We start from the raw sequence: 57,060 nt of genomic DNA, 5'->3' as shown, positions 1-57,060 counted from the left end.
TCAAAGGCCAACCACCCGCCAGCCGCGTCCCCAACCTCACGGGTCAGTACAACTAGCGGGCCGGCCGCGCGGGCTGAGCCGACGGCCACCGCACACGGGGGGTGCGGCGGGTGGACCCGGTGCCGGGGAGTCCTGGGGGACTTCCCGGCACCGGGTTCGCGCTGTCCGGCCGCCCGGGGTTGTCCACAGCCCCCCGCACCGCCGCCCACGCCGTCGTACGCTGGACAGCCCCGGCCCGTCACACGAGTCGGGCCCTTCGTGTTGCCGACCCCCTGGACGGAAAGCCCCTCCATGAGCCTGCACGGTCTGCTCGACGCCGTAGTCAAGGACCCCGCCCTCGCGGAAGCGATCAGGGCGGCGGCGGACGGCAACCGCCCGCACGTCGACCTGGTCGGCCCCCCGGCCGCCCGCCCCTTCGCCATCGCCGCCCTGGCCCGTGAGGCCGGCCGTCCGGTGCTGGCGGTCACCGCGACCGGCCGGGAGGCCGAGGACCTCGCCGCCGCCCTGCGCTCCCTGCTGCCCGAACAGGGCGTCGTGGAGTACCCCTCCTGGGAGACCCTCCCGCACGAGCGGCTCAGCCCCCGCAGCGACACCGTCGGCCGCCGCCTCGCCGTCCTGCGCCGCCTCGCCCACCCCAGCCCCGACGACCCCGAGACCGGCCCGGTCTCCGTCGTCGTGGCCCCCGTGCGCTCCGTGCTCCAGCCGCAGGTCAAGGGCCTCGGCGACCTGGAACCGGTGGCCCTGAGGACCGGCCGGAGCGCCGACCTGAACGGCGTCGTCGAAGCCCTCGCCGCCGCCGCGTACGCGCGCGTGGAGCTGGTCGAGAAGCGCGGCGAGTTCGCCGTGCGCGGCGGCATCCTGGACGTCTTCCCGCCCACCGAGGAACACCCCCTGCGCATCGAGTTCTGGGGCGACGACGTCGAGGAGATCCGCTACTTCAAGGTCGCCGACCAGCGCTCCCTCGAAGTCGCCGAGCACGGCCTGTGGGCGCCCCCGTGCCGCGAGCTGCTGCTCACCGACGACGTCCGCGCACGCGCGCGTGCCCTCGCCGAGGAACACCCGGAGCTCGGCGAACTCCTGAACAAGATCGCCGAGGGCATCGCGGTCGAGGGCATGGAGTCCCTGGCCCCGGTCCTGGTGGACGACATGGAGCTGCTGCTCGACGTCCTGCCCAAGGGCGCCATGGCCGTCGTCTGCGACCCGGAGCGGGTCCGCACCCGCGCCGCCGACCTCGTCGCCACCAGCCAGGAGTTCCTCCAGGCGTCCTGGGCGGCCACCGCCGGCGGCGGCGAGGCCCCGATCGACGTCGGCGCGGCCTCCCTGTGGTCCATCGCCGACGTCCGCGACCGCGCGCGCGAACTGGACATGATGTGGTGGTCGGTGTCCCCGTTCGCGGCCGACCTGGAGCTGGACGCGGACACCCTCAAGCTCGGCATGCACGCCCCCGAGACCTACCGCGGCGACACCGCGCGGGCCCTCGCCGACACCAAGGGCTGGCTCGCCGACGGCTGGCGCGCGGTGTTCGTCACCGAGGGCCACGGCCCGGCCGCGCGCACGGTGGAGGTCCTCGGCGGCGAGGGCATCGCCGCCCGCCTCGACAACGACCTCGGCGAGCTCAGCCCCTCCGTGGTGCACGTCTCCTGCGGCTCGATCGAGTACGGCTTCGTGGACCCGGCACTCGAGCTCGCGGTGCTCACCGAGACCGACCTGTCCGGGCAGCGCACCGCCACCCGCGACGGCGCCCGGATGCCGGCCCGCCGCCGCAAGACCATCGACCCGCTCACCCTGGAGCCGGGCGACTACATCGTCCACGAGCAGCACGGCGTGGGCCGCTACATCGAGATGGTGCAGCGCACCGTCCAGGGCGCCACCCGCGAGTACCTGGTCGTGGAGTACGCGCCCGCCAAGCGCGGCCAGCCCGGCGACCGGCTGTACATCCCGACCGACCAGCTGGAGCAGATCACCAAGTACGTCGGCGGCGAGGCACCCACCCTGCACCGCCTGGGCGGCGCCGACTGGACGAAGACCAAGGCGCGCGCGAAGAAGGCCGTCAAGGAGATCGCCGCCGACCTGATCAAGCTCTACAGCGCCCGCATGGCCGCCCCCGGCCACGCCTTCGGCGCGGACTCCCCCTGGCAGCGGGAGCTGGAGGACGCCTTCCCCTACGCGGAGACCCCCGACCAGCTCACCACCATCGCCGAGGTCAAGGAGGACATGGAGAAGTCGGTCCCCATGGACCGCCTGATCTGCGGCGACGTCGGCTACGGCAAGACCGAGATCGCGGTCCGAGCCGCCTTCAAGGCCGTACAGGACGGCAAGCAGGTCGCCGTCCTCGTCCCCACGACCCTGCTGGTGCAGCAGCACTTCGGCACGTTCTCCGAGCGGTACGGACAGTTCCCGGTGAACGTGCGGGCACTGTCCCGCTTCCAGACCGACACCGAGGCCAAGGCCGTCCTGGAAGGACTGAAGGACGGCTCGGTGGACGTCGTCATCGGCACCCACCGCCTGTTCTCCTCGGAGACCAGGTTCAAGGACCTGGGCCTGGTCATCGTCGACGAGGAGCAGCGCTTCGGCGTCGAGCACAAGGAGCAGCTGAAGAAGCTCCGCGCCAACGTCGACGTGCTGACCATGTCCGCCACCCCGATCCCGCGCACCCTGGAGATGGCGGTCACCGGCATCCGCGAGATGTCCACGATCACCACACCCCCGGAGGAGCGCCACCCGGTGCTCACCTTCGTCGGGCCCTACGAGCAGAAGCAGATCGGCGCCGCCATCCGGCGCGAACTGCTGCGCGAGGGCCAGGTCTTCTACATCCACAACCGCGTCGAGTCCATCGACCGCGCGGCGGCCAGACTCCGCGACATCGTCCCCGAGGCACGCATCGCCACGGCCCACGGCCAGATGTCGGAGTCCGCGCTGGAGCAGGTGGTCGTCGACTTCTGGGAGAAGAAGTTCGACGTCCTGGTCTCGACCACGATCGTCGAGTCCGGCATCGACATCTCCAACGCCAACACCCTCATCGTGGAGCGCGGCGACACCTTCGGACTGTCCCAGCTGCACCAGCTGCGCGGCCGGGTCGGCCGGGGCCGCGAGCGCGGCTACGCGTACTTCCTGTACCCGCCGGAGAAGCCGCTGACGGAGACCGCGCACGAGCGCCTGGCGACGATCGCCCAGCACACCGAGATGGGCGCGGGCATGTACGTGGCGATGAAGGACCTGGAGATCCGCGGCGCCGGCAACCTGCTCGGCGGCGAGCAGTCCGGGCACATCGCGGGCGTCGGCTTCGACCTGTACGTCCGCATGGTCGGCGAGGCCGTCGCGGACTACCGGCGGCAGCTGGAGACCGGCGGGACCGAGGAGGAGCCGCCGCTGGAGGTCAAGATCGAGCTGCCGGTCGACGCGCACGTCCCGCACGACTACGCGCCCGGCGAGCGCCTGCGCCTCCAGGCGTACCGCTCGATCGCCTCGGCCAACTCCGAGGAGGACATCAAGGCCGTCCGCGAGGAACTCACCGACCGCTACGGCAAGCTGCCCGAGCCGGTGGAGAACCTGCTGCTGGTCGCCGGGCTGCGGATGCTCGCGCGCGCGTGCGGCGTCGGCGAGATCGTCCTCCAGGGCACCAACATCCGCTTCGCGCCGGTGGAACTGCGCGAGTCGCAGGAGCTGCGGCTCAAGCGGCTCTACCCGGGCACGGTCATCAAGTCCGCCGCGCACCAGGTGCTGGTCCCGCGCCCGAAGACCGCGAAGGTGGGCGGCAAACCGCTGGTCGGCCGCGAACTGCTGGCCTGGGTCGGCGAGTTCCTCACCTCCATCCTGGGGTGACGGCCGGTGTACGGGGGCGGGGGCGCGCGTGCGGATCGGTGAGCTGGCCGAGGCGACCGGTACGACACCGCGCGCCCTGCGCCACTACGAGCAGCAGGGCCTGATCACCTCCGCGCGCACCGCCAACGGCTACCGCGCGTACGACACCGGTACGGCCGTCCGGGTCCGCAACATCCGCCGGCTTCTGGAGGCGGGCCTCACCCTGGACGACGTACGGGCGTTCCTGCCCTGCCTGGACGGCGACGTCACCGCCGGTCCGGCCTCCGCCAGGGCACTGGAGGTCGCCCGGGACCGGCTGGCCGTACTCGACGCGCGCATCTCCGCCCAGACGGCGGTCCGGGAACGACTGGCGGCGGCGTTGCGGGAGGCGGGCGACGCGGTGCCCTGAGCGGACCGGTCCGGGCGGCCACACGTACCGGTTCAGGCGACCACCGCGCCGCCGTCCACCGGCAGCACCACGCCCGTCACGAACGACGCCCCGGGGGAGGCGAGCCGGGTGATGGCCCAGGCGACCTCCTCGGGGCGGCCGATCCGGCCGAGCGGGGTGTGGTCGAGCTGCCACCTGCGCAGGGCGGTGCGCTGCTCGGGGGTGAAGCCGGCGTGGTCGGCGACCGGGGTCTCGATCGCGCCCGGCGCCACGGCGACCACCCGGACGCCGTGCGGCGCCAGTTCCACCGCCCAGCTGCGGGTCAGCGTCTCCAGGGCCGCCTTGCCCGCCGCGTACAGGGAGTTGCCGGGCCAGGCGCGCTGGCCCACCGAGGTGGTCACGTTCACCACGACACCCCGGCTGTCGGTCAGCGCGGGCAGCGCCGCCTGGGTGAGCAGCACGGGCGCGAGGAGATTGGTCTCCAGCAGCGGTCGTACCGACGCGCGCGTGTAGCCGCGCAGGGAGTCGGCGGTGACGACGGCCGCGTTGTTGACGAGCACGTCGATCCGGCCGTACCGCTCCAGCGTGGCCCGTACGACGGTCCCCGGCCCGTCCTCGGCGGTCAGGTCGGCGGACAGGGGCGTGATCCCGGGGTGCCCCTCGGCGGTCTCGGCCAGGGGCGCGGCCCGGCGGCCCACGGCGACGACCCGGGCGCCCTCGGCGGCGAACGCGCGCGCCGTGGCGCGGCCGATGCCGGTGCCGGCGCCGGTCACGAGGACGGTACGGGGGCCTTGGGGACGGCTGCTCTCGGTCATGCGAGGATCGTCGGACCCTGCCGCCAGTGACAAGGTCAAGCCCGGCCGGGGGGCGCGCGTGGACGGCAACGGCCCGTCATCTTCTCCGACTTGCGCCCGGTTTGCTTCCTGATGGCCCCTTTGCGCGCGCATCTGATGGGCCGTGGAGGGAAGTTACGGTGGTGAGCGGAACGATCCGCCCGCACCTGCGGGGCGGGCCAGGGTGAGCGAGGGAGACGCACTGTGACGCGTCCGAAGGGCGGAGCGGCCATCGCCGTGGCGGTGCTGGTCGCCGTGACCGGCTGCACGGCCGAGCAGACCGAGGGGGCCTCCGGGCCCGCGAAAGGCGGGGGCGGGGGTGCGGCCCTGGCCGCCGCCGACTCGCTGACCGTCAAGGGGCGCGCGCCGAAGACCGGTTACTCCCGGGAGCGGTTCGGCACCGCCTGGGCGGACACCGACTCCAACTCCTGCGACACCCGCGACGACATCCTCAAACGCGACCTGAAGCAGGTGCGGTTCACCGGCGGCAGGTGCAAGGTCTCCTACGGCCTGCTGGACCCCGACCCCTACTCCGGCAAGGACATCACCTACCGGCGCGGTCGCAGCCAGGTCGACATCGACCACATCGTCGCCCTCTCCGACGCCTGGCAGAAGGGCGCCAAGTACTGGGACCCCAGCAAGCGCATAGCGCTGGCCAACGACCCCCTGAACCTCCTCGCGGTCGACGCGAGCACCAACCGCGGCAAGGGCGACGGCGACGCGGCCACCTGGCTGCCGCCCGACAAGGCCTACCGGTGCGCCTATGTCGCCGCCCAGGTCGCCGTCAAGAAGAAGTACGGGCTGTGGGTCACCGGCGCCGAGCGGACCGCCATGAAGAAGGTCCTCGCCGGCTGCCCGGACCAGAAGCTCCCCACCGGCGGCAACCCCACCAAGGCGCCCGAGCGGTTCCGGGCCCGGTGACCCGTACGGGCGCCGGCCGCGTCGTCGTCCCGACCGCCCGCCGAACCGCTGTCCCGCCCGGGGAGGCACCGCCTACCGTGACCGTCATGGACATCAAGGTGAGCAGCCTCGCCGAGCGGCCCGACCGGCTCCCGGCGGTGCTCGGCATGACCGACACCTGGCCCGAGTTCGTCACCCACGACCTCGTGGGCAACGCCCACTACGGCCGCATCCCCACCGAACTGCCGGAGTACACCCTGTTCGCCGAGGACGCGGACGGCCGGGTCGTCGCCCACGCCTACAGCGTGCCGTTCGCCCTCGGACTCGACGGCCGGCGCACCCTGCCGGCCCGGGGCTGGGACCAGGTCCTGGTGTGGGCCTTCGCCGACCTGCGCCACGGCACCCGCCCGGACACCGTCAGCGCCATCGCGGTCACCATCGCCCCGCACGCCCAGGGCCGGGGCCTGTCGTCCGTCATGCTCTCGGCGATGCGCGACAACGCCCGTGCCCGCGGCTTCCGCGAGGTCGTCGCCCCCGTCCGCCCCAACGCCAAGCACCGCGAGCCGCACACCCCGCTCGCCGAGTACGCCCACCGGGTCCGCCCCGACGGGCTGCCCGAGGACCCCTGGCTGCGCGTGCACGCCCGGGCCGGCGCCACCATCGACTCCATCGCCCCGGCCTCCATGACCGTCACCGGCTCGCTGGAGGAGTGGCGCCGCTGGACCGGGCTGCCCTTCGACACGGCGGGCGACGTCGAGGTGCCCGGCGCGCTGGTCCCGGTCCGCTGCGAACCGGAGCACGGCTACGCCGTCTACACCGAGCCCAACGTGTGGATGCGGCACCCGCTGTGACCCCGCGCCAGACACCTCCCGGCACCGGCTGTTCCCGCGCGTCGGCTGTTACAGCGCGTCCAGGTCGATGATCTCGCCCGCGGGCTTGCGCGCGGGCACCGGCTTGCCGTAGTCGACGAACGACAGGTGCTCCGGCTGCTTCCCGCCGGACACGCTGTCGACCCGCAGCAGGTACGGCTTGCCCTCGGTCGCCACGTACGCCGTGTAGCGCTCCTTGCCGTCCTTCTCGTGCAGGGTGATCGCGGGCGTGCCGTCGACCCGCGTGGTCCTGCCGCGGGTGGTGCCCGCCGTGCCGCCGTCGCTCAGGTCGCCGAGGACCGAGTCCAGGTCGCAGAAGCTCGCGATGTCCTTGGCGTCCTGGCCCTTCACGGCCATCTTGGTCCACTTCCCGGCCAGCATGTCCACGGCCGCCTGCGTGTCCTCCTTGGACTCGCCCTTGCTCTGGGCGCGCAGGAACGCCTCGTCGTACTTCATGTAGACGGTGCTGCCCGTCTTGATCAGATCGGCCTTGCCCTCGCCGCCCATGCTCATCGTGCCGGCGCACTCGCCGGCGTGGTTGATCGCCATGTCGAGGTCGATGACGCCCTTGCTCTCGTCGTCGGTGACCCGGCCCTTGAGCCGTACGGAGGTGGCGTCGGTGGTGGCCTTCAGCGCGCGCTCGGCGATCTGGCCGCCGCTCAGCCCGGCGAACGGGCCCTTCGGCTTGCTGTCCGCCGAGTCCTGCCCCGGCTGGCAGCCGGTGGTGAGTCCCGCCGTGGCCGCGGCGGCGAGACAGAGGGCGGCGAGTGCGGTACGACGCATGACGGTTCCTTGCTGAGAGGAGTGGGTGGTGAGCGGGGAGCCGCGGGGGCTCCGTGGAGTGCGGTGGTGCGGGACCGGCGCGGGTGTCGTAGCCCGCGCCGGGGTGAGCGGACGGGTCAGGCCTTCTTCCAGGTGCCGCAGTCGTTCGTCTTGAAGTAGGCGTCCGACGGGCTGATGGTGACGACGGCCGTACCGGTGACGTTGTTGTTGGCGATGATCGAGTCCAGCCCGTGGCCGGCGCCCTTCGTACGCTCCCAGTAGCAGGAGTCGTCGGCGTTGCCGGTCGACCTGTAGGTACCCGGCGCGATGTCCGTACCGACCTTGAACATGCCCCCGTCGCCGTCCATCGAGGAGGCGGGCGTGCCCTTCGCCTTCGGGTCCACGGCCTCCCAGTCCGCGCAACCGCTGGACTTGAACAGCTTGTCGGTGGACTTGACGGTCACGTAACTCGTGCCGCTGACATTGTCGTTGGCCAGCAGGGAGTCGAGTTCGCCGGAGGCGTCCTTGGCGCGCTCCCAGTAGCACATGCCGTCGTCGTTGCCGGTCGTGCGGTACGTCCCCGGCTTCACGTCGGTACCGACCCGGTACTCGCCGTCGCCCCCGAAGGCGGCCTTCTTCTCCTCGGACTTCGCGTCGGACTTCCCGGCACCCCCCGAGTCCTTCGCGCCGCCGGACTTGTGCTCGGCCGACGCCGAGGACCCCTTGTCGCCACCGCCGGAACCGCCGTCCTTGCCGTCGCTGCCGGCGTTGGCGGACACGGCACCGATGACGACGATCCCCACGACGGCACCGAGCGCGACCTTGGCCTTCATACCCATGGCGAAGCCCTCCCCACATACTGCGGCCTCCCCCTCCGGCGACCGCTTGTTCGCTGGGTCAATAACAGCAGAGCTTGTGAACCGAGTCAACACGGTTCACGCGATGATGGGAGTACACGCCGTGAACTCCCAGATCTTGTGTACGCCGGTATGCTCGGTGCTCACATGGGACGAGGGGAGCGGGGCCGGTGCACGACAACGCGACAGAGGTGACCGCGGCCGGTATCGCGCGGCTGGCCGGGGTGGGCCGGGCCGCCGTCAGCAACTGGCGCCGGCGGCACGCCGACTTCCCGAAGCCGGTGGGCGGCACCGAGACCAGCCCGTCCTTCGCGCTCGCCGAGGTCGAGGCGTGGCTGCGCAAGCAGGGGAAACTCGCCGAGGTGCCGCTGCGCGAACGCGTCTGGCAGCAACTCGCCGGGCACCCGGAAGGACCGCTGCCGGCCCTGGTGCACACCGGCTGTGTGCTGCTGCTGATCCATGAGCGGCCCACCGTCTGGCTCGACGCGAGCGCGGGCTCCGACGCCCGGCTGGCCGCGATCCTGTCCGGGGCGCTGGACCAGGTGCTGATCCCGCGGCTCGGCGGACCGGCCGGACCGGCCGGGCGGGCGGGGCGTGGGGCGCGGGGGGCTGGTGGGGAGCCGGGGCCTGGGGGCGCTGGTGCGAAAGGGGCCGACGCTGGCGGTGTGAACGCCGGTGACGGCGCGGGGGATGTGAACACCGGTGGCGACGCCGAGGGCGTGAACGAGGCTGCCCACGCCGGAGCTGTGAACGCGGGGGCTCTGACTGAGGGTGTGAACCCGGGTGCTCGGGCCGGCCGTGTGAACCCCGCCCTCACGAGTCCCGCCGTGAACACCTCACCGACGCCCTCGCCTGTGAACTCCCCGCCAACCGTTCACACGGCGCAGCCCGTTCACGCTGCCCCAGCCACCTCCACCCCCCAAACCACCCCCACTCCTCAAGCCACCCCGGCCCTCCGTACCCCCACCGGCCCCCAACTCCTCCTCTCCGCCCCCCTCCTGCGCGGTGCCGCCGAGCTGGCCGCCGAGATGGGGGCGCGGCAGGCGTTCGAGTTCCTGCTGGGCCGGCACCTGGACGCCAACCCCCGCCAGTACACGCTCACCCCGGCCGAACTCGCCGGTCTCATGGCCGACCTCGCCGGCCCGGCCCGCACCGTCCTCGACCCGGCCTGCGGCACCGGCGCCCTGCTGCGCGCCGTGGCCACCCGGCCCGACCAGGAGCTGTACGCCCAGGACAGCGCCCCCGAACTCGCCGCGATCAGCGCGCTGCGGCTCGCGCTGCACAGCCGGGCCACCGTGCGCGCCGCCGCCGGCGACACCCTGCGCGCCGACGCGTACCCCGGGCTGCGCGCCGACGTGGTCCTGTGCCATCCGCCGTTCAACGAGCGCAACTGGGGCCACGACGAACTCGCCTACGACTCCCGCTGGGAGTACGGCTTCCCGGCCCGCACCGAGTCCGAACTGGCCTGGGTGCAGCACGCGCTGGCCCGGCTGACCGACGGCGGCACCGCCGTACTGCTCATGCCGCCGGCCGCCGCCTCCCGCCGTTCCGGGCGCCGGATCCGCGCCGATCTGCTGCGCCGGGGCGCGCTGCGGGCCGTGGTCGCGCTGCCGGTCGGGGCAGCACCGCCGTACAACATCCCGTTGCACCTGTGGGTGCTGCGCCGGCCCGACCGGGCGCCGGCGACCCCCGAGGTGCTGCTCGTGGACACCGGAAGGTTCGCCGGGGAGGGGCGGGGCGGGCCGGACTGGGAGGCGGTACGGGAGGCCGTGACGGACGCCTGGGGCGCCTTCACGCGCGCGGGGCACCTCGCGGAGCGGCCGGGGCTCGCCCGTTCCGTGCCGGTCATCGACCTCCTGGACGACGACGTCGACCTGGCTCCCGCCCGCCATCTGCCGCCGGCCGCGGTGGCCGACGGCGCGGAGCAGCTCACGCGGGTGCGCGAGCGCCTGGGCGCGACCCTGCGCCTGACCGCCGACCTCACCCCGCCCCCGGCCGACCCGTCGCCGGCCGCGCGCTGGCCGCTCACCACGATCGGCGAACTCGCGCGCGGGGGCGCGCTGGTGATGCGCACCGGCGGGAACGGCGGTCACGCGCGCGTGCCGGTGCTCACCGACCATGACGTCCTCGCCGGAACGGCGCCTTCGGGCACGCTTCCGGAGAGCGAGGAGGAGGCCGTACTGACCGAGCCGGGCGATGTCGTCGTACCGGTGCTCGGCGGGGGATCGGTGGCGCGCGTGATCGACGAGGCGACCGGGGGCGCGGTCCTGGGGCGCAACCTCGTGCTGCTGCGCCCGGACCGGACGGCGCTCGACCCGTGGTTCCTCGCCGGGTTCCTGCGGGGCACGGCCAACAACCGGCAGGCCAGCAGCTACGCCTCCACGGCGACCCGGCTGGACGTGCGCCGGCTCCAGTTGCCCCGGCTCCCGCTGGAGGAACAGCGGCGCTACGGCGACCGGTTCCGCGCGCTGGACGAGTTCGAGCGGGCGCTCCGGCACGCGAGCCGGCTCGGGGGACAGCTCGTGCGCGGCATGTACGACGGACTGACGGACGGCACGGTCGCACCCGACTGAACCCGCCCGACCGAACCCGTCCGGCCGCACCGCGTGAAGCGTCCGAACCACGTGAAGCGACCGAACCACGCGAAGTGATCAGTGCGACAACGGTTCGGTACAACCCGGGACCCGTTGTCCTTGTCGGCCTATACGCTCGGACTCCGACCGGGACACCGTCCCGTCGGCGTCCGCCCCCATCGGTCCCACTCGGTCCAGGAGCAGTCATGTACGGCCACGGCACGGCGCCGCCTCCCCGCAGCGCGGGAAAGGTCATCTCCCTGCGCGTGATGTTCGCGGCGGCCGGGGCGCTCACCTGTGGACTGCTGTCGTGCCTGCCGTTGTTCCGGGTGGCCTTCGTGCGGGGCCGCTGGTTCGACTGGCTGACCGCCTGGCTGAGCCTGCCGCTGTCCCTCACCGGGTTCGTGATGGTCGGCGAACTGCCGGAGAAGGACTGGCGCAGTGATGTCGCCCTGGGCCTGCTCATGCTCCTCGGCGTGGCGTCCGCGGTGTACTACCTGGTCGTGGACATCCGGCTGCACCAGCCGCAGCGGTTCGCCGGGTTCGTCCCCGCGCACGCCACCACCCACGCCCCGCCCGGCACCGGACCCTACGGCTTCGGGCACGGGACGCCGCCGTACCCGGCGCCCGTGCCGGCCCCGCAGCACCCCGTGCCGCCCGCGCACCCCACGCCGGTACCCCAGCCGCACCACCGGATACCCGGGCCGCCGCACACCGGGGCGGTGCCCCCGGCCGCCGTGCCGCGGACCGAGCCGCCCCAGCGCCCCGCGCCCGCCCGCATCGACCAGGTACGCGCCGAACTGGACGAACTCAGCGACTATCTGCGCCGGCACGACGGCCACGGGGGCCACGGCGAGGGCGGACGGTGACCGTGACGACAGGACGCATGGTCGCCGGCCGTTATGAACTGTCCACGCTCATCGGGCAGGGCGGCATGGGCCAGGTCTGGACGGCCTACGACCGCCGGCTCGACCGGCGCGTGGCGGTGAAGCTGCTGCGCCCGGACAAGGTGGCGGGCCAGGAGGCGGACGAGCTGCGCCGCCGGTTCGTGCGCGAGTGCCGGGTGACCGCGCAGGTGGACCATCCCGGTCTGGTGACGGTGCACGACGCGGGCAGCGAGGGCGAGGAGCTGTTCCTCGTCATGCAGTACGTCGACGGCGCCGACCTCTCCGACCACTTCGCCGAGCACGACCCGTACCCGTGGCAGTGGACGGTCGCGGTGGCCGCGCAACTGTGCGCCGTGCTGAGCGCCGTGCACGCCGTGCCGATCGTGCACCGCGACCTCAAGCCGCGCAACGTGATGGTGAAGCAGGACGGCACGGTCACCGTCCTCGACCTGGGCGTGGCCTCGGTGATGGACACCGACACCACCCGCCTCACGCACACCGGTTCCCCGATCGGCTCGCCCGCCTACATGGCGCCGGAGCAGGCGATGGGCGGCGCGGTCGGCCCGTACACCGACCTGTACGCGCTCGGTGTGCTGATGCACGAACTGCTCAGCGGCGAGGTGCCGTTCGCCGGTTCCACGGCCCTGGGCGTGCTGCACCGGCACCTGTACGAGCCGCCGCTGCCCGTGCGCCGGATCCGCCCCGAGGTCCCCGAGGCGCTCGAAACCCTGGTGCTGCGGCTGCTCGCCAAGGACCCGCAGCACCGGCCGGCGTCCGCGCAGGAGGTGTACGAGGACCTGGCGCTGCTCCTGCCCGCGCGCGGGACGCCCACGGGCGCGCCCCTGGACCCCACGCGTCCCTTCCTGCGCCCGCACGCCCCCTGGCCGGACCGCGCGCGGACCCCCGCGCCGCAGCCCGCACCGGTCGCACCGGCGCCGCCGGTGGCCGAGAAGCCCGATGTCGCCGCCGCCGTGGACGAGGTCAAGCGTCTGCTGGGCGAGGGCCGCATCACGCAGGCCGTCGACATCCTGGGCGCGATCCTGCCGGCCGCCGCCGAGCAGCACGGCGAGCTCTCCCCGGTCGTACGCACCCTGCGCAAGCAGTACGCGGCCACGCTCATGGACGACGGCCAGTACCGGCGCGCGCTGCCCGAACTGCGCCGGCTCGCCGACGAACGCGCCGCCGAGGCCGGCCAGGCCGACCCGCAGTCGCTGCGCTACCGCTACGAGGCGGCGCAGTGCCTGGAGCAACTGGGCGAACCGGCGGCGGCGCTCGCCGAGTACCGGGCGCTGCTGCCGTACTACGAGAACCAGTACGTCTCCGGGGACCCGCAGCTCGCCCACGAGGTGCGCCGCCGCATCGGCCACCTGCTGCTCGCCCTCGGCGACCGGCCGGCCGCCCACGACACGCTCGCGCGGCTCGTGCTGGACGTCGAGCGGCTGCACGGACCGGGCCATCCGCTGGCCGTGGAGATCCGCCGCACCCTCCAGTGGCTGGGACAGGTACGCGGGTAGCCGCGCGGAGATTTTGCCGGGTCCTGGGAGGATCTTCCGCGCTCACGGGGTTTCTGTTTCCCGGTGGCAGACCCGGCGCTCGATACGTTTCGCTTCGTTTTCGCCAGGCACGCACGCGCGGGAAGCGCCGTGCGACGAGCAGGGGTGGGGTTCATGGCCGGTCACCGGCAGTCGAAGAAGCGCAGGTACCTCATCTGGGCGGTGGCCGGCGCGGCCGTCGTCGCCGGGGCCGGGATCGCCGCGCAGACCTCCATGGCCGCCACCACCTGGCCGGCCCAGAAGACCTTCACCGGCCGCGCGTTCGACACCTGCACCGCGCCCTCGCTGTCGGCCATGAGGGCCTGGCACACCGGCTTCTACGGCGCCGCCGCCGTCTACGTGGGCGGCAAGAACCGCGGCTGCGCCCAGCCCAACCTCACCGCCTCCTGGGTGAAGTCGGTCAACTCCCTCGGCTGGAAGCTCATCCCGATCTACGTCGGCGCCCAGCCGCCCTGCCAGAGCGGCTCCAGCCCCGAGAAGCTGACCGCCACCACGGCCGCCTCCCTCGGCGCCACCGACGCGGCGGACGCCGTCGCCAAGGCCTCCGCGCTCGGCATGAAGGCCGGCAGCCCCGTCTACCTGGACATGGAGCCGTACGACACCGCCGACAAGGCGTGCAACACCGCCGTGCTGACGTACGTGCGCTCCTTCACGAAGACGCTGCGCGCCAAGACCTACCGCGGCGGCTACTACGGCTTCAGCAGCTCCAGCGCCAAGGCCGTCGCCACCGCGTCCGACAAGACGGACCTGCCGGGCAACCTCTGGTACGCGCTGTGGGACAAGCAGAACACGACGACCGCGGACTGGCCGTGGGGCGCGACCCAGTACACGAACCACAGCCGCGGCCACCAGTACATGGTGAACAGCAAGGAGGCGCACGGCGGCGTCACGCTGACCGTCGACCGGGACGCCTGGGACGCGCCGGTGGCCATCGTCGGCTGACCCGGCCGGCCCGGCGGCCCCTCGGGGAGCGGCGCGGCGGTGCCCGAAGCGCGCGCGAATCGTTGGTCGAATGGGTTGGCCCCAGCCTGCCCACTGCCTACCATCGATCACCGCAAGACTTTGTGCACCGCCGCACAATCTCCCTGGGAGGTCCCCTTGCACCGCCGCCGCACCGCGCTCGTCCTCACCGCCGCGATCGCCGCCGCGGCACCCCTGCTGACCGCCTGCGGAAGCGACGCGCACCCGGGCGCCGCGGCCGTCGTCGGCGGGCAGCGGATCACCGTCGCCCAGCTGGAGAGCCGGGTCGACGAGGTCCGCCGGGCACAGCGGGCCGCGGTGCCGGACGAGACGCAGTACCAGCAGGTCGTCTCCTCCACCAGCACCCTCACCCGCGACACCCTGCACAGCATGGTGCTCGACCGGGTGCTGCACCGCGCCGCGAAGGACGCGGGCATCACCGTCACCCGCAAGGAGATCCAGCAGATGCGCAGCGAGCTGGAGCGGCAGGCCGGCGGTGGCAAGGGCCTGGAGACGGCCTGGTTGCAGAAGTACGGCATCGCCCCGGCCCGCCTCGACGACAACCTGCGGCTGCAACTGGAGGCGCAGAAGCTGGCCGCGCGGCTCGGTACCGACACGAGCCGGCCCGCCTTCTGGAAGGCCCTGTCCACGGCCTCGGAGGAACTCCACGTGGACCTCAACCCGCGCTACGGCTCCTGGGACGTGCAGAAGAGCAGCCGCGTGGACGCCGGGACGCCGTGGGTACGGGAGGTCACGACGGCGGGCGGGGAGCCGGTGACGGCGTAGACGGGCCACGGACCGGCGCGGCGGAGCGTCCAGTCGTACGATCACACGGTCCCATCGGGCCTGTGGACAACCCGATCCGCTCCCTCGCCCCGTGGGTTACGTTCGGATCGTGAACGAAACCAGCCCCGAAGCCCGTGGGGAAGCCGCCCCCGGCCGCATCGTCCTGCTCACCACCAGCCACCGCGTCGCCCCCGGTCTGCTGTCCTGGCCCGCCTGGCAGGCCCTGCGCGCCGCCGACGCCGTGCTGTGCGCGGACGGCGCCCATCCGCAGCTGCCGTATCTGCGCGAGGCCGGGATAGCGGTGGCGGAGACGTCCCCCACCGCCCAGGAGCTGGTCGACGCCTGTGCCGGCGGCCGGACGGTGGTGGTCGTGGCCACCGGCGAGGGAGAGCCCGCCCTCACCGACGGCCTCGCCCGGCTGGCCGGCTCCGGCCGGGTCGCCATGCCGGAGCTGGAGCTGCTCCCCGCCTCCTACGACCTGCCCGGTGCCCGCCTGCTGGACCTCGTGCAGGTCATGGACCGCATCCGCGCCGAGTGCCCGTGGTCCTCCCGGCAGACCCACGAGGGCCTGGCGAAGTACGGCATCGAGGAGGCGTACGAACTGGTCGAGGCGATCGAGGCCGGCGACCGCGCGGAGCTGCGCGAAGAGCTGGGCGACGTCCTCCTCCAGGTCGTCTTCCACTCCCGCATCGCCGAGGAGGACCCGGACGCGCCGTTCTCCGTCGACGACGTCGCCGGCGGCATCGTCGCCAAACTCATCCACCGGCACCCGCACGTCTTCGGCGACGAGGAGGCCGAGACCCCGGAGGACGTCAAGGAGCACTGGCTGCGCACCAAGGCCGAGGAGAAGCGGCGCACCTCGGTCACGGACGGCGTCCCGCTCGGCCAGCCCGGCCTGGCCCTCGCCGCCAAGCTCGCCTCCCGCACCCGCACGGCGGGCCTGGACGTCCCGCTGCCGCAGGGGGACGGCATCGGCTACGAACTGCTGGCGCTGGCGGTCCGCGCCGAGGCGGCGGGCACCGACCCGGAGGCGGCCCTGCGGGCGGCGGGCCGCGCGTACCGGGACGCGATACGGGCCGCCGAGGGCCTGCCCGCCCAGCCCCACCGCGCCGCCGCCGCCCTGCCCCCACCCCGACCGACGCTCCCCGGCGAGCCGGATACGGTCGAGGAGTGACCGACCAGCCCCACCCCGCCCAGCCGTCCTCCCACCGGGACCAGCCGGCCCCCGCCCTCTTCACCTGGGAGTTCGCCACCGACCCCTACCCCGCCTACGCCTGGCTGCGCGAGCACGCCCCCGTGCACCGGACGCGGTTGCCGAGCGGGGTGGAGGCATGGCTGGTCACCCGGTACGCCGATGCCCGGCAGGCCCTGGCCGACCAGCGGCTCAGCAAGAACCCGGCGCATCACGACGAGCCCGCGCACGCCAAGGGCAAGACCGGTATCCCCGGCGAGCGCAAGGCCGAGCTGATGACGCATCTGCTGAACATCGACCCGCCGGACCACACCCGGCTGCGCCGGCTGGTCAGCAAGGCCTTCACTCCCCGCCGGGTCGCCGAGTTCGCGCCCCGGGTGCAGGAGCTGACCGATCACCTCATCGACCGGTTCGCGCGGCGCGGATCCGCCGACCTCATCCACGAGTTCGCCTTCCCGCTGCCCATCTACGCCATCTGCGACCTGCTCGGCGTCCCGCGCGAGGACCAGGACGACTTCCGGGACTGGGCGGGCATGATGATCCGGCACGGCGGGGGCCCCCGGGGCGGCGTCGCCCGGTCGGTGAAGAAGATGCGCGGCTACCTCGCCGAGCTGATCCACAAGAAGCGCGAGGCGCTGCCCGCCGAGCCCGCGCCCGGCGAGGACCTGATCTCGGGCCTCATCCGCGCCTCCGACCACGGCGAGCACCTCACCGAGAACGAGGCCGCCGCCATGGCCTTCATCCTCCTGTTCGCCGGCTTCGAGACGACCGTCAACCTCATCGGCAACGGCACCTACGCCCTGCTCACGCACCCCGATCAGCGCCGGCGGCTGGAGGAGTCCCTGGCGCGCCGGGAGACGGAGCTGCTGGCGACCGGCGTGGAGGAACTGCTGCGCTACGACGGCCCGGTGGAGCTGGCCACCTGGCGGTTCGCCACCGAGCCGCTCACTATCGGCGGACAGCGGATCGCGCCGGGCGACCCGGTGCTCGTCGTCCTCGCCGCCGCCGACCGGGACCCGGAGCGGTTCGCCGACCCGGACGTGCTGGACCTCGCCCGCCGCGACAACCAGCACCTCGGTTACGGCCACGGCATCCACTACTGCCTCGGCGCGCCGCTCGCCCGCCTGGAGGGCCAGACCGCGCTCGCCACCCTGCTCACCCGGCTGCCCGATCTGCGGCTCGCCGCGGACCCGGCCGAACTGCGCTGGCGCGGCGGACTCATCATGCGCGGCCTGCGCACCCTGCCGGTGGAGTTCACCCCCGGCGCCTGAGGCACAGTGCCGGAACACACGGCCTGAACACACCGTCCGACCTGGTCCGGCACGGTCCCACACCGCCTCTTCAAGGAAACATGACAGACATTCAACTCTGTGATCTTCACGTGATCTGTGCGGCATGAACTTGTGACAAGTGATCGTCTGCCGATACGTTCACCCATCAGCGCGGCGACCGGGCTCCATCCGCCGCGCCGGTCCTGCTGTCGCTCGAAAGGCTTCTGCATGCTCTCCGGGAACGGCCGACACCGTCGCCCCCGTCAGGCCCCGGCTCTCCTCGTCGCGGCCGGAGTGACCGGCTCCGCCATCGCCATCCCGCTCCTCGGCGCGGCGAGCGCCAACGCGGCCGACGGCACCACATGGGACAAGGTGGCCGAGTGCGAGAGTGGCGGCTCCTGGAGCGCCGACCCCGGCAACGGCTACTACGGCGGCCTCCAGATCTCGCAGGAGGACTGGAACGCCTACGGCGGCGGCCAGTATGCGGCCAGCCCCGACCAGGCCAGCCGCAACCAGCAGATCGCCGTCGCCGAGAAGATCCTCGCCGACAAGGGCACCACCCCCTGGGCCACCTGCGCCCTGCTGTCCGGTCTGACCGAGGACTCGGGTGCGACGCACGTCGACACGGGCATCGGCGGCTCCGGTGGCTCGGGCAGCTCCGGCGGTTCGGGCAAAACGTCCGGATCGGCAGGCAGCTCCGGCACATCCGGTGCATCCGGTTCCTCCGACAGCTCCGACTCGTCCGGTCTGCCGGATTCGTCGCCCTCCGCCGACGCGGACTCCGACACCAACTCCGGCTCCGGGAAGGGCTCCTCCTCGGACAAGGCCACCACTCCGAGCGCCAAGCCGGACAAGGACGCCGGTGCGCCGACCGGTTCCAAGGGGACCAACACCCCCAAGTCCGACAAGTCCACCGTGCCGGACGCCGGAAGTCCGCAGGTGGCCGACAGCTCGCCCACGGCCACCCCGGACACCGGCATCGAGGACGACCCGCAGCAGGCCGCGGGTTCCTGGAGCCTGGTCGACACCGGGTCCCTCGGCGGCGGACGACACCGGGGCGCGAGCGCGGACGAGGGCGGCACGGAAGAAAGCGTGACAAACGGTCAGAACGCCTCGTCTTCGGGTCGGCACGCCTCCCGCGAGGCGGACACGTACACCGTCCGTCAGGGCGACACCCTCGCCTCCATCGCCGACTCCCTTGACGTCGACGGCGGGTGGCGCGCGCTGTACGCCGGCAACAAGAAGTCCATCGGGGCCGACCCGAACCACATCAGCGCCGGTCAGACCCTGGACGTCGGGGGCGAAACGGGCGGCAAATAGGGGGAGTTGGCGTCCCGCTTAGCGCCTTAATGTCCGGTTTGGTGAAAGTGTGGGATGAGTCTCAGAAGCCCTGATCGTCTTTGAAATTCCGTCGATCACGTGTCTACGGTCGGGACCGCTCGTCACCACGGGCCCCGGCCGCCGCAACGCCGAATCCTGCCAGCGGTCGCCCGGGAACAGTCGTCGCGTCAAGCGCCGTAGGCAGGAGCGGGGGACCCAAGGTAAGTGCCGGGCCCGGCGGTTGACGCCGGAACCGGCTTGGGGTGAAGCCGCATCCCGCGTGAGCGGAGTGCGGCCGGGCAACTCAACCGGCCCGAACCCGACAGCTCACCTCGCAGGCGTCGGTGAGGGGATCGATCCATGCTGTTCTCCAGCAAGGGCAAGCACCGCCGTCCGTCCAAGGCCGTCCGCGCCATCGCGCTCGCCGGTGTCACCGGTGCCGCCGTCGCCGCTCCGCTGATGGCGGCCGGCAACGCCTCCGCCGCCACCGCCTCCCAGTGGGACGCGGTCGCCCAGTGCGAGTCCGGCGGCAACTGGTCCATCAACACCGGCAACGGCTACTACGGCGGCCTCCAGTTCTCCGCCTCCACGTGGGCCGCGTACGGCGGCACGCAGTACGCCGGCACCGCTGACAAGGCGAGCAAGGCGCAGCAGATAGCCGTCGCCGAGAAGGTCCTCTCCGCTCAGGGCAAGGGCGCCTGGCCGGTCTGCGGCACGGGCCTGTCCGGCACGCCGTACAACGGTTCCGCCCCGAGCGCCTCCACCCCGAGCACCTCCACGAACTCGGGCGGCTCCACCGCCACCCGCTCCACCGGCGAGCAGGCCGCCTCCCGCTCCGCCGAGCGTCCGGCCGCGAGCGCGAGCAAGAGCCAGAGCAAGACCGTCACCACCCCGACCGGCAAGAAGGTCAAGAAGGGCGACGGCGAGTACAAGGTCGTCACCGGTGACACCCTCAGCTCCATCGCCGAGAAGCACCACGTGCGGGGCGGCTGGCAGAAGCTGTTCGAGCTGAACAAGGACATCGTCGAGGACGCCAACCTGATCTACCCGGGTCAGCAGCTGCACCTGAAGTAAGACCCCGCCCCCAGCCCGGGCACGGGCCCGCGCGTCCGCGCGGGCCCCGCTGAAGGCCCCTTGAGGGCCGCCGCCGTCCCCACGGGCTCCCCGCCCCGGTGCGTGTTCCCCCGTACGCACCGGGGCGGGGATTTTTGTGTCCACCGACCCCTGAACCCTTTGTTTCGGTGAGAAACAAAAGGTACCGTCGGCTTGTCCACGGGGCGGTCGGTCGGTGGCCGACGCCCCCGGGACGGTTAGGCTCTAGTCGCAAGGCACAGCCGTAAGGCACACCGCCGCGCACTTCCAGCGTCACATCCAAGAAGGAGATGCTCGTGCCGTCCATCGACGTCGTCGTAGCCCGGGAAATCCTGGACTCCCGAGGCAACCCCACGGTCGAGGTCGAGGTCGGCCTCGACGACGGCAGCACGGGTCGTGCCGCCGTCCCGTCCGGCGCCTCGACCGGCGCCTTCGAGGCCATCGAGCTCCGCGACGGCGACCCGAACCGCTACCAGGGCAAGGGCGTCGAGAAGGCCGTCCTCGCCGTGATCGAGCAGATCGGCCCGGAGCTGGTCGGTTACGACGCCACCGAGCAGCGCCTGATCGACCAGGCCATGTTCGACCTGGACGCCACCGACAACAAGGGCTCCCTCGGCGCCAACGCCATCCTCGGCGTCTCGCTCGCCGTCGCGCACGCCGCCTCCGAGGCCAGCGACCTCCCCCTCTTCCGCTACCTGGGCGGCCCGAACGCGCACCTGCTGCCGGTGCCGATGATGAACATCCTGAACGGCGGCTCGCACGCCGACTCCAACGTGGACATCCAGGAGTTCATGATCGCCCCGATCGGCGCGGAGTCCTTCTCCGAGGCCCTGCGCTGGGGCACCGAGGTCTACCACACCCTGAAGAAGGTCCTGAAGAGCAAGGGCCTGTCCACCGGCCTCGGCGACGAGGGCGGCTTCGCCCCGAACCTCGGCTCCAACCGTGAGGCCCTCGACCTCATCCTGGAGGCCATCAAGGAGGCCGGTTACATCGCCGGCCAGCAGATCGCCCTCGCGCTCGACGTGGCCGCCTCCGAGTTCTACAAGGACGGCAAGTACCTCTTCGAGGGCAAGGAGCGCTCCGCCGCCGAGATGACGGAGTACTACGAGGAGCTCGTGGCGGCCTACCCGCTCGTCTCCATCGAGGACCCGCTGTTCGAGGACGACTGGGCCGGCTGGAAGGTCATCACCGACAAGCTCGGCGACAAGGTCCAGCTGGTCGGCGACGACCTGTTCGTCACCAACCCCGAGCGCCTCGCCCGCGGCATCGAGGAGGGCGCCGCCAACGCCCTGCTGGTCAAGGTCAACCAGATCGGCTCGCTGACCGAGACCCTGGACGCCGTCGAGCTGGCCCAGCGCAACGGCTTCAAGTGCATGATGTCGCACCGCTCCGGCGAGACCGAGGACGTCACCATCGCCGACCTGGCTGTCGCCACCAACTGCGGCCAGATCAAGACCGGCGCCCCGGCCCGCTCCGAGCGTGTCGCCAAGTACAACCAGCTGCTGCGCATCGAGGAGATCCTCGATGACGCGGCGGTGTACGCGGGCCGCAGCGCGTTCCCGCGTTTCCGGGGCGGGATCTCCAAGGGCTGACCCAACCTGGCGTAAGGCTTAGCCAGTCGTACGTACGTCCCCGTACTCGGTCCCGTACCGTGTCCGGGGACGTACGCACGTGTGAAAGGGGAGGCGGAGAGACAGATGGCCGTGAGGGACCGGGACCGTTTCTCCACCGCGACCAGGCTGCGGCTGCTCGGCGAGCAGACCGCGGCCCGCGTCTACCGCTCCCAGACCAAGCGGCAGGCCCGCCGCTCCCGGCTCACCGGCCGCGCGGCCCTGCTCGCGCTGGTGCTGTGCACGATGATCGTCGCCCTCGCCTATCCGATGCGGCAGTACGTGTCCCAGCGCGAGCAGATCGCCGACCTCCAGCGGCAGCGGGAGCAGGCCCGTGAGCGCGTCGAGCAACTGCGCGACCTGAAGGCGCGCTGGCAGGACGACGCCTACGCCGAGCAGCAGATCCGCCGCCGGCTGCACTATGTGATGCCCGGCGAGACCGGGTACGTGGTCGTCGACCCGAACGCGGCCAGGCAGTCCCGCGCCGACCTCGGGGCCGCCCACCGGCCCTGGTACACGAACGTCTGGGAAGGCGTCGACAAGGCCGACGCCTCCGACCAGTGACCGGCCCGTCCGGTCCGGCAACCGACAGAACCCCACCCCGAAAGCAGTCATGGAAACCCCTCCGCCGCCCACTCCGCGCACCGAGCCCACCGACGCGGACGTAGAGGCCTTCAAGCAGCAGCTGGGCCGTCCGCCGCGGGGCCTCAGGGCCATCGCGCACCGCTGCCCGTGCGGTCAGCCGGACGTCGTGGAGACGGCACCGCGCCTGCCCGACGGCACGCCCTTCCCGACGCTGTACTACCTGACGTGCCCGAAGGCGTCCTCCGCCATCGGCACGCTGGAGGCGAACGGCGTGATGAAGGAGATGACCGAGCGGCTGGGCCGCGACCCCGAGCTGGCCGCCGCGTACCGGGCCGCGCACGAGGACTACGTCCGGCGCCGGGACGAGATCGAGGTCCTCCAGGGCTTCCCGAGCGCGGGCGGCATGCCGGACCGGGTCAAGTGCCTGCACGTGCTCGTCGCCCACTCGCTGGCCGCCGGCCCGGGCGTGAACCCGCTCGGCGACGAGGCCCTGGCGATGCTGCCGGAGTGGTGGCGCAAGGGCGCGTGCGTGACGCTCGACAGCGGCGACAGTGGTGAGAGGGACGGGCGCGACGACAGCGAGGGGGACGAGAAGTGACCCGCGTGGCCGCCATCGACTGCGGTACCAACTCCATCCGTCTGCTGGTCGCGGACGCCGACCCGGCGACGGGCGAGCTGACCGACCTGGACCGCCGGATGACGATCGTGCGGCTCGGCCAGGGGGTCGACCGCACCGGCCGGCTCGCGCCCGAGGCACTGGAGCGCACCTTCGCCGCCTGCCGCGAGTACGCGGACGTCATCAAGGAGCACGGCGCCGAGCGCCTGCGGTTCGTCGCCACCTCCGCCTCCCGCGACGCCGAGAACCGCGAGGACTTCGTGCGCGGTGTGCTGGACATCCTCGGGGTCGAGCCGGAGGTCATCACCGGTGACCAGGAGGCCGAGTTCTCCTTCACGGGTGCCACGAAGGAGCTCACCGGCCGCAGCGACCTCACCCGGCCCTACCTGGTCGTGGACATCGGCGGCGGCTCCACCGAGTTCGTCGTCGGCGGCGACCACGTGCGCGCCGCCCGGTCGGTGGACGTCGGCTGTGTACGGATGACCGAGCGGCACCTGGTGCACGGCGGCGAGGTGAGCGACCCGCCCACCGAGGACGAGATCGCCGCCATGCGGGCCGACGTCGAGGCCGCCCTGGACCTCGCCGAGCAGTCGGTCCCGCTGCGCGAGGCGCACACCCTGGTGGGCCTGGCCGGGTCCGTCACCACGGTGTCCGCCATCGCCCAGGAACTGCCCGCGTACGACTCCGCGCGCATCCACCACTCCCGGGTCTCCCGGGACCGCGTGCGCGAGATCACCGAACGGCTGCTGCGCTCCACGCACGCCGAGCGCGCCGCGATCCCCTCCCTGCACCCGGGCCGGGTCGACGTCATCGGCGCCGGCGCCCTCGTGCTGCTCGCGATCATGGAGCGGGTCGGCGCCGAGGAGGTCGTGGTGAGCGAGCACGACATCCTGGACGGGATCGCCTGGTCCGTGGCGTGAGCTGGTCCGTGCCCCGGGGCGTGGCGTGGCTCTCTTTTGTTACTGGACGGTAGCCGCCTGCTGAGCAGGTTGGATAACGTTTGAGCGGTGTCCGGGGCCCCCTTGAGGGGCCCTTGGTCATACCCGCGTGGGAACCTTCGTGAAGTTCTTCACAAGGAATTCCCTCCCATCGGGCCCCGGGAGGGGGCCCATTGGCCCTTCCGGGGGGCCAGGGGCTGTTTGAACATGTTCAGATGGAGGGGGCGGGAGGCCCTTGGAGGGGGGTGTTCCGAGGGTGTCACGATGCCCTCACGGTCGCCCTGGCGGCCCGGAGAGGCAGCTCACGCGGCCTTGACAACGGGGCGAAGCGCCCCGCGGTTCCCTCGCACCCCCGTGCTCTGCGTCACGCGAGCCGCGGAGTTTAACACAGGCCCTGTCAGACCTTGTGAAGGGGCGCACGAGCGACCCCCCGGGGGCGGGTGGATACTCGATGGCATGAGCACCACGGAGCGTCCCAGGATCCTCGTAGTAGGCGGTGGGTACGTAGGCCTGTACGCAGCTCGGCGCATCCTCAAGAAGATGCGCTACGGCGAGGCGACCGTCACGGTCGTCGACCCCCGGTCGTACATGACCTACCAGCCCTTCCTCCCCGAAGCCGCCGCCGGCAGCATCTCCCCTCGCCACGTCGTCGTCCCGCTGCGACGCGTGCTGCCGAAGGCGGAGGTCCTCACCGGTCGGGTCACCACCATCGACCAGGACCGCAAGGTCGCCACGATCGCCCCGCTGGTGGGCGAGGCGTACGAGCTGCCCTTCGACTACCTGGTCATCGCCATGGGCGCGGTCTCCCGCACCTTCCCGATCCCCGGCCTCGCCGAGCAGGGCATCGGCATGAAGGGCATCGAGGAGTCCATCGGCCTGCGCAACCACGTCCTGGAGCAGCTGGACAAGGCCGACTCCACGACCGACGAGGAGATCCGCCGCAAGGCGCTCACCTTCGTCTTCATCGGCGGTGGCTTCGCGGGCGCGGAGACCATCGGTGAGGTCGAGGACATGGCCCGGGACGCGGCCAAGTACTACAACAACGTCTCCCGCGAGGACATGCGCTTCATCCTCGTCGACGCCGCCGACAAGATCCTTCCGGAGGTCGGCCCCAAGCTCGGCCAGTACGGCAAGGAGCACCTGGAGAGCCGGGGCGTGGAGATCTACCTCTCCACCTCCATGGACTCCTGCGTCGACGGCCACGTGGTGCTGAAGAACGGCCTGGAGGTCGACTCCAACACCATCGTGTGGACGGCCGGCGTCAAGCCGAACCCGGCTCTCTCCCGCTTCGGTCTGCCGCTCGGCCCGCGCGGTCACGTCGACTGCGAGCCCACGCTCCAGGTCAAGGGCACGGACTACATCTGGGCCGCCGGCGACAACGCCCAGGTGCCGGACATCGCCGCCCGCAAGGCCGGCGTGGAGAACGCCTGGTGCCCGCCGAACGCCCAGCACGCGCTGCGCCAGGCCAAGGTCCTCGGCGACAACGTGGTCTCCGGTATGCGGGGCTTCCCGCAGAAGGAGTACGAGCACGCCAACAAGGGTGCGGTCGCCGGTCTCGGCCTGCACAAGGGCGTGGCGATGATCGTCATGGGCAAGATGAAGATCAAGGTCAAGGGCCGCCTCGCCTGGTACATGCACCGTGGCTACCACGGTATGGCGATGCCGACCTGGAACCGCAAGATCCGCGTCTTCGCCGACTGGACGCTCGGCATGTTCCTCAAGCGCGAGGTCGTCTCCCTCGGCGCCATGGAGAACCCGCGCGAGGAGTTCTACGAGGCCGCCAAGCCGGCGCCGGTCGCCGCCGCGAGCAAGACCGAGGAGAAGGCCAAGGCCTCCTGACCTCCGGTCACCGAGAGAACCTCGGGTCACCGACAGACCCTCCGGTCACCGACAGATCCTCCTGTCGGTGACCGACCCGGAAGACCTCCTGCCATCCGTGGTGCGGGAGGTCTTCCGGCGTTCCCGGGCACCCGTCCGCATGGTTTCTACAACCGTTTTGCCCAGTCGTAACTCCTTTGCGGGACTGCGCCGAGGCCCTCGCGGTGTTTACGTGGTATCCGGCATCCGGGATCGTCGTCTTGGAGGTGTGCGCCATGGCCGACGCCGCGTCGCGGCTGAGGAGTCTTGCCGAGCAGATGCTGGGAGCCCCGCTCCCGGTGCGCCTGAAGGCATGGGACGGGTCGCAGGCAGGGCCGCCGGACGCGCCGGCGCTCGTCGTGCGCAACCGCCGCGCCCTGCGCCGCATGCTGTTCAAACCGGGCGAACTGGGCCTCGCCCGCGCCTGGGTCTCCGGTGACCTGGAGATCGAGGGTGACCTGTACACCGCGCTCGACGCCATGGCGGGCCTCGTCTGGGAGCGCGGGGAGGACGCCCGCGGCCTCGTACAGGCCCTGCGCGACCCCGATGTCCGGGCCGCCGCCCGTGAGCTGCTGAAACTGGCCGGCCCGCCGATCCCGCCCGCCCCGCCGCGCGAGGAGGTCCGCAGACCCCGCCGGAATCTGCACACCCGGCGTGCCGACAAGCGGGCCATCAGCCACCACTACGACGTCGGGAACGACTTCTACGAGATCGTCCTCGGCCCCTCCATGGTGTATTCCTGCGCCTACTGGGGGGCCGTCGAGAAGGGCGCAACCCTGGAATCAGCCCAGCGCGACAAGCTGGAACTGGTCTGCGCCAAGCTGGGCCTGAAGGAGGGTCAGCGGCTGCTGGACGTCGGCTGCGGCTGGGGTTCCATGGCCATCCACGCGGCCCGCGAGCACGGCGTGAGCGTGGTCGGCGTCACGCTCTCCCAGGAGCAGGCGGCGTACGCCCGCAAGCGCGTCGCCGACGAGGGGCTGACCGACCGGGTGGAGATCAGGGTCCAGGACTACCGGGACGTCGTGGACGGCCCCTTCGACGCGATCTCCTCCATCGGCATGGCCGAACACGTCGGCGCCGAGAAGTACCTGGAGTACGCCCGCCAGCTCCACGCCCTGCTCAAGCCGGGCGGCCGGCTGCTCAACCACCAGATCGCCCGCCGCCCGCAGCGGGACGAGTCGGCGTACGAGGTGGACGAGTTCATCGACGCCTACGTCTTCCCCGACGGCGAACTCGCCCCCGTCGGCACCACCGTCACCCAGCTGGAGCGGGCCGGTTTCGAGGTCCGGGACGTGGAGTCCATCCGCGAGCACTACGCCCGCACCCTGCGCCGGTGGGTCGCCAACCTGGAGGCCGACTGGGACCGGGCCGTCCGCCTCACCAGCCCCGGCCGGGCCCGCGTCTGGCGGCTGTACATGGCCGCCTCCGCGCTCGCCTTCGAACGCAACCGCATCGGCGTCAACCAGGTCCTCGCGATCCGCACCCCCGAGTCCGGCGCCTCCGGTCTCCCCCTGCGGGCCCGCACCTGGCACGGCTGACACGGGTACGACCGCACGGCGGACAGCGGTACGACACAAGGGGGCCCCTTTTCGAGGGGCCCCCTTCGCCGTCGTACGACCGCCTACTCGGCCTTGATGGCCGTCAGCATGTTCAGCCGGGCCGCGCGCCGGGCCGGCCACAGCGCGGCCAGGACGCCGACCACGCCCGCCAGGAGCAGGAACACCGTCATCCGGCCGTACGGCAGCACCAGTTCGTACGTCGGCATCTTCGTGCCCAGCAGCTCGCCGGCCGCCCAGCCGAAGAACACGCCCAGGCCGATGCCCAGCACCCCGCCGAACAAGGAGATCACCAGGGACTCCAGACGGACCATCCGCTTGACCGCCCTGCGGTCCAGGCCGATCGCGCGGAGCATCCCGATCTCCTGGGCCCGCTCGAAGACGGACATGGCCAGCGTGTTGATGACGCCGATCACCGCGACGATCACCGCCATGCCGAGCAGGCCGTAGACCATGTTCAGCATCAGCGTGAACGTCTGCGCGATCTCATCGGAGATGTCCTGCTTGTCCTGGACCTTGATCGCCGGGTTGGAGCCGAGGACCTTCTCCAGCCCGTCCTTGGCCGCGCCGGACGCCCCGTCCGCCGTCTTTACCATGACCTGCATGTCGGCCGGGTCGGACAGGTGCGGGGTGAGGACCTTGTTGTCGAGGATGATCCCGTTGAGCATGTCGTTGCCCTCGTAGACCCCCGCGACCGTCAGCCGCTGCGCCTTGCCGTCCTCGAAGTGCGCGGTGAAGCGGGAACCGGCCTTCCAGCCGAAGTCCTTGGCGCGGTCCTCGTCCACGACGACCCGCGTGCCGCCCACGGTGAAGGAGCCGTCGGTCACCTTCAGGTCCGTCAGCTTGCCGATCGCCGCGCCGTCGACCCCGGTCAGGAACTCGGTCTCGCCGTCGATACGGGACTCGCCGTTGCGCAGCGGGCTGCTCGCGGTGACGCCGTCGGCGGAGGCGAGCTTCTTCTCCACGCCGGGGGAGAGCGGCCCGCGGTTGGCCATCGAGACGACGTAGTCGGCGCGGATCGCCGAGGAGGCCATCTTGTCGATGGACGTCTGGAGGCTGCCCGCCATCACCGTCATGCCGGTGATCAGCGTCAGGCCGATCATCAGCGCGGAGGCGGTGGCCGCGGTACGGCGCGGGTTGCGCACCGAGTTCTGCCGGGCCAGCCTGCCCGACACCCCGAAGGCGCGCAGCACCGGCGCGGCGGCGGCGATCAGCGGACGGGACAGCAGCGGGGTCAGGATGAACACGCCGATGATGAGCAGGACCGCGCCGACGCCCATCGCGCCCTGGCCGGTGTCGGTGTCCATCCTCGTGCCGGCGAGGACCACCGCGATGCCGGCCGCCGCGAACAGCGAACCCAGCGTGTTGCGCAGCACCAGCGACTTGGCGGTGGCCTTGGCGTGCACGCTGCTCATCGCCGCCACCGGCGGGATCTTCGCGGCCCGGCGGCCGGGCAGCCACGCGGCCAGCATGGTGATGAGGACACCGACCGCGAGGGCGGTGACCACCGTGCCGGGGCTGATCACCAGCGGGCCGTCGGGCATGCTCGCGCCGAACGAGCCGAGCAGGGAGCGCAGGCCCGCGCCGATGCCGATACCGGCGGCCAGGCCGGCCACACCGGCGACCGCGCCGACGGCGAACGCCTCGATCAGCACCGAGCGGGTGACCTGGCGGCGGGAGGCGCCGACCGCCCGCAGCAGGGCCAGCTCCCGGGTGCGCTGGGCGACCAGCATGGTGAAGGTGTTGGCGATGATGAACGTGCCGACGAACAGGGCGATGCCGGCGAACACCAGCAGGCCCTGCTTCAGGCTGCTCATGGAGGAGGAGATGGCCTTCGCCTGGTCGTCGGCGAGCTGCTTGCCGGTGGTGGTCTCCACCAGCTTCGCGGGCAGGGCCTTGTCCAGTTCGGCCTTGAGGGCCGTCTGGCTGGTGCCGGCCGCGGCCCGCACGTCGATCTCGTCGTAGGTGCCCTTCTTGCCGAACAGGGCCTGCGCGGTCGCGGTGTCGAACAGGGTGAGGCTGCCGCCCGCGGCGACGTTGCCGTCGTCGGTGGTGAAGATGCCGCTGACGGTGGGCGTGAGGACCGGGCCGTCCACGGAGAGCCGCACGGTGTCGCCGACCCGGTAGCCGGCCCGCTTCGCGGTCGCCGAGTCGATCAGCACCTCGTCCTTGCCGTGCGGGGCATGGCCGCTGACCAGCGGGTAGCGGGGGTCCTCGGTGCCCCAGTAGTTGCCGCCGGCGGACTGCCAGTCGCCGCCGACGAGCTTGCCGTTCTTGTCGGCGACGGCGGTGAAGCCGGTGACGACACCGGTGGCGGAGGCGGCCCCGGGAACCCTGGCGGCCTTGTCTAGCAGGGCCCGGGTCAGCTCCGGCGTCCTGCCGACCTGGTTGCCCCGGGAGTCCTGGTACTCGGGCCGTACGGCGACGTCGACCTGGTCGAAGCCCTTGGCGGAGCTCTTCTGGTAGGCGTCGGAGATGGTGTTGGTGAAGACCAGCGTCCCGGAGACGAACGCCACGCCGAGCATGACGGCGAGCACGGTCATCAGGAGCCGGGCCTTGTGCGCGAGGACGTTGCGCAGGGCGGTGCGGAACATCAGCTGGTACGGCCCTTCGCGTCGGACCCGGGGATCTGGGGGTTCCCCCCGGGAAGGTGGCGCATGGTGTCGAGGACGGAGTCGGCCGTCGGGCCGTACATCTCGTCGACGATCCGCCCGTCGGCCAGGAAGATCACCCGGTCCGCGTAGGCGGCGGCCACCGGGTCGTGGGTGACCATGACGACGGTCTGGCCCAGTTCGCGCACGGAGTTGCGCAGGAAGCCGAGGACCTCGGCGCCGGAGCGGGAGTCCAGGTTTCCGGTCGGCTCGTCACCGAAGACGATCTCGGGCCGGGAGGCGAGGGCGCGGGCGACGGCGACGCGCTGCTGCTGACCGCCGGAGAGCTGGGAGGGCCGGTGGCCGAGCCGCTCCGACAGCCCGACCATCCCGATGACCCGGTCCAGCCACGCCTTGTCCGGCTTCCGCCCGGCGATGTCCATCGGGAGGGTGATGTTCTCCAGGGCGGTCAGCGTCGGCAGCAGGTTGAACGCCTGGAAGATGAAGCCGATCTTGTCCCGGCGCAACTTGGTGAGCTGCTTGTCCTTCAGGGACCCCAGCTCGGTCTCCCCGATCCGGACGGACCCGGAGGAGAAGGTGTCCAGCCCGGCCACACAGTGCATCAGCGTGGACTTGCCGGAGCCCGACGGCCCCATGATCGCGGTGAACTCGGCGGCCCGGAAGTCGACGGAGACCCGGTCCAGGGCGACCACCCGGGTCTCACCCTGCCCGTAGATCTTCGACAGCTCCGTGGCGCGTGCGGCCACGGCGGTGGTCCGGCCGGCGGTGGGTGTGGTGGTCACGGGAGGGCGCTCCTGTCGGTACGACGTCTGTTCGCTGGGGACCGATCCATCGTCCCGGCGGGGAGCGCGCGTGTAGTCAGTCGCTGATCCGGTTCCGGAGGGCGACTGGGGTCGCACCGAGCGGCCCGCTGTCATACCTGGGGAGGACGGGTGACCCTGACTCCGTTCGTGTCGGGGGCCGTGTCGGCAACCGTGTCGAGAACAGGTGGAACACCCTCGTTCGGACGGTGAAATTCCGTCATTTCACGTACGCGCGTACAGCCGTCGCGTCAGGCTATTGGCAAGTGCGGATGGCGCGTTCCGCGGGCTGATGCACCCTCAGACCTCAATAAAATAAGACAACATCGGTCCACCCTTCCGCTGTTCGGGGGATGGGTCCCGATAGGGTCGAACCTCGCAAGCGGAGCCCATGGCCTGCCCGGATGGTGGAATGCAGACACGGCGAGCTTAAACCTCGCTGCCCCTTCGCGGGCGTGCCGGTTCGAGTCCGGCTCCGGGCACCTTCCTCCCTCGGTTTCCTCCTGGAACCGCCCTCTCGGCATGTCGACCGCCGCACGACCGTTGACAGCGGGGCTCGTGCGGTCGGAGACTCACGCCCGGAACTCAGTGAAAGAAATTTCACCAGGCGAACGCCCTTGCGGGGCGGCTGAAGACCAGGGAGACGACCGATGCGCACCACCGTCGGGATCATCGGGGCAGGGCCTGCCGGGCTCCTGCTCGCGCGGCTGTTGCACCGTGCCGGGATCGAGTCGGTCGTCCTGGAGGGCCGGGACCGGACGTACGTCGAGCAGCGGCAGCGGGCCGGGATCCTGGAGCAGGGGACGGCCGACGTGCTGCGCGCCGTCGGGGCCGGGGAGCGGATGGACCGGGAGGGGCTGCGGCACGACGGGATCGAGCTGCGGTTCGACCGGCGCCGGCACCGCGTCGACTTCCCCGCGCTCACCGGCGGGCGGTCCGTGACCGTCTACGCCCAGACCGAGGTCTGCAAGGACCTCATCGCCCTCCAGCTGAAGGAGGGCGGGCCGCTGCTCTTCGAGGCCGAGGCGCTGGCCGTGGAGGGCGCGGAGAGCGACCGGCCGCGGGTCACCTTCCGGCACCAGGGGCGCGAGGACGTGCTGGAGTGCGACTACGTCGTCGGCTGCGACGGGTTCTGGGGGGTGGCCCGCCAGGCCTTCCCGGCCGGGGTCTGCCGGGTCTTCGAGCGGTCGTACCCCTACGCCTGGCTCGGCATCCTCGCCGATGTCGCTCCCTCGCACGACGAACTCGTCTACGCCCGCCACGAACGCGGCTTCGCCCTGCTGTCCATGCGGTCGCCGGCCGTCTCCCGGCTCTACCTCCAGGTGCCGGCGGGGACGGACGCCGAGGCGTGGAGCGCCGAGGCGGTCTGGGACGAGCTGGAGCGGCGGTTCGAGACGGACGACGGCTGGCGGCTGGAGCGCGGGCCCCTCACCCAGAAGTCGGTCACCCCCATGCGCTCCTTCGTGCACGAGCCGATGCGGCACGGCCGGCTCTTCCTCGCCGGCGACGCCGCCCACATCGTGCCGCCGACCGGCGCCAAGGGGCTGAACCTCGCCGTCGGTGACGTCGTCACCCTCGCCCGGGCCCTCGCCCACGAGCGGGAGACCGGCTCCCCGGACCTCCTCGACTCCTACTCCACGACCTGTCTGCGCCGGATCTGGCAGGCCGAGCGGTTCTCCTACGACATGACGACCCTGCTGCACCGCGCCCCGGACGCCACCGCCTTCGACGCCCGCCTCCAGCTGGCCCGGCTGGAGCGGATCGCCTCCTCCCGTGCGGCCGAGACCGATCTGGCGGAGGCGTACACAGGGTTTCCGCTCGGTTAGCCGTCCGTCCATGGCCGGGAATCAGAGGCCCGCGTAGCGTGTTGCGCAGCACAGCAGGGGAAAGATCCTCCTCAAGTATCATGGTCGATCCTTTGCCAATCCATTACTCTTGAGCCAAGGCTGCGCTCGGCAGCCATGGAGGAGTGAAATGAGGAGCAGTAACCCGGTCTTCTCGCGACGGGGGTTCAGCCGCGACAACGGCTACGCCGGCTTCAACACCGCACCGCAGGCCGGGTACGCACAGGGCAACCCGTACGCGCAGAACCCGTACGCGCAGAACCCCTACGCACAGCAGGGCGTCGGCGCCCCGCCCCAGGCCCCGGCCACCACCGACCGGATGACCATGGACGACGTCGTCGTCCGCTCGGCCATCACGCTGGGCACGGTCGCCGTCGGCGCCGTCCTCGCCTGGGTCCTGCTGCCCGTCTCGGGCACCAGCTACGGCCTGGCCGTCGGCTCCGCGCTGATCGCCTTCGTCCTGGCGATGGTGCAGAGCTTCAAGCGCACCCCGTCGCCCGCGCTGATCCTCGGGTACGCCGCCTTCGAGGGCGTCTTCCTCGGCGTCCTCAGCGAGATGTACAACAGCCGCTGGAGCGGCGCGCCCTTCCAGGCCGTGCTCGGCACGATGGCCGTCTCGGGCGCGACCCTGCTCATCTACAAGGCCGGCTGGATCCGCGTCACCGCCCGCTACGCCCGGATCGGCCTCGCCATCGCGATGGCGTTCCTGGTGGTCATGGCGGTCAACCTGCTGCTGGTCGCCTTCGGTGTCGCGGAGGACGGCGGACTGCGCAGCTTCGGCCCGCTCGGCGCGCTCGTCGGCATCATCGCGATCGTGCTCGGCGCGTTCTTCCTGACCCTCGACTTCAAGCAGATCGAGGACGGCATCGCCTACGGCGCCCCGCGCAACGAGGCCTGGCTCGCCGCGTTCGGCCTCACCCTGACCCTGGTGTGGATCTACGTGGAGATGCTGCGGCTGGTGGCGATCTTCAGCAGCAACGACTAGCGCCGACGCCGGTCTCGGCAGGGCCCCGGGCGAATCCGCCCGGGGCCCTGTGCCGTTCAGAGCAGCTTGCGCGCCGCCCTCCTCAGGTCGTACTCGTGCACGAGCGCCTTGGCGTGGCCGTACGCCAGGTCGTACTCGTGCCGGAGCCAGCTGACCTTCTCCTCGAAGCGGAAGAGTGCCGGGCCTTCTTCGACGGTGCGCAGCCAGTCGGAGACTTCACGACCGGTGCAGTGGGGGATGCGGGCGAGCAGATTGCGGTGGGTCTCCTCGGAGAAGACGTGGGACATCGGCGCCTCCGAACGCAAAGGGGATGTAAGCCGGTCCTTCACGTCACCGTGCCTGAGCGTTCGCGTATTGGCAACAGTGCGGGGCGTTACGCTCGGCGGGTGGTTGATACGACGCCCTTGACCCAAGCAGTGGATCACTTCGCCGACCGGTTGCGGGCGGCACCGCAGAGCCGGCTCCAACGCAGCGCCGCGGCGGAGGCATTGGCCCTGGCCCGGGAGCTTTCCCGGCGGGCCCAGCTGATGGAGGAGCCGGGGGGTGAGCCCCGGGAGATGCCGGACGCGGGGATGTTCGCCGCGGCGGACCAGATCCTGGTGGCCGCGCACGACCTCGCGGTCGTGGTGCGCAGTGCGGACCAGGTCGCCGAGGCCGTGCGGCTGGTGGAGGAGGCGCGGCAGCGGGCGGGGGTCTGACGCGTCGGCCGTCAGAGGGACGCGATCACCCTGTCGGCCAGGATGTACACCGTCTCCTCGCCGCACGCGAACGTCAGGGTGTACGCGCCGGAGACGCCCGAGCCGCCCAGGAGGTAGGGGGCCTCGCCGGACTCCAGGGCCCTCGCCAGCCGTTCCGCCGTCTCGCGGTGGCCCGGGGTCATGCACAGGGTGGTGCCGTCGGCGAAGACGTAGACGTCGAGCGTGCCGAGCGGGCCGGGGCGGACGTCGGAGAGTTCGACGCGCTCGGCGGCCAGCTCTTCCAGCGTGGTGACGGTGCGCTCGTGGTCGTTCACGGCCGGCGACTGCACCGGGACGAAGTCCGGGTGCGAGGGGTGCCGGCGGCGCGCCGCGGCCAGTTCCGGGGACTCCCCGGCGAACTCGTCGGCGTCGGCGCCCGGCTCGGCCACCGGCTCCAGCGGCTCCAGGCCCACGAAGTCCGCCTGGCGGGGCAGGAACACGTCGGCGTCGGGCAGGCCGTACAGCGAGGGCGCCTCGGAGGCGTCACGGGCCTCCTGCGCCGCCCAGAAGGCGCGTGCCTCGGCCAGCTCGCGCTCCCGCTCCTCGGCGAGCGCCTCGGCCACGGCCGCCCGTATCTCCTCGGCGTCGGCGGTGGTGCGGGCGCTCGGCAGGAGGGCGCGTGTCGTGGCCGCCTGGCCGTCGGCGAGCTGCGCCGCCAGTTCGGTGAGCTGGCGGCGCACCTTCAGCACGGTGCGCAGAACGGCGACACCCACGGCGCCGGTGGCTGCCGTGGTGAGCAGCAGGGCGATCGGCATGGCGCTCACTGACATACTCCTGGTTCAAGTCGACCCCCGACTTCCTACATCAGCTTGAAGGGCGGACTAACCAGCTGTCAGTGCGTAACGTCACGAAACGGACAGGACTTTGGATTCGCGGTTTCGTCGTGCGCCCTGCCGGTCCGCGCTGACCTGCACCGATGTGCCTGGCGAGCGAGATAGGTCACATCCTGGGGGAGATTTGGTCACGAAAAGGCCCAGAACCACGGTGTTTCCTGGGTTCTGGGCCCTTCTGTGACGTTACGTGCGTGGCCTGCTACGGACGGTGGGTCAGCTGAGGCGCTCGATGACCATCGCCATGCCCTGGCCGCCTCCGACGCACATCGTCTCCAGGCCGAACTGCTTGTCGTGCCACTGGAGCGAGTTGATGAGCGTGCCGGTGATGCGGGCGCCGGTCATGCCGAACGGGTGGCCGACGGCGATGGCGCCGCCGTTGACGTTCAGCTTGTCGATGTCGATGCCGAGCTCCCGGTACGACGGGATCACCTGGGCGGCGAAGGCCTCGTTGATCTCGACCAGGTCGATGTCGTCGATGGTCAGGCCGGCGCGCCGGAGGGCCTGCTTGCTCGCCTCCACCGGGCCGAGGCCCATGATCTCCGGGGAGAGGCCGGAGACACCGGTGGACACGATGCGGGCGAGCGGGGTCAGACCCAGTTCCCGGGCCTTGGTGTCGGACATGATGACGAGCGCGGCGGCACCGTCGTTCAGCGGGCAGCAGTTGCCGGCCGTGACGAGTCCGTCCGGGCGGAAGACCGGCTTCAGGCCCTGCACGGCCTCCAGGGTGACGCCGGCGCGCGGGCCGTCGTCCTTGCCGACCACCGTGCCGTCGGGGAGGGTCACCGGGGTGATCTCGCGCTCCCAGAAGCCGTTCTTGATGGCTTCCTCGGCGAGGTTCTGCGAGCGGACGCCGAACTCGTCCATCTCCTGGCGGGTGACGCCCTTCCAGCGGGCCAGGTTCTCGGCGGTCTGGCCCATCGCGATGTAGGGGTCGGGCAGCAGACCGTCCTCGCGCGGGTCGTGCCAGGTGGTGCCCTCCTGCTGGGCGACGGACGCGGTGCGGGCCTCGGCCTCGGCGAACAGCGGGTTGTGCGTGTCCGGCAGGCCGTCGGAGCTGCCCTTGACGTAGCGGGAGACCATCTCGACACCGGCCGAGATGAAGACGTCGCCCTCGCCGGCCTTGATGGCGTGCAGCGCCATGCGGGAGGTCTGGAGCGAGGAGGAGCAGTAGCGGGTGACGGTGCAGCCCGGCAGGTGGTCCATGCCCATCTGCACGGCGACGATCCGGCCGAGGTTGTGGCCCTGCTCGCCGCCGGGGAGGCCGCAGCCGAGCATCAGGTCGTCGATGTCCCGCGGGTCCAGCTCGGGGATCTTGGCGAGCGCCGCCTGGATGATCGTGGCGGTGAGGTCGTCGGGGCGCAGGTCCTTCAGGGAGCCCTTGTTCGCGCGGCCGATGGGGGAGCGGGCGGTCGAGACGATCACGGCTTCGGGCATCACGGCTCCAGTGGCGGATTTTTTCTGGCAGGGCAGGTGGGAAGTTACCCGTACGTATGGGCCGGGTCACCGGTGTCGCGGTGTGACACTGGCCGCAATTGTCTAAGCGCTTGCTTGGCTCTGGTCTCCCCCGGCCCGGTCCGACCCCGGCGGAGGTGCGTCAGAGGGGCCGGGCCGCCGGCTCCGCCTCGGGTACCCGCCGCCGGCGCCTCCGCTTGAGCAACGCCCACGGCCCCCGCGGTCCCGTCGGCATGGCCGCCGTCACCTCGGTGCCGGCCTCCGACGCGGCCTCGGCCGCCGCGCGGGCCACCGGCAGGAAACCCTCGCGGCGCGACACGTCCGGCCGTTCCTCCTCCGGCCACAGACCCAGCGCCGCGCACACCGTGGGCAGGACGGCCATGGCCGCGGTCGCGTAGCCCTCGGCCGACGGGTGGTAGTTGTCCGGCCCGAACAGCTCCCGCGGATGCGCCTCGAACTCGGGGCCGAGCAGGTCGCCCAGCGACACCGTGCGCCCGCCCTGCTCCACCACCCCGATCGTCTGGGCCGCCGCCAGTTGCCGGGACGCCCGCCGGGCCAGCCAGCGCAGCGGCTGCTGCACCGGCTCGATGGTGCCGAGGTCGGGGCAGGTGCCGACCACCACCTCGGCGCCGGCCGTGCGCAGCCGTCGTACCGCCGCCGACAGGTGCCGTACCGAGCGGGTCGGGGGCATCCGGTGGGTGACGTCGTTCGCGCCGACCATGATCACGCAGATGTCCGGGACGGGGGAGGGCGCGGACAGCACCAGCGCGACCTGGCGGTCCAGGTCGTCGGACCGGGCGCCCGGCACCGCCACGTTCCGCAGCTCCACCGGGCGTTCCGCCACCGCCGCCAGCCCGGAGGCCAGCAGCGCCCCGGGGGTCTGGCCCACCCGGTGCACGCCCTGCCCGGCCGCCGTCGAATCGCCGAGCATGGTCAGGCGGAGCGGCGGTTCACCGGGGATGTCGTACGCGTGCCCGTACACGCCGTCGGCCACCGGCACCCGCCCCCCGCTGCCGTTGCCCACATGGCGCCGTGCCAGTCGCACCTCCGCCAGCACCAGACCGACGACGGCCGCGCCGATGAGCCCGACCCCGCCCCCGCCGTACGCCGCCCCGGCCGCGATGCGCCGGGCCACTCGTGCCCTCGACATCCTCGTCATGCGTCGCCGCCACCTCCTCGTAGCCGTACCCACTCCTTGCCCCGTACGGACCGTGCGCCAATCTCGACGGGGAGTGAACAACCGCCCGCGCCACACCGCTGGCCTTAGGCTGGCGGCACCACTACGAACAGTTCTTTTGCAGCGACCGGAGACAACGGTGCGATACCACGACTCGATGATCAGCCTCGTCGGCGACACCCCGCTGGTGCGGCTCAACAACGTGACCAGGGGCATCCAGGCGACCGTCCTGGCCAAGGTGGAGTACTTCAACCCGGGCGGTTCCGTGAAGGACCGCATCGCCCTGCGCATGATCGAGGCCGCGGAGCAGAGCGGGGAGTTGAAGCCGGGCGGCACGATCGTCGAGCCGACCAGCGGCAACACCGGCGTGGGACTCGCCATCGTGGCCCAGCAGAAGGGCTACAAGTGCATCTTCGTGTGCCCGGACAAGGTGAGCACCGACAAGATCAACGTGCTGCGCGCGTACGGCGCCGAGGTGGTCGTGTGCCCGACCGCCGTGGACCCGGAGCACCCCGACTCGTACTACAACGTCTCCGACCGGCTGGTGCGCGAGACGCCCGGCGCCTGGAAGCCCGACCAGTACTCCAACCCCAACAACCCGCTGTCGCACTACCACTCGACCGGCCCCGAGCTGTGGGAGCAGACCGAGGGGAAGATCACCCACTTCGTGGCGGGCGTCGGCACCGGCGGCACCATCTCCGGCACCGGCCGCTACCTGAAGGAGGCCAGCCAGGGCGCGGTCAAGGTCATCGGCGCCGACCCCGAGGGCTCCGTGTACTCGGGCGGCTCCGGGCGGCCGTACCTGGTCGAGGGCGTCGGTGAGGACTTCTGGCCGACCGCCTACGACCGCACCGTCGCGGACGAGATCGTCGCCGTCTCCGACAAGGACTCCTTCCAGATGACCCGCCGGCTGGCCAAGGAGGAGGGCCTGCTGGTGGGCGGCTCCTGCGGCATGGCCGTCGTGGCCGCGCTGAAGGTCGCCGAGCGGCTCGGCCCGGACGACGTCGTGGTCGTGCTCCTGCCCGACAGCGGCCGGGGCTACCTCAGCAAGATCTTCAACGACGAGTGGATGGCCGACTACGGCTTCCTGGAGGACGAGGGCCCCAGCGCCCGCGTCGGCGACGTCCTGAGCCACAAGGCGGGCGGTTCCATCCCGTCCCTGGTGCACATGCACCCGGAGGAGACCGTCGGCCAGGCCATCGAGGTGCTGCGCGAGTACGGCGTCTCGCAGATGCCCGTCGTCAAGCCGGGCGCCGGTCACCCGGACGTGATGGCCGCCGAGGTCGTCGGCTCGGTCGTGGAACGGGAGCTGCTCGACGCCCTCTTCAGCAAGCGGGCCTCGCTGGAGGACCCGCTGGAGAAGCACATGTGCGCCCCGCTGCCCCAGGTCGGCTCCGGCGAGCCGGTCGGCGACCTGATGCAGGTGCTGGGTTCGGCGGACGCCGCGATCGTGCTGGTCGAGGGCAAGCCGACCGGCGTGGTCAGCCGGCAGGACCTGCTGGCCTTCCTGGCCAAGGGCGGCACCAGGTAGCCGGCTCGGGCGAGGGCCCGGGTTCGCGGAAGTGGTACGAGGGCGTCATGTGCGCGCAGCACCCGCTTAACACGGGTCCGGCACAGTAGTGGGTGTCGGCAGGGGTGGGAGCGGCTCCCCGCCCAGGCCGGCGCCGAACGGCGCCAAGGACCTCCGGAGCGGCTCCCGGACCTCCATGGACGCCACGGACGCGTAGCCCGGCCCTGACCCGGCCCGCGTCCCTCGCGGGGACCGCCGTCGTCCCGCCCCCCGGAAACGGGGGTGCGGCGGTCCCCGCGCAACTCTTCGCGCCCGAACCGGCGCCGCTGCCGCGGACGGGGCCGCTCGCCGCCGTGGTTCCTCAGTCGCCGGCCGCGGCCGGCGTCGCGTTCCAACTCCCCAGCACGGCCAGCCGCTCCGCCGTCTCCGAACCCGGCTCCGGCGTGTACACCACGATCGTCTGTTCCGGGTCCGCCGGGACCGTCAGGGTCTCGTACGGCAGGGTCAGCAGGCCCGCGACCGGGTGCCGCACCTTCTTCACGCCGAACGCGCACTCGCGGACCTCGTGGTCCGTCCACAGCCGGCGGAACTCCTCGCTCTTCAGCGTCAGTTCGCCGACCAGCGCGCACAGGCCGGGGTCGTCGGCGTACCGGCCCGCCAGCAGCCGCAACTGGGCCACCGTCTGCGCGGCCACCGCCGTCCACTCCGGGTACAGCTCCCGGGAGGCCGGGTCGAGGAAGACCAGCCGGGGGACGTTCCGTTCGTCCGGTGCCAGGCGGCTGAAGCCGCCCACCGCGTCGCCGAGCGCGTTCCAGGCGAGCACGTCCATGCGGCGGCCCAGCACGAACGACGGGCTGCGTTCCATGCCGTCGAGGAGGAGCTGCACGCCGGGCCGGACGCGGGGCGCACCGGCCGGCTTCCGCCGCTGCCGGCGGGGGCGCGCCACCGTGCGCAGGTACGCGTGCTCCGTCTCGTCCAGCCGCAGCACCCGCGCGACCGCGTCCAGCACGGCGTCGCTCACGCTGGTCCCCCGGCCCTGCTCCAGCCGGATGTAGTAGTCGACGCTCACCCCCGCGAGCTGGGCCACCTCCTCGCGGCGCAGGCCCGGCACCCGGCGCCGCCCGTGTGAGGGCAGCCCGACCTCCTCCGGCCTGATGCGGGCGCGGCGCGAGCGCAGGAAGTCGCCCACCTCTGCTTCGGTCCAGTCCCCGTCCATGGCCCGATCGTAGGGGAACGGAGCCCGTCGATCGTGGTACTGGCAGACCCAGGAAAACCGCATCCCTGGGTAGGGCGGCCGGACGTGACGAGAGTGGTGCGGGCCGCCGGGGAGCAGCCCCGGCCGGCGATCCACGAGGGAGCACCCATGTCGTACGAGAACCTGTCCGGCCGTACCGCCGTGGTCACCGGGGCCGCCAGCGGCATCGGCGAGGCCGTCGCCCTGCACCTGGCCGCCGAGGGGGCCCGGGTGGCGCTGCTCGCCCGGCGCGCGGACCGGCTGGACGCGCTGGTGGAGAAGATCCGGGCGGCGGGCGGCCAGGCGCTCGCGGTGGCCGCCGACGTCACCGACGACGCGTCCGTGGCGGCCGCCCGGGACCGGGTCCACGAGGCGTTCGGCGCCGTCGACCTCGTCGTCAACAACGCCGGTGTCATGCTGCCGAACCCCGTCGAGGAGGGCCGGCTCGACGAGTGGCAGCGGATGCTGGACACGAACGTCACCGGCGTGCTGCGGGTCATCCGCGCCTTCAGCGCCGACCTGCTGGCCGCCGCGGCCGGGGGGCGCACCGCCGACCTGGTGAACATCTCCTCCATCGGCGCGCACGTGACCTTCCCGAACTACGCGGTGTACGGGGCGACCAAGGCGGCCGTCACCTACCTGTCGCAGAGCCTGCGCGGCGAACTGGGGCCGCGGGACGTCCGGGTCACCAACATCGAGCCGGGACTCACGGAGACCGAACTGGCGTCCCACGTCGGCAGCGCGGAGCTGTCCGGGCAGCTCGACGAGCTGTTCGGGGCGATCGGGGGACTGGCCGCGGCGGAGGTCGCCGACGTCGTCGCCTACGTCACCAGCCGCCCCCGGCACGTCAACCTGCGCCAGATCATGGTGCTGCCGACCCGGCAGGCGTGACCCCGCCGAGGGCGGTCGCCCGGTCCGACCGTCACTCGTCCCGCGCCGTGCCGTCGTGGCCGCGCCGGCCGGCGAGGAGGTCCGGGTGGAGCCGTACGGCCTGCACCCCGTTGACGCCGACGATGCCGAGCCAGGTGACCACCATCCCGGACAGCCCGGCGACCGCGCCCGCGATGGCGGACAGCGGGATCGCCAGGACCAGGGTGATCAGGGCGAAGCCGTAGCGCTCGCCCCAGGAGTCGGCCGGCTTCGGCCGCCGGGTCTCGCGGGCCGTCGCCATCTGCCGCTCGGCGAGCCGGCGCCGCACCCGGCGGTCCACCGCGTCGTCGATCCGCTGCTCGACCTTCTCCAGGAAGGACTCCACCAGCGCGGAGTCGTAGTCGTCGCCCAGTTCCCTGCGGGCGCGCACGGTCGCGTCCAGGTCCTTCCGCAGGTTCGGGTCCGTCCTGAGGCCGGCGTCCCGGGGATCGAGTGTGCTCATGGCGGTCAGCCTAGGGAGCGGCCGGCTCGACGGCACTGGGGTTAGCCCCCCGGTCGGGGTTCGGGCCGGCCACCGTGTCGCGGCGCGCGACCAGCCAGTACAGCAGCGCCGGTACGGCCAGACCGACGATCCAGGAGATGTCCGCACCGCCCAGCGGGTGCACCAGCGGGCCGGTGTAGAAGCTCGTGGCGAGGAACGGCAGCTGGGCGAGCAGACCGGCCGCGTACACGGCGAGGGCGTCCCAGCGCCAGGCGCCGTAGCGGCCGTGCGGGTCGGCGAGGGCCGGGAGGTCGTACCGCTCCTTGGAGACCACGTAGTAGTCGACCAGGTTGATCGCCGACCAGGGCGTGAAGAAGGTCAGCAGGAACAGCAGGAAGTCCTTGAAGGAGGACAGGAAGCTGTCCTTGCCCAGCAGGGCCACCGCGGTCCCGGCGACCATCACCAGCCCGATGTACGCGGCCCGGCCCGCCCGGGACAGCCGCCGCTGCCCGCGGAAGCCGCTCACGCTCGTCACCATGGACATGAAGCCGCCATAGGTGTTGAGGACGTTGACGGTGAGCTTGCCGAGCGCGATGACGAAGGAGAAGAAGGACGCGGCCAGGCCCGTGCCGCCGAGGGCGACGACGTAACCGACCTGGCTGTCCAGGAACGTCTCGCCCGCCGTGGCCGCGACCAGCACCCCGAAGGTCATCGACCACTGGGAGCCCAGCGCCGAGCCGGACAGCGTCCACCAGAAGGTGGCCTTCGTGGACGTCGTCCGCGGCAGATAGCGCGAGTAGTCCGCCACGTACGGGCCGAACGCCAGCTGCCAGGACGCCGACAGGGACACCGCCAGCAGGAACACCGGCAGCGAGAAGTGCGCGTCGTGCAGCAGCGCGGAGGTGTCGGCGCGGTCCAGGAGGCGTACGGCGAGGTAGACGAAGGCGAGCGCGCAGACGATGCTCGCGACCCGGCCGAGGGCGTGGATGACCCGGTAGCCGGCGGTCGCCATGACCGCCGTGACGGCCGCGAAGACGATGATCCCGGTGGTGTCGTCCGTGTGGGTCAGCTCGCCCACCGCCTGCCCGGCGAGCACGCTGCCGGACGCGAAGAAGCCGACGTACATCACGATCACCAGCAGCAGCGGTACGACCGCCCCGCGCACCCCGAACTGCGCCCGCGACTGGATCATCTGCGGCAGGCCGAGTTTCGGGCCCTGGGCGGAGTGCAGGGCCATCACGGCGCCGCCGAGCAGGTTGCCGAGCAGCAGGCCGACGACGGACCACACCACGTCCCCGCCGAAGACGACCGCCAGGGCGCCCGTGACGACGGCCGTGATCTGGAGGTTGGCCCCGAGCCAGAGCGTGAACTGACTGAAGGCCGTGCCGTGCCGTTCCTCGTCCGGGACGACGTCGATGGAGCGCAGTTCCACGAGCTGAGCCATGCGTTCTCCCCACGCTGGGCTGTATAACGGTATGCAGCGAGACACTGTCTGAATAGAAGGCCCGTGTTTGTCAATGCCTCGGCGCTGTACTCTCCCGGGGCGTCGAGGAATCCGGAGGGGGAGTACGTGATGAGCGGGACCGACAGCCCTGCCAACCGATTGCAGGCGCTCTTCGAGGGCCACCGGCTCACGCCGACCCAGCGGCGCATCGCGCACAGCATGGTGCGCCGGGCCGCCGACGTGCCCTTCCTGTCCAGCGTGGAACTGGCCGAACTGGCCGGGGTCAGCCAGCCGTCGGTGACCCGGTTCGCGGTCGCCCTCGGCTTCGACGGCTATCCCGCCCTGCGCAGACACCTGCGCGAGGTCGTCCCGGCCGAACCGGCCGCCGGGGTCTTCGCCTACAACGAGTACCAGCAGGCCGTCGAGGCCGAGATCGAGAACCTGAGGCACCTCGCCGAGCTCCTCGCCGACCCCCGCCCGGTGCAGCGGGCCGGCCGGATCCTCGCCGCCTCCCGCCCGCTGCCGGTGCTCGGCCTGCGCGCCGCCGCCTCCCAGGCGTACGGCTTCTCCTATTTCGCCGCCAAGGTGCACCCGGACGTCCGGCTGCTCCACGAGGGCGGCACGATGATCCACGACCGCATCGACGCCGCCGTCCGCGCGGGCGCCACCGCCCTGCTCTGCTTCGCGCTGCCCCGGCACCCGCGCGAGGTCGTGGACACCCTCGCCTACGCCAAGGACGCCGGCCTGACCGTGGTCACCGTCGCCGACTCCGCGTTCGCGCCCGTCGCCAAGCACTCCGACCTGCTGCTGCCCGCCGCCGTCGGCACCGGGCTCGCCTTCGACACCGCGTGCGCGCCGATGCTGCTCGGCCGGGTGCTGCTGGAGGCGCTGTGCGACGACCTGCCGGACGCCCAGGCCCGCCTGGAGGAGTTCGACGCGAAGGCGGCGGCCCGCGGCCTGTTCGTGGAATGACCGGGCCCCGCCACTCTCAGATTCGTCTCAGGTTCTGCTATTAGCTTGCCTGCGAGACACATGCGCTGGGGACACGTGACACGGGAGGCTGACGTGGCGCGCGGAGGACGCGGAGGACAGGGACTGGCTCGGGTGGCCGTCGTCGTACGGGCCGGGGCCGCACCGATGTGGTGGCTCGGGGTGGTCGCCGCGGGGATCGGGGCCGTGCCGGAGGGGGTGACCGGGCGCCGGATCGGCGTGCTGGCGGGGGCGGCGCTGTTCCTCGTCGGCGCGGCCGTCGTGGCACTCGTCCGGCGGGGCCGGTACACCGCCCTCTCCCGCGAAGTGGCCCGCGCGGGCAAGTACGACGTGCTCCAGGACCGGGCGGTGACCGTGCGCGCCTGGCGCCGGGGCCACCGCTGGTGGCTGCTGCTGGGCTGGGCGGTCGCGCTCGGTTCCGCCTTCGCCGTGCCCGCGGCCGGCGGCATGCTGCTGGCCGGGCTCGGCACCGGGCTGCGGCTGAAGGCCGCGTGGCTCGGGCGGCTGGAGCGGGCCCGGGAGACGCTGCTGTGGGTGCGCGTCGACTGGCTCGACCGGCGCGGCGGGCGCCCGGCGGGCAAGGCCGTCAAGGGCCTGCGCGGTACGGGCGTCGCGGCCGGCGACGCGGCCCCGGGCGGGGCCCGCCGCCGTACCGCCGCACTGGTCTGAGCCGCCGTCAGACCTCCAGCTCCGCCTCGATCCGCTTGAGCTGGTGCCGGGCCATCGCCAGGTTGGCCCGGCCGGAGTCGAGGACCAGGTACAGGAACAGCCCGTTGCCGCCGCGGCTGCTGAGCAGGCGGATCAGGTGGTACTGGTCGGAGAGGGTGATCAAGATGTCCTCGATGCCGCTCTTGAGGCCGAGCATCTCCATCGTGCGCATCTTGGCGCGGATGACGTCGGTGTTGCCGGCGGCGGCCACGTTCAGGTCGAAGGTCTTGCTGCCGCCCATCGTGCCCAGCGCCATCCCGCTGGTGTAGTCGACGAGCGCGACACCGGTAGCGCCCTCTATGGAGGTGAGGGCTTCCTTCAGCGCGGTCTCGGTGTTGGCCATGGTGGTCCTCTCAGCTGTCGGTTGCGGTGCGCGCCTCGGCGGCCGTGGTGCGGGGCGCGCGGGACGTGCGGGTCCGTGCGGGGGTGGTCCTCGGGAGCGGGCGTACGGCCTCGGCGGCGTCCAGCAGCTCCCCGATGCGGGCGCCGGCCCGGCGCCCCTCCAGGTGCAGCCGGCCGACGTTGACCCGGTCCTGCGCGAGCAGGGTCAGGACGGCGGTGCGGCCGGCCGCGTAGGTGGCGATGTAGCCGCGCTCGCCGCGCACCAGCAGCTCCCGGAAGCCGCCGTGCCCGGTGGCGTCGGTGACCCGCACGGCGACGCCGAGCGCGGCGGCGGTGAGCGCGGCCAGGCCCTCCGGGTCGACCCCGGGGGTGTCGTGGGCGACGACGAGGCCGTCGACGCCGGCCGCGAGGGCGCCGGTGAGCTGCGGTACCCGGGTGCGCAGCCGCAGCAGCTCCTCCAGGACGGTCCGCAGGTCCTCTTCGGCCACCATCAGGTCTCTCCTCTCGGCGGGGCGGTGCCGTTCAAAGCGCCTCCAGCGCATCCCTGAGCCTCTTCAGCAGCGCGATGTCGGGGTCGGTGGTGACCTGGCCGAGCGGGGGCGGGGGCGGTGGGGCGGACGGTGCGGTGGGCAGGGGTGCGATCTGCCCGGCCGCCGTCAGCCGGCGCACGTCGACCAGCGTGTGGAACGCCTGCCGGCCCAGGTTCCGGGCGATGTCGGCGGCCGTGCGGACGCCGTCCACGCGGTCCAGGACGGCCCGCTGCCGGGGTGTCACCGGGGTGGCGGGAGCGGCCTGGGTGGCCTGCGTGCCCGATGTGGCGGGCCCGGCCGGGTTCGCCGGGGCGCGGCCGGTGGCCGGGTCCGCCCGGATCAGCGGGGCGGTGTCGGCGGCCGGGTCGGGCCACAGCCGGTGCAGCAGCAGCCGGCGGCGCAATGTCTCGCGTTCCAGCGCGACCACCGGCACCGAGGGCAGCGGGCCGAGCCGGGGTGTGGAGTCGTACCGGAACCGTCCCGGCGTGCTGCTCGGCGCCAGCGCGAAGTACCCGGCGTCGTAGAGCGCGTCCAGATGGCACAGCTCCAGCGCACCGGTGGGCAGCACCCCCGAGCGCAGCAGGAGTTCGGCCGCGAGCAGGGGTCCCGTGGTCCGGGCCGCCGCCTGCTGCCAGGCGGTGGCCGCGAGGGTGCCGTGGGCCGTGAGGAGCACGTCGAGGCCGGGGGCGAGGGGGCTCTCGGCGTGCACCACCCGGCCCTCGGCGAGGTGCAGGACGCCGTGTTCGCGGACCAGGACGCCGGTGGCCCGCTCCTCGGCGAGCCGGGTGAGCATCGGGGACAGGGCGCGCCCGGCCCCCTTGTCCCGGACCGGGAGGGCCGGCGGCGGGGTGCTGACCACGGTCATCCCAGCACCAGCCGGGCGGCCATCTCACCGAGCCGGATCCGGGCGAGCGCGAGGTTGCCCTCCTCGCGGCCGAGCCACAGGTGCAGGAACACGCTGCTGTCGAAGGACGTGTCCACGAAGCGCAGCAGGTGGTAGCTGTCCCCGTTGCTGATGATCACGTCCTCCACGGGGGGCAGGTCGTCGCCGCCCGCCGCGAAGGTGCCGTGCTCGGCGGCCATCCGGGCGAGTTCGGCGGCCTCGGCGGCGGTCGTCTCGTGGTCGCCGCCGGGCGCCTCCCCGACCGCGCCGAGGGCCAGTCCGCTCGTCCAGTCCACCAGGGCGGCGCCCCGGGCACCGGGCAACCGCATCGCTTCCAGCAGGCACTCGTCGATTCCGGGCACCGTGGCTCCCCTCCCGCCTGGGACTCCGGTTGAGTGACGCCGACACTACGCAACGTGTGTGCGGGAGGTGAGGCCTTTGGCATTTTCCGCTGGAACATGCGCCGGGCGTACTAGTGTGGGTCAACTGACCTGTGGGACACGGGAGTTGATCACCGCGGCGCAGGGTGCCCGCCGGTGGCGCCCGGGAGGCCGGTCAGCGCGGACGCGTGCGCCCCTCCCGACTCCGCCACCACCTCCTCGACGGTCTGCGGCTCCCGTACGGTGGCGAAGGCGACGCCGCCCTCGCCGTCCGGCGCGTAGCCGTGGATGCCCGGCCGGGCGAGGGAGTTGTACGCGTAGTGGTGGGCGAAGTAGTACGCGCCCGTGTCCAGCGCCGCCGCGTAGTCGCCCTGCTCCAGCAGCGGCAGCGCGCGCCCCTCGGCGAGCAGGTCGCCCGAGAAGCAGGCCGGCCCGGCCACGTCCTGCACCACCTCCGGCCCCGCCTTCGGCCGCCCCCCGGCGTCGTACGCGGCGATCCGCAGCGGCCACGCCCCCGGCACGTACACCGTCCGCGTCGCCACCTGCACGCCCGCGTGCGTCACCGCGATCCGCCGCCCGCCCGCGCTCTTGGCGTACTCCACCCGGGCCACCACCGTCCCGTACTTGGCCAGCAGCGACCGCCCGAACTCGGTCACCAGCCCGTACCGCCCGTCGAACAGTCCCGGCACCTGCTCGGCGAGCAGCCGCGCGTAGGCGGCGTACGACGGTGTCGTCTCCTCCGACGCGAGGTTCACCGGCAGCCCGCCGCCGATGTCGACCGTGTCGACCTGCCGCCGCCCGACGACCGCGTTGATCTCCTCCGCGAGCGCGTACACCTCCGCCACGCCCCGCGCCAGCAGCGGCAGCGGGATGCCCTGCGAGCCGGTGTGCGCGTGCAGCCGGGTCAGCCACGGCCGCTCCGCGTACGCCCGGACGACCCAGTCGCGCGCCCCCGCGTCCCGCAGCGCCACCCCGAACTTCGAGGTCCGCGTCGCCGTGGAGGTCGCCCCGATGGTGCCGCCGCCGATCTGCGGGTTGACCCGGAGACCGAGCGGGGACCGGGTGGGCGTGGCACGCACGAGGGCGTCGAGCCGGTCCAGTTCCTGCGGGTTGTCCGCGTTCACCGCGATGCCCAGGGCCAGCGCCTCGCGCAACTCGGCCGGGGTCTTGGCCGGCGAGTCCAGCACCGTCCGGGCGGGCGGCACCCCGGCCGTCCGGGCCAGCGCCAGCTCGCCGGGGCTCGCCACCTCCGCGCCGATGCCCGCCTCGTGCAGCAGCCGCACCACCGGCACCAGCGGGGTCGCCTTCACCGCGAAGGCGTGCAGCACCGGTGTGCCGGGCGGCACGACCGCGTCGAACGCCGCCCGCAGCGCCGCCGCCGACTCCCGGATGCCGACGACGTCCAGCAGGCCCACCACGGCCGCGTCCGGACCCAGCAGTCCCCGCTCGACGGCGGCCCGCACGGCCCGGTCCCGGCGGGCCGCCCGCCCCCGCGCCTCGCTCCCGATGTCCCCGACCGTCTCGATCTCCGCCACGGCTTCTCCGTCCTACTCCCGGCTACCGGTGCATCCAGCCAAACACCCGCCGCGCGCGGACGGGGCCGTCCCGCCGTATTGACTAGCTCTATTCAGACCTACAGGATGTGAATAGACGTAGGCACTGGAGGAGGCAGACGATGTCGGGACCCCGCCCCGTACGAGCACCGCGCGGCACGGAACTGAACGCCCTGGGCTGGCAGCAGGAAGCCGCCCTGCGCATGCTCCAGAACAATCTCGACCCCGAGGTCGCCGAGCACCCCGACAAGCTCGTCGTCTACGGCGGCACCGGCAAGGCCGCCCGTGACTGGCGCTCCTTCGACGCCATGGTCCGCACCCTGAAGACCCTCAAGCAGGACGAGACCATGCTGGTCCAGTCCGGCCGCCCGGTCGGCGTGATGCAGACCCACGAGTGGGCCCCGCGCGTCCTCATCGCCAACTCCAACCTGGTCGGCGACTGGGCCAACTGGGAGGAGTTCCGCCGCCTGGAGGCCCTCGGCCTGACCATGTACGGCCAGATGACCGCCGGCTCCTGGATCTACATCGGCACCCAGGGCATCCTCCAGGGCACCTACGAGACCTTCGCCGCCGTCGCCGCGAAGAAGTTCGGCGGCACCCTGGCCGGCACCATCACCCTGACCGCCGGCCTCGGCGGCATGGGCGGCGCCCAGCCGCTCGCCGTGACCATGAACGACGGCGTCGCGATCTGCGTCGACTGCGACCCGCGCGCCATCGAGCGCCGCATCGAGCACCGCTACCTGGACGTCAGGGCCGACTCCCTGGACCACGCGCTCCGGCTGGCCGTCGAGGCCCGGGACGCGCGCCGCCCGCTGTCCATCGGCGTCCTCGGCAACGCGGCCGAACTGGTCCCGCAGCTCCTCGCGATGAACGCCCCCATCGACATCGTCACCGACCAGACCTCCGCCCACGACCCGCTGGCGTACCTCCCGGTGGGCGTGGCCTTCGAGGACATGGCCGCCGAGGCGGCCAAGGACCCGGCCGGCTTCACCACCCGCGCGCGCGAGTCCATGGCGAAGCACGTCGAGGCCATGGTCGGCTTCATGGACGCCGGCGCCGAGGTCTTCGACTACGGCAACTCCATCCGGGGCGAGGCCCAGCTCGCCGGCTACGACCGGGCGTTCGCCTTCCCCGGCTTCGTCCCCGCCTACATCCGCCCGCTGTTCTGCGAGGGCAAGGGCCCCTTCCGCTGGGCGGCCCTGTCCGGCGACCCGGCCGACATCGCCAAGACCGACAAGGCGATCCTGGAGCTGTTCCCCGAGAACGAGTCCCTCGCCCGCTGGATCAAGATGGCCGGCGAGCGCGTCCACTTCCAGGGCCTGCCCGCCCGCATCTGCTGGCTCGGCTACGGCGAGCGGGACAAGGCCGGCGAGCGGTTCAACGACATGGTGGCGAGCGGTGAGCTGGCCGCGCCGCTGGCCATCGGCCGTGACCACCTCGACTGCGGGTCCGTCGCCTCGCCGTACCGGGAGACCGAGGCCATGCTCGACGGGTCCGACGCGATCGCCGACTGGCCGCTGCTGAACGCGATGGTCAACGTGGCCTCGGGCGCCTCCTGGGTGTCCATCCACCACGGTGGCGGCGTGGGCATGGGGCGGTCCATCCACGCCGGTCAGGTCACCGTGGCCGACGGTACGAAGCTGGGTGGCGAGAAGATCCGGCGCGTCCTCACCAACGACCCCGGGATGGGTGTCATCCGGCACGTGGACGCGGGCTACGACATCGCCGAGTCGGTCGCGGCCGAGCGGGGGGTCCGCGTGCCCATGCGTGAGGGTGACGAGGCGTGACGGCAGGCGAGGGCGGGCACGGCGACTCTCCCGCCCAGCGGAACGACGTCCGCCGGCCCGGGACCTCCTTCCAGGAGATGTGGCGCGAGCTGCTCCCCGTCGGCCGGCACCCCGACTCCGGCGGTTACCGGCGCTACGCCTGGACCGGGGCGGACGCCGAGTGCCGGGCCTGGTTCCGGCAGCAGGCCGAGGACCGCGGGCTCGCCCACGAGGTCGACCGGAACGGGAACCAGTGGGCCTGGCTGGGGGATCCGGCCGCCGGGGACGCCGTCGTCACCGGGTCGCACCTGGACTCCGTGCCGGACGGCGGGGCCTTCGACGGGCCCCTCGGGGTCGTGTCGTCCTTCGCCGCGCTGGACGAACTGCGCGGCCGGGACGTCGAGTTCGCCAAGCCGCTCGCCATCGTCAACTTCGGGGACGAGGAGGGCGCCCGGTTCGGACTCGCCTGCGTCGGCTCCCGGCTCACCGCCGGGCAGCTCACCGCCGAGCAGGCCCACCGGCTCACCGACGGGGACGGGATCACCCTGCCCCGGGCCATGGAGGCGGCCGGGTACGACCCCGACGCCATCGGGCCCGACCCCGAGCGGCTGGCCCGGATCGGCGCCTTCGTGGAGCTGCACGTCGAACAGGGCCGCGCGCTGGACCTGTCCGGCGACCGGGTCGGCATCGCCAGTGCCATCTGGCCGCACGGGCGGTGGCGGTTCGACTTCCGGGGCGAGGCCAACCACGCCGGCACCACCCGGCTGGTGGACCGCCGCGACCCGATGCTGTCGTACGCCGAGACCGTGCTCGCCGCCCGCCGCGAGGCCGAACTCGCCGGTGCCGTGGCCACCTTCGGGAAGATCGCCGTCGAGCCCAACGGGGTGAACGCGATCCCCTCCCTCGTACGCGGATGGCTCGACTCCCGGGCCGCCGACCAGGACACCCTGGACACGGTGGTCGGCGGCATCGAGAAGGCGGCCCGGGAGTACGCCGACGCCCACGGCATCGACCTCGACGTCGTCCGGGAGTCCTTCACCCCGGTCGTGGAGTTCGACCACGCCCTGCGGGACGAACTCGGCCGCATCCTGGGCAAGGACACCGGCCTCACGGTGCCCGTCCTCGGGACCGGCGCGGGACACGACGCCGGGATCCTCTCCGGGAGCATCCCGACCGCCATGCTGTTCGTGCGCAACCCCACCGGTGTCTCGCACTCCCCGGCCGAGTCCGCCGCCGAGGACGACTGCCTGGCCGGGGTGCGCGCACTCGCCGACGTACTGGAAGGACTGGTCCGCAGGTGACCAAGGGGACCTACTGGCTGGAGCACGCCTGGCTCGGCACCTATGTCGAGCCGGGGGTCACGGTGGAGGTGGCGGACGGCCGGATCGCTGCCGTGCGCACCGGGACGCCCACGCCGCCGCCCGGCGCCGAGGTGCTGCGCGGGCTCACCCTGCCGGGGCTCGCCAACGCCCACAGCCACGCCTTCCACCGGGCACTGCGCGGCACCGTCCAGGTCGGCTCCGGGACCTTCTGGACCTGGCGCGAGGTGATGTACTCCGTCGCCGACCGTCTGACCCCGGAGACCTATCAGGCCCTGGCCCGCGCGGTGTACGCCGAGATGGCCCTCGCCGGCATCACCTGTGTCGGCGAGTTCCACTACGTGCACCACGCCCCCGGCGGCACCCCCTACGCCGACCCCAACGCCATGGGGGAGGCGCTGATCGCCGCCGCCGCCGAGGCCGGCATCCGGATCACCCTCCTCGACACCTGCTACCTCTCCGCCGGCTTCGGCGAGCCGCCCACCGCCCACCAGCAGCGGTTCTCCGACGGCAGCGCGGAGGCATGGGCCGAACGCTGTGCAGTTCTCAAGGAGCGGGACCACGCGCGGATCGGGGCGGCGATCCACTCCGTACGGGCCGTGCCCGCCCGGCAGTTGGCGACCGTGGCACGCTGGGCCGAGGAGCGGCGGGCCCCGCTGCACGTGCACCTGTCGGAGCAGACCGCCGAGAACGACGCCTGCCTCGCCGCGCACGGCCGCACGCCCACCCGGCTGCTCGCCGACCACGGCGTCCTCGGGCCGCGCACCACCGGGGTGCACAACACCCACCTCACCGACGAGGACATCACCCTGCTCGGCGACTCGGGCACCGGCACCTGCATGTGCCCGACGACCGAACGGGACCTGGCCGACGGCATCGGCCCGGCCGTCGCCCTCCAGCGGGCCGGCTCCCCGCTCTCCCTCGGCTCCGACAGCCACGCCGTCATCGACCTGCTCGAAGAGGCGCGCGCCATGGAGCTGAACGAGCGGCTGCGCACCCGCACCCGGGGCCACTGGACGGCCGCCGCCCTGCTGCGGGCCGCCACCGCCGACGGCCACGCCGCCCTCGGCTGGGACGACGCCGGCGCCATCGAGCCCGGCGCGCTCGCCGACCTGACGACGATCGCCCTGGACTCGGTCAGGACGGCCGGGACACTGCCCAGGCTGGGCGCCGAGACGGCCGTATTCGCGGCGAGCGCGGCGGACGTACGGCACACGGTCGTGGGCGGCCGGCACGTCGTACGCGACGGCGTGCACACGCTCGTACCCCATGTGCCGCAGGCGCTGGCCGCCGCCGTCGAAGCCCTGCGCGGCTGAGCAACGCCGACCCCCACGAGGACGACACCATGAGCAGCAGCACCGTCATCACCAACATCGCCACGCTGGTCACCAACGACCCCTCCCTGGGCGACAACTCCCCCCTCGGCCTGGTCCAGGACGCGGCCGTCGTCATCGACGGCGACCGTGTCGTGTGGACCGGTGAGTCAAGCAAAGCACCCGCCACTGACAACCGGGTCGACGCGGGCGGCCGGGCGGTGCTGCCGGGCTTCGTGGACTCCCACTCCCACCTGGTCTTCGCGGGCGACCGGACGCAGGAGTTCAACGCCCGCATGTCCGGCCGCTCCTACACGGCCGGCGGCATCCGCACCACGGTCGCGGCCACCCGGGCCGCGAGCGACGCGGAACTGGAGGCGAACCTCACCCGCTACCTCGACGAGGCCCTCCGCCAGGGCACGACCACCTTCGAGACCAAGTCGGGCTACGGCCTCACCGTCGAGGACGAGTCCCGCGCCCTGCGCCTCGCGGCGCGGCACACCGACGAGGTCACGTACCTCGGCGCGCACATCGTCTCCCCGGACTACGCCGACGACCCGGCCGCCTACGTCGCCCTGGTCACCGGCGAGATGCTGGACGCCTGCGCGCCGCACGCCCGCTGGATCGACGTCTTCTGCGAGAAGGGCGCCTTCGACGGCGACCAGGCCCGCGCGATCCTCACGGCCGGCAAGGCGAAGGGCCTGCACCCGCGCATCCACGCCAACCAGCTCTCCCACGGCCCCGGCGTCCAGCTGGCCGTCGAACTGGACGCGGCGAGCGCCGACCACTGCACCCACCTCACGGACGCGGACGTGGACGCCCTGGCCAACAGCGCGACGGTCGCCACCCTGCTCCCCGGCGCCGAGTTCTCCACCCGCGCCGAGTGGCCGGACGCCCGTCGGCTGCTGGACGCGGGCGTGACGGTCGCCCTGTCCACCGACTGCAACCCCGGCTCGTCCTTCACCTCCTCCCTCCCCTTCTGCATCGCCCTGGCCGTCCGCGACATGCGGATGACCCCGGACGAGGCGGTCTGGTCGGCCACCGCGGGCGGCGCGGCGGCCCTGCGCCGCACGGACATCGGCCGCCTCACCCCCGGCGCCCTGGCCGACCTGACCCTCCTGGACGCCCCCAGCCACGTGCACCTGGCCTACCGCCCGGGCGTACCCCTGGTCAGCGGCGTGTGGCGGCGCGGGGTCCGGGTGGTGTGAGCGCCGTCAGTCCTGGGCCGTGCGCCAGGCGATCAACGCACTGCGCGCCAGCGCGCGTTCCTTCCGGCGTCCGGGCAGAAGGGCAGGCCTGCTCCCGGCTGTCTTGGCGAAGTCGGGGAGCAGCCCGCGGTCGCTGATCTCCTGAAGCATCACGAACAGGGGTGTTCGGCCCAGCCCCTGGGGCGTGAGCAGGTCCTGGTGCGCCTTGCAGACACCGGTGAAGACACGCGAGAACTGCTCCAGGGACAGGCTGTCCAGGAGGGTGCGGGTCAAGGACCGCCAGTGCTCGCCGGACATCCGTCCCAGCCAGGCGTCGTGCACGGCCAGCCACACGTGATCCGTGTCGAGCCTTCTCGCGAAATCGGTGATGAGCAGGGAATGGAGCTCACGCCACTCGGACTTCGACGCCAGCAGCAGGAGCGTCAGCGTGTGTTCGCCGATACGGCCGAACGCCGCTGGGTGAAGGTTCCTGACCGCGGCCTTCTCATCGGCCGGGATGCGTGCCATGACCTGAGCCATATCGTCCAGGCCGCGCGGGGACTCCAGCAGAGCGGCGAGGACGCTGTGCGGCCCTGCCGGGCGCAGCATCAGGATCTGATCCGTTCCCGGATCCCACTGGTCCGGCCACAGGGTGTGGAGTACCGCGATGTCCTGCGGCGTCATGACCAGACAGGCCTCGGCGGCGAGGAGCCCGGCCCTCTTGGCGGCTTGGTGGGCGAAGGATGGTGTCCACTGCCGGTCCAGTGTGCGCTTGCCGAAAGCGGCCACGTCCTCGACGCTGCGGACGCGGGCCACCTCACGCACGACGTGGTCGCCGTGCAGTCGGTCGCCGCGGTGGTCCAGCCAGGCGACCAGGTCGGAGAGCTCGTCCACGGGCCGGGTCAGCGCCGCCTCGGTGAGGTCACGGGCCGCTTCCCTGGTACGGCCCGTTTCCCAGTGCGCCGTCAGCTGGTCCTGAAGGATCTCCAGGGGGAGCGCGATACCGCCACCCTCCCCAACGCGCGCGGCCAGTTCCTCCTCCATCTCCCTGACCTGGGTTTCCAGAGCGGCGCATCGGCGTTCGGCGTTGGCGCGGGCGGCGACCACCTCTGCCAGCTCGGCCCGGAGCCGGGCGACCTCGTGGGCCAGGCTGTCGTTGTCGGCGACGTGTTCGGCCGGCGCCTCCACATCCGCGCCACCGGCGCTGGGCCGGCCGGCGAACCAGTCCTGGCGTACCTGCTGCAATTCGGCGTGCAGCCGTGCGATCTGATGCTCCTTCTTCTCCAGCAGGTCGTGCAGCGCCTCTTGGTGTCTGGCCAGGAGCTCGGCCTCGCGCTGCGTCTTCTCCATCTCGGCCCGCAGCGACTCCAGTTCGTACACGGCCGGGTCGCACACGCGCAGGGCCGCCAGGCGCAGTGCGCGCAGCTTCGAGTGGACCTCGGGCTGAACAGGGGTGCCGCGCACGGATTCCACCTCGCGGACCAGCCGGTCGATGAAGTCCTGCGTGGCCACTCGTCGGCCGCGGAGCGCTCGTGACACCACCGACTTGTCGAGCGAGACGCGGACCGCGTACGCGCTCTGGGACATCCCCAGGGTGTTGAAGAGCGTGGTCAACGCGTTGCCGAGTGCGGCGACCTCGGGGATCCCACCCCGCTCCAGGCTCCCCGAACCCCTGGTCGCAGGCAGCGCCTCCGTCACTGAGATCCCCCTCTTGTTGACCTCGCATCGGCAACCCGTGCGTCTGCCGCAACGGGTGCGCGCTTCTGCACGGTGGTGTCCCGGAGAGTCCCTCCCACGGATTGGAGCCGTCGAACCATGACACCGTCCTGGACCGCCGTGGTCGCGGGCAGCCGCTGGCTGCAACGTGTCCTTGTCGTCCTCTGCGCAATCGTTCCGCTGCTTGTCGTCACCCTCGCCTGTACGCCGGCGTTGGTCGTACTCCCGTTCCTGCCGGCGCACAGCGCTCGTGCCACGGCGATCGTGCGGCAGCTCATCGCATGGACCCGCACCGCGCTGATCGCCAGCCGGAGCCGGTGAGCGGCGCAGACCCGGGCGACAGGAGGATTCCCGCGCGAACGGTGGTCTACCGCCCGACTCCGCCGGCGCGGCCGCGGTCGAACGGTCGTGTCCGCCGCTTTCACCGCGCCCCCGCCCGCCACCGCTGCCCACGGCCGTTGGACAGGGCGCGCAGGGACACGCCGTCGCCGTCGTCCGGGGTCACCGCCGTCCCGACGGCGACGGCCGGGCGGATCGTGCCGTCGGGGCCGACGGTGAAGCGGAGGTTCTCGCCGTTGCGGCCGTGGACCGAGTCGCACTCCCAGATGCCCACGCCCCGGTCGGCCGAGCCCCGGCTGTCCAGGCAGAAGTCGTCGTCGGCCGCCGAGCGGAGCACGCCCAGGGAGGCGTCGACGCTCCAGCGCTGGGTCGCGGAGGAGTCGCAGGGGGCCGTGACGACGTCGTCGCCCTTCGCCAGGTCGCCGTCGCGGATGTCCAGGCAACGGCCCGTGGCGAGGTTGACCACCTGGGCGTAGGCGGCGCCCGGCGGGGCGGGCGGGGGCGTCGGACGGGGCGTCTCGCGGCGGGGCGGGGTGGGAGTCGGGCGGTGTGAAGGCGGGGTGGGGGACGGGGGTTCGGACGTGGGGGACGGGGAGGGGGACGGCGGCGGGGGGAGCGAGACCGTTGCCGTCACCGTCACCGAGGAGGCTGCGGGGGGCGCCGCCGGGCGCCGGTCGGTGGAGTGCGCGGGGCTGAACAGGAGGACCAGCAGCGGGGTCAACGCCACGCCCAGGGCCGCCGAGCCCAGCAGGACGCGACCGCGGGGCGGCCGGCCCGGCGGGGCCGCCGTCGTGGGTACGGCGGCGGGTCCGGGGCGCTCGTCCCGGCGCAGGTACGTCGTTCCGCGCC

51 protein-coding genes, 1 tRNA gene and 1 riboswitch (2 of these 53 cut by a window edge) are annotated in these 57,060 nt (G+C 72.5%); of the genes, 33 read left to right on the top strand and 19 right to left on the bottom strand.

Annotated features, from left to right (window positions below; genetic code table 11):
- The 3 genes from IE294_RS31265 to IE294_RS31255 all read left to right on the top strand — a co-directional run.
- Positions 1 to 56: part of an IS481 family transposase coding region (locus tag IE294_RS31265; RefSeq protein ID WP_189891625.1), annotated on the top strand (this coding region is incomplete at its 5' end). Its footprint begins 736 nt before the window's first position; the window shows 56 of its 792 annotated nt.
- A gap of 235 nt (positions 57 to 291) precedes the next feature.
- Complete coding sequence (gene mfd, locus IE294_RS31260; protein ID WP_189891624.1) at positions 292 to 3,822, top strand: transcription-repair coupling factor; 3,531 nt, start codon at positions 292 to 294, stop codon at positions 3,820 to 3,822.
- A gap of 28 nt (positions 3,823 to 3,850) precedes the next feature.
- A complete protein-coding gene (locus tag IE294_RS31255; RefSeq protein ID WP_189891622.1) occupies positions 3,851 to 4,210 on the top strand; it encodes a MerR family transcriptional regulator in 360 nt (119 codons plus the stop codon).
- Positions 4,211 to 4,242: 32 nt separating this feature from the next.
- Here IE294_RS31255 and IE294_RS31250 read toward each other — a convergent pair whose 3' ends face one another.
- Complete coding sequence (locus IE294_RS31250) at positions 4,243 to 5,004, bottom strand: SDR family NAD(P)-dependent oxidoreductase (protein WP_189891620.1); 762 nt, start codon at positions 5,002 to 5,004, stop codon at positions 4,243 to 4,245.
- A 222-nt stretch (positions 5,005 to 5,226) separates the two neighbouring features.
- Here IE294_RS31250 and IE294_RS31245 point away from each other — a divergent pair, with 222 nt between their 5' ends.
- Together IE294_RS31245 and IE294_RS31240 are read left to right on the top strand one after the other, a co-directional pair.
- Complete coding sequence (locus tag IE294_RS31245; RefSeq protein ID WP_189891618.1) at positions 5,227 to 5,943, top strand: HNH endonuclease family protein; 717 nt, start codon at positions 5,227 to 5,229, stop codon at positions 5,941 to 5,943.
- Positions 5,944 to 6,029: 86 nt separating this feature from the next.
- Positions 6,030 to 6,773 (top strand): GNAT family N-acetyltransferase, encoded by a 744-nt coding sequence (locus IE294_RS31240; protein ID WP_189891616.1) that lies wholly within the window; start codon positions 6,030 to 6,032, stop codon positions 6,771 to 6,773.
- A gap of 48 nt (positions 6,774 to 6,821) precedes the next feature.
- On the opposite strand, the gene IE294_RS31235 is transcribed toward IE294_RS31240, so the two are convergent.
- Together IE294_RS31235 and IE294_RS31230 are read right to left on the bottom strand one after the other, a co-directional pair.
- Positions 6,822 to 7,574, bottom strand: coding sequence for a hypothetical protein (locus IE294_RS31235; RefSeq protein ID WP_189891614.1), 753 nt, complete (start codon positions 7,572 to 7,574; stop codon positions 6,822 to 6,824).
- Positions 7,575 to 7,690: 116 nt separating this feature from the next.
- Positions 7,691 to 8,392 carry an Rv1352/Rv1906c domain-containing protein gene (locus tag IE294_RS31230; RefSeq protein WP_189891613.1) on the bottom strand — a complete coding sequence of 234 codons (702 nt, stop codon included), beginning with the start codon at positions 8,390 to 8,392 and terminating at the stop codon, positions 7,691 to 7,693.
- Positions 8,393 to 8,580: 188 nt separating this feature from the next.
- Between IE294_RS31230 and IE294_RS31225 the strand changes: the two genes are divergently transcribed.
- From IE294_RS31225 to IE294_RS31155, 15 genes are all read left to right on the top strand, one after another.
- A complete protein-coding gene (locus tag IE294_RS31225; protein WP_189891612.1) occupies positions 8,581 to 10,983 on the top strand; it encodes an N-6 DNA methylase in 2,403 nt (800 codons plus the stop codon).
- Positions 10,984 to 11,189: 206 nt separating this feature from the next.
- Complete coding sequence (locus IE294_RS31220) at positions 11,190 to 11,852, top strand: hypothetical protein (protein WP_189891611.1); 663 nt, start codon at positions 11,190 to 11,192, stop codon at positions 11,850 to 11,852.
- A 17-nt stretch (positions 11,853 to 11,869) separates the two neighbouring features.
- On the top strand, positions 11,870 to 13,384 hold the full coding sequence (locus tag IE294_RS31215) for a serine/threonine-protein kinase (RefSeq protein ID WP_189891640.1): 1,515 nt from the start codon (positions 11,870 to 11,872) through the stop codon (positions 13,382 to 13,384).
- A gap of 153 nt (positions 13,385 to 13,537) precedes the next feature.
- On the top strand, positions 13,538 to 14,365 hold the full coding sequence (locus IE294_RS31210) for a glycoside hydrolase domain-containing protein (protein ID WP_189891610.1): 828 nt from the start codon (positions 13,538 to 13,540) through the stop codon (positions 14,363 to 14,365).
- Positions 14,366 to 14,521: 156 nt separating this feature from the next.
- Entirely contained in the window at positions 14,522 to 15,169 is a 648-nt protein-coding gene (locus IE294_RS31205) for a SurA N-terminal domain-containing protein (protein WP_189891609.1), read from the top strand.
- Positions 15,170 to 15,278: 109 nt separating this feature from the next.
- Complete coding sequence (locus IE294_RS31200) at positions 15,279 to 16,343, top strand: nucleoside triphosphate pyrophosphohydrolase (RefSeq protein WP_189891608.1); 1,065 nt, start codon at positions 15,279 to 15,281, stop codon at positions 16,341 to 16,343.
- Entirely contained in the window at positions 16,340 to 17,632 is a 1,293-nt protein-coding gene (locus tag IE294_RS31195) for a cytochrome P450 family protein (RefSeq protein WP_189891607.1), read from the top strand. The genes IE294_RS31200 and IE294_RS31195 overlap by 4 nt, the downstream gene beginning before the upstream one ends.
- Positions 17,633 to 17,860: 228 nt before the next feature.
- Positions 17,861 to 18,952: a LysM peptidoglycan-binding domain-containing protein gene (locus IE294_RS31190; protein WP_189891606.1), complete on the top strand. Its 1,092-nt coding sequence runs from the start codon at positions 17,861 to 17,863 to the stop codon at positions 18,950 to 18,952.
- A 183-nt stretch (positions 18,953 to 19,135) separates the two neighbouring features.
- Positions 19,136 to 19,308: riboswitch (cyclic di-AMP (ydaO/yuaA leader) on the top strand.
- Between the two features lie 4 nt (positions 19,309 to 19,312).
- Positions 19,313 to 20,026, top strand: coding sequence for a LysM peptidoglycan-binding domain-containing protein (locus tag IE294_RS31185; protein WP_189891605.1), 714 nt, complete (start codon positions 19,313 to 19,315; stop codon positions 20,024 to 20,026).
- Between the two features lie 308 nt (positions 20,027 to 20,334).
- Positions 20,335 to 21,636 (top strand): phosphopyruvate hydratase, encoded by a 1,302-nt coding sequence (gene eno, locus IE294_RS31180; protein ID WP_041665249.1) that lies wholly within the window; start codon positions 20,335 to 20,337, stop codon positions 21,634 to 21,636.
- A gap of 105 nt (positions 21,637 to 21,741) precedes the next feature.
- Positions 21,742 to 22,218, top strand: a complete 477-nt coding sequence (locus IE294_RS31175) for an FtsB family cell division protein (RefSeq protein WP_189891604.1) — start codon at positions 21,742 to 21,744, stop codon at positions 22,216 to 22,218.
- Between the two features lie 49 nt (positions 22,219 to 22,267).
- Complete coding sequence (locus IE294_RS31170) at positions 22,268 to 22,837, top strand: DUF501 domain-containing protein (RefSeq protein ID WP_189891603.1); 570 nt, start codon at positions 22,268 to 22,270, stop codon at positions 22,835 to 22,837.
- Complete coding sequence (locus tag IE294_RS31165) at positions 22,834 to 23,775, top strand: Ppx/GppA phosphatase family protein (RefSeq protein ID WP_189891601.1); 942 nt, start codon at positions 22,834 to 22,836, stop codon at positions 23,773 to 23,775. Before IE294_RS31170 ends, IE294_RS31165 begins: the two co-directional genes overlap by 4 nt.
- A 474-nt stretch (positions 23,776 to 24,249) precedes the next feature.
- Complete coding sequence (locus tag IE294_RS31160; RefSeq protein ID WP_189891600.1) at positions 24,250 to 25,632, top strand: NAD(P)/FAD-dependent oxidoreductase; 1,383 nt, start codon at positions 24,250 to 24,252, stop codon at positions 25,630 to 25,632.
- A 254-nt stretch (positions 25,633 to 25,886) separates the two neighbouring features.
- Positions 25,887 to 27,188: a class I SAM-dependent methyltransferase gene (locus IE294_RS31155; protein WP_189891598.1), complete on the top strand. Its 1,302-nt coding sequence runs from the start codon at positions 25,887 to 25,889 to the stop codon at positions 27,186 to 27,188.
- 83 nt (positions 27,189 to 27,271) lie between these two features.
- Here IE294_RS31155 and IE294_RS31150 read toward each other — a convergent pair whose 3' ends face one another.
- Both IE294_RS31150 and IE294_RS31145 read right to left on the bottom strand, forming a co-directional pair.
- Positions 27,272 to 29,800, bottom strand: coding sequence for an ABC transporter permease (locus IE294_RS31150; RefSeq protein ID WP_189891596.1), 2,529 nt, complete (start codon positions 29,798 to 29,800; stop codon positions 27,272 to 27,274).
- Positions 29,800 to 30,600, bottom strand: a complete 801-nt coding sequence (locus tag IE294_RS31145; protein WP_189891594.1) for an ABC transporter ATP-binding protein — start codon at positions 30,598 to 30,600, stop codon at positions 29,800 to 29,802. Before IE294_RS31145 ends, IE294_RS31150 begins: the two co-directional genes overlap by 1 nt.
- Before the next feature lie 416 nt (positions 30,601 to 31,016).
- On the opposite strand from IE294_RS31145, the gene IE294_RS31140 reads away from it, so the two are divergent.
- From IE294_RS31140 to IE294_RS31130, 3 genes are all read left to right on the top strand, one after another.
- Positions 31,017 to 31,100, top strand: a tRNA-Leu gene (locus IE294_RS31140).
- 168 nt (positions 31,101 to 31,268) lie between these two features.
- Entirely contained in the window at positions 31,269 to 32,444 is a 1,176-nt protein-coding gene (locus IE294_RS31135) for a 4-hydroxybenzoate 3-monooxygenase (protein ID WP_189891593.1), read from the top strand.
- Positions 32,445 to 32,592: 148 nt separating this feature from the next.
- A complete protein-coding gene (locus IE294_RS31130) occupies positions 32,593 to 33,447 on the top strand; it encodes a Bax inhibitor-1/YccA family protein (protein ID WP_041665245.1) in 855 nt (284 codons plus the stop codon).
- Between the two features lie 56 nt (positions 33,448 to 33,503).
- On the opposite strand, the gene IE294_RS31125 is transcribed toward IE294_RS31130, so the two are convergent.
- Complete coding sequence (locus tag IE294_RS31125; RefSeq protein ID WP_189814252.1) at positions 33,504 to 33,734, bottom strand: DUF4287 domain-containing protein; 231 nt, start codon at positions 33,732 to 33,734, stop codon at positions 33,504 to 33,506.
- A 99-nt stretch (positions 33,735 to 33,833) separates the two neighbouring features.
- Between IE294_RS31125 and IE294_RS31120 the strand changes: the two genes are divergently transcribed.
- A complete protein-coding gene (locus tag IE294_RS31120) occupies positions 33,834 to 34,145 on the top strand; it encodes a hypothetical protein (protein WP_189891591.1) in 312 nt (103 codons plus the stop codon).
- A gap of 11 nt (positions 34,146 to 34,156) precedes the next feature.
- Here the strand turns inward: IE294_RS31120 and IE294_RS31115 are convergent, their stop codons facing one another.
- The 3 genes from IE294_RS31115 to IE294_RS31105 all read right to left on the bottom strand — a co-directional run bounded on the left by IE294_RS31115 (position 34,157) and on the right by IE294_RS31105 (position 37,628).
- On the bottom strand, positions 34,157 to 34,939 hold the full coding sequence (locus tag IE294_RS31115; RefSeq protein WP_189891638.1) for a hypothetical protein: 783 nt from the start codon (positions 34,937 to 34,939) through the stop codon (positions 34,157 to 34,159).
- A gap of 291 nt (positions 34,940 to 35,230) precedes the next feature.
- The gene (locus IE294_RS31110) at positions 35,231 to 36,451 is read right to left on the bottom strand and encodes an acetyl-CoA C-acetyltransferase (RefSeq protein ID WP_189891589.1); all 1,221 of its coding nucleotides are present in this window, start codon (positions 36,449 to 36,451) and stop codon (positions 35,231 to 35,233) included.
- Between the two features lie 160 nt (positions 36,452 to 36,611).
- Positions 36,612 to 37,628 (bottom strand): SGNH/GDSL hydrolase family protein, encoded by a 1,017-nt coding sequence (locus IE294_RS31105; protein WP_189891586.1) that lies wholly within the window; start codon positions 37,626 to 37,628, stop codon positions 36,612 to 36,614.
- A gap of 157 nt (positions 37,629 to 37,785) precedes the next feature.
- On the opposite strand from IE294_RS31105, the gene IE294_RS31100 reads away from it, so the two are divergent.
- Positions 37,786 to 39,177, top strand: a complete 1,392-nt coding sequence (locus IE294_RS31100) for a cystathionine beta-synthase (RefSeq protein WP_189891584.1) — start codon at positions 37,786 to 37,788, stop codon at positions 39,175 to 39,177.
- Positions 39,178 to 39,517: 340 nt separating this feature from the next.
- Here IE294_RS31100 and IE294_RS31095 read toward each other — a convergent pair whose 3' ends face one another.
- Positions 39,518 to 40,372 carry a helix-turn-helix transcriptional regulator gene (locus IE294_RS31095; protein ID WP_189891583.1) on the bottom strand — a complete coding sequence of 285 codons (855 nt, stop codon included), beginning with the start codon at positions 40,370 to 40,372 and terminating at the stop codon, positions 39,518 to 39,520.
- Positions 40,373 to 40,519: 147 nt separating this feature from the next.
- Between IE294_RS31095 and IE294_RS31090 the strand changes: the two genes are divergently transcribed.
- Positions 40,520 to 41,281, top strand: coding sequence for an SDR family oxidoreductase (locus IE294_RS31090; protein WP_189891581.1), 762 nt, complete (start codon positions 40,520 to 40,522; stop codon positions 41,279 to 41,281).
- A 31-nt stretch (positions 41,282 to 41,312) separates the two neighbouring features.
- Here the strand turns inward: IE294_RS31090 and IE294_RS31085 are convergent, their stop codons facing one another.
- Positions 41,313 to 41,762: a hypothetical protein gene (locus IE294_RS31085; protein WP_189891579.1), complete on the bottom strand. Its 450-nt coding sequence runs from the start codon at positions 41,760 to 41,762 to the stop codon at positions 41,313 to 41,315.
- Positions 41,763 to 41,772: 10 nt separating this feature from the next.
- Complete coding sequence (locus tag IE294_RS31080; RefSeq protein ID WP_189891577.1) at positions 41,773 to 43,185, bottom strand: purine-cytosine permease family protein; 1,413 nt, start codon at positions 43,183 to 43,185, stop codon at positions 41,773 to 41,775.
- Positions 43,186 to 43,314: 129 nt separating this feature from the next.
- Between IE294_RS31080 and IE294_RS31075 the strand changes: the two genes are divergently transcribed.
- A complete protein-coding gene (locus IE294_RS31075) occupies positions 43,315 to 44,157 on the top strand; it encodes a MurR/RpiR family transcriptional regulator (RefSeq protein WP_189891575.1) in 843 nt (280 codons plus the stop codon).
- Between the two features lie 132 nt (positions 44,158 to 44,289).
- Positions 44,290 to 44,844 carry a hypothetical protein gene (locus tag IE294_RS31070; protein ID WP_189891573.1) on the top strand — a complete coding sequence of 185 codons (555 nt, stop codon included), beginning with the start codon at positions 44,290 to 44,292 and terminating at the stop codon, positions 44,842 to 44,844.
- Between the two features lie 7 nt (positions 44,845 to 44,851).
- On the opposite strand, the gene IE294_RS31065 is transcribed toward IE294_RS31070, so the two are convergent.
- From IE294_RS31065 to IE294_RS31045, 5 genes are all read right to left on the bottom strand, one after another.
- Positions 44,852 to 45,226 carry a roadblock/LC7 domain-containing protein gene (locus tag IE294_RS31065; RefSeq protein ID WP_189891571.1) on the bottom strand — a complete coding sequence of 125 codons (375 nt, stop codon included), beginning with the start codon at positions 45,224 to 45,226 and terminating at the stop codon, positions 44,852 to 44,854.
- Positions 45,227 to 45,236: 10 nt separating this feature from the next.
- Complete coding sequence (locus tag IE294_RS31060; RefSeq protein WP_189814240.1) at positions 45,237 to 45,716, bottom strand: roadblock/LC7 domain-containing protein; 480 nt, start codon at positions 45,714 to 45,716, stop codon at positions 45,237 to 45,239.
- 31 nt (positions 45,717 to 45,747) lie between these two features.
- Entirely contained in the window at positions 45,748 to 46,620 is an 873-nt protein-coding gene (locus tag IE294_RS31055; RefSeq protein ID WP_189891569.1) for a transcriptional regulator, read from the bottom strand.
- The gene (locus tag IE294_RS31050; RefSeq protein WP_014673138.1) at positions 46,617 to 47,000 is read right to left on the bottom strand and encodes a hypothetical protein; all 384 of its coding nucleotides are present in this window, start codon (positions 46,998 to 47,000) and stop codon (positions 46,617 to 46,619) included. The genes IE294_RS31055 and IE294_RS31050 overlap by 4 nt, the downstream gene beginning before the upstream one ends.
- A gap of 149 nt (positions 47,001 to 47,149) precedes the next feature.
- Positions 47,150 to 48,553, bottom strand: coding sequence for a type III PLP-dependent enzyme domain-containing protein (locus IE294_RS31045; RefSeq protein WP_189891567.1), 1,404 nt, complete (start codon positions 48,551 to 48,553; stop codon positions 47,150 to 47,152).
- Between the two features lie 140 nt (positions 48,554 to 48,693).
- On the opposite strand from IE294_RS31045, the gene hutU reads away from it, so the two are divergent.
- The 4 genes from hutU to hutI all read left to right on the top strand — a co-directional run bounded on the left by hutU (position 48,694) and on the right by hutI (position 54,177).
- Complete coding sequence (hutU, locus tag IE294_RS31040) at positions 48,694 to 50,358, top strand: urocanate hydratase (protein ID WP_189891565.1); 1,665 nt, start codon at positions 48,694 to 48,696, stop codon at positions 50,356 to 50,358.
- 77 nt (positions 50,359 to 50,435) lie between these two features.
- Positions 50,436 to 51,638, top strand: coding sequence for an allantoate amidohydrolase (locus IE294_RS31035; RefSeq protein WP_229917445.1), 1,203 nt, complete (start codon positions 50,436 to 50,438; stop codon positions 51,636 to 51,638).
- The gene (locus IE294_RS31030; protein ID WP_189891562.1) at positions 51,635 to 52,972 is read left to right on the top strand and encodes a formimidoylglutamate deiminase; all 1,338 of its coding nucleotides are present in this window, start codon (positions 51,635 to 51,637) and stop codon (positions 52,970 to 52,972) included. The genes IE294_RS31035 and IE294_RS31030 overlap by 4 nt, the downstream gene beginning before the upstream one ends.
- 29 nt (positions 52,973 to 53,001) lie before the next feature.
- Entirely contained in the window at positions 53,002 to 54,177 is a 1,176-nt protein-coding gene (hutI, locus tag IE294_RS31025) for an imidazolonepropionase (protein WP_189891560.1), read from the top strand.
- Between the two features lie 6 nt (positions 54,178 to 54,183).
- Here hutI and IE294_RS31020 read toward each other — a convergent pair whose 3' ends face one another.
- On the bottom strand, positions 54,184 to 55,854 hold the full coding sequence (locus tag IE294_RS31020; RefSeq protein WP_189891558.1) for a hypothetical protein: 1,671 nt from the start codon (positions 55,852 to 55,854) through the stop codon (positions 54,184 to 54,186).
- Positions 55,855 to 55,971: 117 nt separating this feature from the next.
- Here IE294_RS31020 and IE294_RS31015 point away from each other — a divergent pair, with 117 nt between their 5' ends.
- Positions 55,972 to 56,193, top strand: coding sequence for a hypothetical protein (locus IE294_RS31015; RefSeq protein ID WP_189891556.1), 222 nt, complete (start codon positions 55,972 to 55,974; stop codon positions 56,191 to 56,193).
- Positions 56,194 to 56,293: 100 nt separating this feature from the next.
- On the opposite strand, the gene IE294_RS31010 is transcribed toward IE294_RS31015, so the two are convergent.
- On the bottom strand, positions 56,294 to 57,060 hold the 3' portion of the coding sequence (locus IE294_RS31010) for an RICIN domain-containing protein (protein ID WP_189891554.1). Its footprint extends 760 nt past the window's final position; the window shows 767 of its 1,527 coding nt (coding positions 761–1,527); the start codon falls outside the window, past its right edge; it ends in the stop codon at positions 56,294 to 56,296.

Source organism: Streptomyces canarius (assembly GCF_014650735.1).
In the GTDB taxonomy this organism is placed as follows: Bacteria; Actinomycetota; Actinomycetes; order Streptomycetales; family Streptomycetaceae; genus Streptomyces; species Streptomyces olivaceoviridis.
Note: the sequence above shows the minus strand (reverse complement) of the source record. Positions and strands in the feature narration are given on the sequence as shown.

Bases quoted from the DNA above. Each gene is read 5' to 3' on its own strand.
- mfd (WP_189891624.1), top strand. From the start codon at position 292: ATGAGCCTGCACGGTCTGCTCGACGCCGTAGTCAAGGACCCCGCCCTC.
- IE294_RS31250 (WP_189891620.1), bottom strand. From the start codon at position 5,004: ATGACCGAGAGCAGCCGTCCCCAAGGCCCCCGTACCGTCCTCGTGACC.
- IE294_RS31240 (WP_189891616.1), top strand. From the start codon at position 6,030: ATGGACATCAAGGTGAGCAGCCTCGCCGAGCGGCCCGACCGGCTCCCG.
- IE294_RS31235 (WP_189891614.1), bottom strand. From the start codon at position 7,574: ATGCGTCGTACCGCACTCGCCGCCCTCTGTCTCGCCGCCGCGGCCACG.
- IE294_RS31230 (WP_189891613.1), bottom strand. From the start codon at position 8,392: ATGGGTATGAAGGCCAAGGTCGCGCTCGGTGCCGTCGTGGGGATCGTC.
- IE294_RS31220 (WP_189891611.1), top strand. From the start codon at position 11,190: ATGTACGGCCACGGCACGGCGCCGCCTCCCCGCAGCGCGGGAAAGGTC.
- IE294_RS31215 (WP_189891640.1), top strand. From the start codon at position 11,870: ATGGTCGCCGGCCGTTATGAACTGTCCACGCTCATCGGGCAGGGCGGC.
- IE294_RS31210 (WP_189891610.1), top strand. From the start codon at position 13,538: ATGGCCGGTCACCGGCAGTCGAAGAAGCGCAGGTACCTCATCTGGGCG.
- IE294_RS31190 (WP_189891606.1), top strand. From the start codon at position 17,861: ATGCTCTCCGGGAACGGCCGACACCGTCGCCCCCGTCAGGCCCCGGCT.
- IE294_RS31185 (WP_189891605.1), top strand. From the start codon at position 19,313: ATGCTGTTCTCCAGCAAGGGCAAGCACCGCCGTCCGTCCAAGGCCGTC.
- eno (WP_041665249.1), top strand. From the start codon at position 20,335: ATGCTCGTGCCGTCCATCGACGTCGTCGTAGCCCGGGAAATCCTGGAC.
- IE294_RS31175 (WP_189891604.1), top strand. From the start codon at position 21,742: ATGGCCGTGAGGGACCGGGACCGTTTCTCCACCGCGACCAGGCTGCGG.
- IE294_RS31170 (WP_189891603.1), top strand. From the start codon at position 22,268: ATGGAAACCCCTCCGCCGCCCACTCCGCGCACCGAGCCCACCGACGCG.
- IE294_RS31160 (WP_189891600.1), top strand. From the start codon at position 24,250: ATGAGCACCACGGAGCGTCCCAGGATCCTCGTAGTAGGCGGTGGGTAC.
- IE294_RS31155 (WP_189891598.1), top strand. From the start codon at position 25,887: ATGGCCGACGCCGCGTCGCGGCTGAGGAGTCTTGCCGAGCAGATGCTG.
- IE294_RS31150 (WP_189891596.1), bottom strand. From the start codon at position 29,800: ATGTTCCGCACCGCCCTGCGCAACGTCCTCGCGCACAAGGCCCGGCTC.
- IE294_RS31135 (WP_189891593.1), top strand. From the start codon at position 31,269: ATGCGCACCACCGTCGGGATCATCGGGGCAGGGCCTGCCGGGCTCCTG.
- IE294_RS31130 (WP_041665245.1), top strand. From the start codon at position 32,593: ATGAGGAGCAGTAACCCGGTCTTCTCGCGACGGGGGTTCAGCCGCGAC.
- IE294_RS31125 (WP_189814252.1), bottom strand. From the start codon at position 33,734: ATGTCCCACGTCTTCTCCGAGGAGACCCACCGCAATCTGCTCGCCCGC.
- IE294_RS31115 (WP_189891638.1), bottom strand. From the start codon at position 34,939: ATGCCGATCGCCCTGCTGCTCACCACGGCAGCCACCGGCGCCGTGGGT.
- IE294_RS31110 (WP_189891589.1), bottom strand. From the start codon at position 36,451: ATGCCCGAAGCCGTGATCGTCTCGACCGCCCGCTCCCCCATCGGCCGC.
- IE294_RS31105 (WP_189891586.1), bottom strand. From the start codon at position 37,628: ATGACGAGGATGTCGAGGGCACGAGTGGCCCGGCGCATCGCGGCCGGG.
- IE294_RS31095 (WP_189891583.1), bottom strand. From the start codon at position 40,372: ATGGACGGGGACTGGACCGAAGCAGAGGTGGGCGACTTCCTGCGCTCG.
- IE294_RS31090 (WP_189891581.1), top strand. From the start codon at position 40,520: ATGTCGTACGAGAACCTGTCCGGCCGTACCGCCGTGGTCACCGGGGCC.
- IE294_RS31085 (WP_189891579.1), bottom strand. From the start codon at position 41,762: ATGAGCACACTCGATCCCCGGGACGCCGGCCTCAGGACGGACCCGAAC.
- IE294_RS31080 (WP_189891577.1), bottom strand. From the start codon at position 43,185: ATGGCTCAGCTCGTGGAACTGCGCTCCATCGACGTCGTCCCGGACGAG.
- IE294_RS31075 (WP_189891575.1), top strand. From the start codon at position 43,315: ATGAGCGGGACCGACAGCCCTGCCAACCGATTGCAGGCGCTCTTCGAG.
- IE294_RS31065 (WP_189891571.1), bottom strand. From the start codon at position 45,226: ATGGCCAACACCGAGACCGCGCTGAAGGAAGCCCTCACCTCCATAGAG.
- IE294_RS31060 (WP_189814240.1), bottom strand. From the start codon at position 45,716: ATGGTGGCCGAAGAGGACCTGCGGACCGTCCTGGAGGAGCTGCTGCGG.
- IE294_RS31055 (WP_189891569.1), bottom strand. From the start codon at position 46,620: ATGACCGTGGTCAGCACCCCGCCGCCGGCCCTCCCGGTCCGGGACAAG.
- hutU (WP_189891565.1), top strand. From the start codon at position 48,694: ATGTCGGGACCCCGCCCCGTACGAGCACCGCGCGGCACGGAACTGAAC.
- IE294_RS31035 (WP_229917445.1), top strand. From the start codon at position 50,436: ATGTGGCGCGAGCTGCTCCCCGTCGGCCGGCACCCCGACTCCGGCGGT.
- hutI (WP_189891560.1), top strand. From the start codon at position 53,002: ATGAGCAGCAGCACCGTCATCACCAACATCGCCACGCTGGTCACCAAC.
- IE294_RS31015 (WP_189891556.1), top strand. From the start codon at position 55,972: ATGACACCGTCCTGGACCGCCGTGGTCGCGGGCAGCCGCTGGCTGCAA.